This is a genomic window from Psychrobacter cryohalolentis K5 (genome assembly GCF_000013905.1).
Lineage (GTDB): Bacteria > Pseudomonadota > Gammaproteobacteria > Pseudomonadales > Moraxellaceae > Psychrobacter > Psychrobacter cryohalolentis.
In genome coordinates this window covers 980,417-1,038,087 of record NC_007969.1, presented here as the reverse complement: position 1 = coordinate 1,038,087, position 57,671 = coordinate 980,417, and the positions used below count along the sequence as shown (strand labels likewise).

Genomic DNA, 57,671 nt, shown 5'->3' with positions numbered 1-57,671 from the left:
AGGCTTGTAGCGCTGTCATTGATTGATTCACAATGGCAAGTGAAAGCTACGAAACCATTAAACCCACGATAGGTCTGAATGACCATTTTTAATAATGATAGCACATCAGATAATGGTAATACTGTTAATCTTCATTATAAAACGTAGCAGTATATATCCTATTCCTTTTATAGCAAATAGACTATAACGCTGACATTTAAAAAACCCTATAAGCTGTATGCAACTTATAGGGTCAGTGTAAAGTCGAGTATATTACTTAGCTATTAACGCTCTAAATGTAGATACTGCAAATGGCGCTCGTACTGATTTAAGATATCGACCAACACTTGCTCTTTGGAGTAACCAACCAAGTCATACTCTTGCGAGCCTTCACTTAAGAACACTTCCGCACGATAATAGTACTCTGCGTTCTTAGTTGAGGTGCTCAATGTAAAGTTAGGACGCTCCGCTTTGATCAAATTAACTTCATAAATAAAGTCATCTTCATCGCCATGTCCGACGCGCAATTTGAGACCATCTATTTGACCGCTACTCTCATCCATGCCTTCATCTATATCTTGTCCGATATGTTCAGGGTTACGGATATCCAAAGACGTCTTTAGACCGCCTGCCGCAAACTCTTTTTCAACTTCCGTCATGGCAGGTCTGACCACATTTTGTAAAAACCGTTCAACTTGTGCATGGCTTGGGAAACTGACGATACGTTGCAAGCGTGCTTTCCAGCTTTTACCACTATCAAGCACATTAGCCGTACCAATCGTACTGGCTTTACGCTTATTACCTTCCTCTTTTAACGACTTCCACATCGACATCATATAGAGTACAAGGATAAGAGAGAACGGCAAACCTGCAATGACGGATACTGACTGTAATGAGGCAAAACCACCAGCAAACAATAAGCCTAGGGTAATAAGACCGGTCGCTGCTGCCCAAAATAAGCGTAACCAAACAGGTGCGTCCGTATCATTGGTCATGCCGCGTGAGCTCAAGTTTGCTAATACTAACGCGCCTGAGTCAGCTGAAGTCACAAAGAATACTAACCCGATAACCACACCTGCAAATGATAGCACTTCGCTGTAAGGAAAATACTCAAACAAGGCAAACATGCCCATTGCCGCATCATTGACTGCGATTTCACCAAGTTCAGTGGCACCATTGGCAACCAAATCTATCGCTGAGTTACCAAAGATAGAGAACCAAGCAAAGATGAATCCAAGTGGGATAAACATCACACCAAATACGAACTCACGCAGGGTACGACCACGGCTAATACGCGCAATAAATAGGCCTACAAACGGTGCCCAAGCGACCCACCATGCCCAGAAAAATATCGTCCAGCCTGATTTCCAATCAGCGCCAGCTTGACCATCATAAGCATAAACATCAAAGGTTTTGAAAACGATGGTTTGGAAGTATTGACCAATATTTTGGGTAAAGGTATTCAGCAAATAAACCGTGTTACCCATCACCAATATCGCGATTAATAGCAATATCGAAGATAGCATATTAAATTCGGATAAACGGCGGACGCCTCTTTCTACACCAGTCATCGCAGAGATCGCCGCGGCAGCGACAACACCTATGATGATAAAGGTTTGAACCATTTTGCTGGATTCAATCCCAAAAACATGAGTCAAACCAGCATTGGCTTGCAATACACCAATACCCAAACTGGTCGCGATACCCATCAAGGTACAAACCACACCAAAGGTATCAATACCATCACCAAGCCAGCCTTTAATTAAGCGCTCGCCAAAGATAGGCGTCAGTGGTGAACGTAACGCGAGTGGCATGTTTTTACGATAAGCAAAGTACGCCAATGCCATCCCGATTAAAGCATAAATGCCCCAGCCATGTAGACCCCAATGTAAAAAGGTCTGCGCAAGTGCTTCACGCATAGCCGCCTCACTGGCAGGCTCGAGCCCCGTATGCGGCGTCAGATAATGCATCAACGGCTCAGACGCACCAAAAAACAATAAATCAATGCCGATACCAGCGGAGAACAGCATCGCTGCCCACGCTAAAAAGGGAAATTGCGCCTTTTCATGATCTTGACCAAGCTTAATATCGCCATACTTAGAAAAGCCAACAAACAAGGCAAATATACTATACGCGGCAACCACCAGCATGTAATACCAGCCAAAACTCTCTGATACCCATGCCATACTTGAACTTAATAATGCCTCACTATAATCTGGAAACGCAATCGTCCAGATTATCAATAAAATAGAAATAATAGCTGAACCTAAAAAAACCGTCTTATTTAGAGTCAGGGGTTTCGTCGCATCCTTTGATGGCGAGCTGTACATAAAAGACCTCAATAGGTAAATTAAACAGGGTCTGATATTGCTTTGTCCGTCATAATCTTATGACTGATAACCGCATGACATACAAATACCTGCATGACGCACAAAGCAGTACCAATAAATAAAAATTTGTTGCTCAAGTAATGACCACTTCCATAATGGCTACTTCAGTAATTACTTAAGCAACAAGGTAAGTCATTAAAAAATCAATTTTAATGGTGTTCGTTTTCTAAAACAGTAGCGCGGATAAAAAAGACCTTTATAAAAAGGCCTTCTTATTAATATTTAATTTAAACAGAACCATAAGCACGCATCGGCTCAGCTCTCAATGGTGCACCATTAGCGACATAATAATCTACCGTCGAACGTGGCAACTGCACACCGCGCATTTTATCGACGATTTTTTCTGCCAGCATAATGGTGGTCGCGTTTAGATTGCCACTGATGATATTTGGCATAATTGACGCATCAACCACGCGCAAGCCATCGATACCATTTACCAAACCTTCGCCATTGACGACCGAATCATTGTCTTCGCCCATCGCACAGGTACAAGATGGATGATAAGCCGTCTCGCTGTGATTACGGACATACTCGTCTAACTGGGCGTCCGTCACTAAATCATCCGTTGGTGCAATCGAGCGACCACGATAAGGGTCAAGCGCTGGCTGATGCATAATCTCACGAGTGATGCGCATGGCAGCACGGAACTCTTGCCAATCTTGATCATGAGACATATAGTTAAACAAGATACTCGGATGCGCGCTTGGATCTTTTGAGGTTAGCTTGACGCGACCACGACTTGGCGAGCGTAATGAGCCCACGTGTGCTTGGAAACTATGTGATTTAACCGCACTACGACCATCGTAGCGTACTGCTAATGGCAAGAAATGGTACTGAATATTAGGATGGGTAAATTTCTCATCGGTACGAATAAAGCCGCCACCTTCGAACTGATTTGACGCGCCCAGCCCAGTACCATTGAATAACCACTCAGCACCGATGGCGGGCTTGTTCCACCATTTATTGGCAGGTGCAATCGACACTGGCAGCTTACATTCATACTGCATATACAGCTCTAAATGATCTTGCAAGTTATTACCAACGCCTGGTAAATCTAGAATTTCATTAACACCTAGATCTTTTAACCATTGACCAGGGCCAATACCAGAACGCTGCAATAATTGTGGCGAAGCAATCGCACCTGATGAGACAATCACTTCACGAGAGGCATGAAAGTTCTTGGTTTGACCTTGATGCTCGACTTTGACACCGATGGCACGCTTACCATCGAACAAGATTACATCGGTCAATGCACCCGTCAAAATCGTGATATTGCTGCGCGGTTTGGCACGGTCCAGATAGCCACGGGACGTTGAGGCACGGCGACCATTAGGCGTCACGAAACGATCCATCGGCCCAAAGCCTTCTTGCTGATAGCCGTTTAAATCGTCGGTACTTGGATAGCCAGCTTGCACACCTGCTTCAATCATCGCTTGAAACAGTGGATTGACCCCTGGTTTTGAGGTCGTCATCTCAACAGGACCACCCACACCATGATAGTTGTTCTCACCAGCATCGCGGTTTTCTAACTTTTTAAAATACGGCAGGCAATCCAGATACGTCCAATCTTCTAAGCCTTTAATCTCAGACCAGTCATCAAAATCTAGTGCATTACCACGGATATAACACATACCGTTAATCAATGACGAGCCGCCAAGTCCTTTACCGCGACCGCAGTCCATCACACGATTATTCATATTCGGCTCAGGATCGGTTTTGTAGCCCCAGTTATAAGTCGTTCCTTGTAACGGCATTGCGAGCGCCGCTGGCATTTGGGTGCGGAAATCCAAACGATGGTCTGGGCGACCCGCTTCTAGCAGCAGCACTTTAATACTGGCATCTTCGGTCAAGCGTGTAGCCAGCACATTTCCTGCTGATCCTGCGCCAACGATGATGTAGTCATACTCAGGTGTGGTTGATGTCATAAAACGCTCCATAATATTGAAAAATAAATCATTTACTATCAGTAAAGTCGAACAAAGAACAAATTAGCTCTACTACTGAACCACTTTACTGATTAAGAATTTTCTCAATACAAATGATTAAAAGACTGATTCAAACTTACCCAATTCTACTTGGATAGATTTGGTCTGCGTATAGTGTTCAAGGGCTTCAATGCCGTTTTCGCGGCCAACACCTGAATGCTTATAACCGCCGACTGGCATTTGTGCTGCGGATTCGCCCCACGTATTTAACCAGCAGATACCCGCTTCAATTTGAGCGATAACTCGATGTGCTCGGGTCAAAGCAGCAGTCACGACCCCAGCTGCCAATCCATACTCGGTATCATTGGCACGGCGAATGACTTCTTCTTCAGTCTCATAAGTCAATATAGACATCACTGGGCCAAATATTTCCTCACGTACGATAGTCATCTCATCGGTGCAATCAGTGAATACCGTCGGTGCGACGAATGCGCCATTTGCCAATTCGCCTGTCGTCACACGGTCACCACCTATTAGCAAACGTGCGCCACTGGCTTTACCTTGCTCGATATAACCAAGTACTCTTTCCATATGAGGGAAGCTGACTAGCGGGCCCATATTGATGTTTTCATCCATTGGATCGCCGAGCTTAATACGCTCAACACGCGTTAAGATAGCCTGCTCAAACTTAGCTTGCATGGCTTTAGGAACAAACACGCGCGTACCATTAGTACATACCTGACCACTGCTATAGAAGTTCGCCATCATCGCAATATCAGCTGCCGTATCGATGTCCGCATCATCAAATATGATTAATGGCGACTTACCACCCAGCTCTAATGTTACGTCTTTAAGAGATGATGATGCCGCACTCGACATGACTTTTTTACCCGTCGGCACGCCACCGGTAAACGAGACTTTGGCGATATCAGGATGCTGAGTTAAGGCCTCACCCACTTTATAATTGCCTTGCACGACGTTAAATACGCCATCTGGTAAGCCCGCTTCGGTAAATATTTCTGCCAGTTTTAGGGCGGTTAATGGTGTAACTTCTGATGGTTTAAAGATCATCGCGTTACCAGCAGCTAGTGCTGGTGCTGCCTTCCACATCGCGATTTGAATCGGATAGTTCCATGCACCAATACCAGCGACCACGCCAAGTGGCTCACGGCGAGTATAGACAAAACTGGTATCACGTAGTGGAATCTGACGACCTTCAATCATCGGTGCCAGACCCGCATAATATTCAACGACATCCGCACCGGTGACGATATCGACATACTTGGTTTCAGAATACGCTTTACCTGTGTCTTTGGTTTCGAGTAATGCCAGTACGTCGTTGCGGTCACGCAATATCTCAACGGCCTTTGATAGGATTCGACCACGCTCAACTGCTGTCAGTGCTGCCCAAACTTTTTGACCTTTTTGTGCCGCTTTAACAGCCTCATCAATTTGCTCATTGGTCGTTTGTTGGATAGTCGCCAGCACTTCACCCGTCGCTGGATTGATATCTTCAAAAGTCGTCAGCGTTTCATCTACCGCCAAATAACGACCGTTAATATAGGCAGTTTGTATTTGTTCTAAATCAATGATGTCTGTTAAGTTATTTAGCACTGTTTTTGAATCTGTCATGTGTTCTTTCTCCTTACGACGACTGGCAAAAGCTTTATAAGGTAAGCACGCCAATACCAAATAATCTCGTCATGGGTTAAATGTTTAAAATAAATTTATATAGCCTATTGCTACAAGCCTGTCTTTCAATGCTGTTTTAATAAAAAACGTTTCTTCGATAAATCAGTTGAGAGCAGCGTCTTACTCTTTCTCAGATTGCGTCATGCTTATCAAGCGTTTATGAATAGATGCTTTATCTGAGATATTGATTCCTGAAAAATCAGAGAGCCAAATACCATCAGCGACTAAACGCACCATACATAATGTTTCGGTATTGTCGGTTGCTTCATGTTTCTTTAATTGTGCATTTGCCCACTCTGCCCATAAGTCACGTAGCTCACTATCGCCTAGCATCAATGCATATAATGTCGCTTGGCTATTGAACTCATGCTGCCCTTTTTCGCCCAAGCTAATCGTGGCATTGATATAAGCACGGGTAAAGGAGCCAAAACGCACTGGGTCTTTTGCCATAGCCGAGTCAACTTCCACCTCAAACTTTTTCATCGCGTCATGAAATACTTCCATGACCAACGCGTTTTTGGTGGTGAAATGATGCATCACGCCGCCTTTAGTTACTCCGACTGCATCAGCAACCGCTTGGAAGGTCACCTTGGCCAAACCTTGCTCTAAAGTAATGCGTGCCGCTTGGTCGAGTAATGCCCGACGTACTACTTCTGGTTGTTTTTTGCGCTTATGCGCGTTTTCAGCTTCCATTTTTATCTCCAGATACACGATTAATGCCCGACAGAATTAGACAGTAAATTCATCACAACGACACCGCCCACAATCATCGCAATACCAACCACCGCTGCTGTATCCAGTGTTTGCTTAAAAAACACCAAGCCTACCAATGAGGTCAATACAATCCCAAGTCCAGCCCACAACGCATAAGCGATACCAAGCGGTATGGTCTTGATAGTCTGTGTCAATAAGTAAAACGAGATGGCGTAGAGCACACCCATAATCACTGTCGGCACCAAACGCGTAAACTGCTCTGACTTAGCTAAAAAGGTGGTGCCAATGACTTCACAAATGATAGCAATGGCAAGGTAACCGTAAGCAATAGTGGTAGGACTCATAATTAGGATACCTGTCTCAAATTGAGCACATATTAATAATGTATATACATTAAAGAAACCACACGGTCGGTATTTTATAGAAATAATCTAGCAATGTGAAGGGTTAATATGTATTTTGTTTATTTTAGATGAAATAAGGCTAGATGGAATTATGGGAGCAAGGCGGACTGATAATATGGCTTTACTTGACGCGCCGCACTTTGCATTGAACTCAAACCTTTCCTTACTATAAACAGCGAAACGCCCGTATAGCAAGGAAAGAGCAGATCCAAAAACGACTGTTTAGAGGCGGTTCTTTATATTGGTATAAGCAGGATTAATTAAGTCAAGACTGACTCAGGAAGGTTTAGCGTCCCTATGCTAGCAGCATCGATCGCCCCAGCAAGGTAACCTGGGAATTGTGTTGACCATTCACTGCCAATACCCGTCAGACAATTTTCCCATACGCCAGATATTGCTTTAGATACAGGTGCTGACGCATGTTGACCATTGCCACTCGCGTCAGTAGCAGTCGCTGTAAACGGTTCTTGCGCCCAGTCTTTGAGATATTCTCTTTTAGGATTCTCTGCCTCTACGCCAAACAGTCTTACCAACTGTGCACGGCAATGGATTTTTAATTGGGCTTCAGAAATATTTTGACGTATTTCTGCAGGTACACCTATAAAACCAAACAGCGCACCACTACCGTCTGTCACCGAAGCATCATGAATCTCAACCATAGGACCTTGTGCGCTTCTCGCCGCTCCAGAAAGACCCTGTTTTTGCCAAAAAGGCGTGTCATAAACCGCCACATATTTGGCGTGTGGCGCCATCCAAGTTGCAGTCTGCTGCCACTGCGCAGCTAGATTGGAAGGTAAAGCAGGTTGAAACGTAATGCTTTCTTGTACCAAACGTGGCGGTAGTGCAAGCAGTATATGTTGCGCTTGCCAAGTCATTACTTGCCCAGTTATGTCTTTACTAGTAAGTTCAATATATTGACCAGCATGATTAAGTTGAGATATGATTTGGCCAGTCAAAATACGTGATGCATCTAAGTGAAGATACAAAGCCTCTATCAATGCTGCCATACCGCCTTTAAGTCGCATAGAAGGTGGTGAACTCTTATAGCCTTGCGTACGAACAGCAGGCGCATCAGGCGAGCGCTCGACCATCATATCGCCGTCTTCAAACTGCGTTACGGTCTCTAATTGCAGTTCTGCAATAAGATGCGCCAACTGCTGCTGATAGTCTGGCCAAAACCAAGAAGGCCCCAAATCAAAGCTATCTATATTTTTATTACCTCTCGAAAATTTTGCAGTAACGATACGACCACCTAGCGTCGGACGCGCCTCTAACAGCACATAATCGATGCCTTTTTTCTCTAATAAATAAGCCGCATACAAGCCGCTTAGACCGCCGCCAATAATCGCTACCGATGCTTTTTTCATATTATTTTTCTCAACAGTACTTATAAACTCAGTGAACATCGATACCGATGATTTGTGATAAATGTCCAGTTTTTAGATAAACCGTGGCGGCATTCTCTCCTGCTGTTATTTGCGATATCGCATCGATAGGCAGACGTATCCAACTACCGCGCTGATAACTCTGTCCCGCTTCTATCAACGTGCCCTCTAGTACCAATAGCTCAGCACCTCCTACAATGATACCTGTAAACAATGCCTCACCTGCATTGATACGTTGCAAGCTCACTTGCTCCTTTGCATTCGAGTATAACTGGCAAACCTCACGGCCGCCTTGTTCTTGCCAGTTGTCAGCATCGTTGGTATCGATAGCGACATGACGGGTCTCGTCGACTGTCATCTGCCAAAGTTTGACAAAAATAACAGCCCCCTCATGACTATAAGGCTGATGCCCTGAAGTCGGTGGATTGCGTAGATACCAACCAGTAGGATAATCGTTGTTATCCGCAGAAAAAGTGCCTGACAATACCAGAATCTCTTCACCTCCTGGGTGCAGATGATGCGGAAAATTTGACTCAGGGGCATAGCGTACGATACTGGTAGCACGCGCTTTTTCGGTGCCAACTCGGTCAAGCATCACGCGCTCGACGCCGTTTTGTGGTGATTGGACCCACTGATAGTGTTCAGGTGCTAAGGCAGCACGGCATGAAAAGTCTGCATTGATGAGCATAATATAACTTCTAAATAAGTATGATATTGTTTGGAATTATCCCCTTATTTATCTATTTTGACAAACCAGATAAACCTATTGCTAAAGTAAGTATTTATCATTAAAAAGCTAGGTGTTAATGACGTTAGCAAAAAACCCCTTTAACTAAAGCCATTGACTTGCTATCTTGCTTACCTTTTCTATGAACATCTCACTTTCTGCCCCGTTTTTACGCTAATTTTTTAGCATTCTTTCTGACCGTTGGATCTTATGAAACCTAACATTGAGGTGAGCGCAAATGCTCGCCGGACTCAGTATTTTCAAGTATTCCTAATGGGCGTCAGCGCCTTCATTATGAATACCACCGAATTCGTCCCTGTTGCCCTATTAAGCGACATCGCCCAAGATTTCTCTATCACCACGGCAGAGACGGGCTGGATGTTGACGCTGTATGCGTGGATTGTCGCGGCCATGTCATTGCCATTGATGCTGCTGACCAGTCGCTTTGAGCGCAAGCGTTTGCTGTTGGCCTTGTTTGCGGTGTTTATTGCCAGCCATGTGTTGTCAGTATTTGCGTGGAGCTTTGAAGTGCTGCTCATCAGCCGAGTTGGCATTGCGCTCACGCATGCGATATTTTGGTCCATCACCGCAGCGATTGCGATACGTGTGGCACCGGAAGGCAAAAAAGCACTGGCGCTTAGCGTGCTTGCGACCGGTACGTCATTGGCGATGGTGTTGGGTGTGCCTTTAGGACGCGTGGTCGGTCAATGGTTTGGCTGGCGCGCGACTTTTGGTGGTATTGGTGGGCTTGCCCTTATCGTATTTATTCTGCAAATGAGACTGTTGCCCACGCTGCCTAGTATGTTTGAAGGGTCTTTTAGAAAGATTCCAGAATTACTCAAAAACCCCTTATTGGTCTGCCTATATCTGCTAATTTTACTGGTCTTTACCGCGCACTATACGGCTTACTCGTATATCGAGCCTTTTATGCGTCAAGTCGGCTCAATCAGTGAAAACGCCGCAACGGTTGTGCTGCTATTGTTCGGTGTCGCAGGGATTGCGGGCAGTGTAATTTTCAGTCGTTGGGGTGATAAATTCAATACCAGATTAATGCTGATATCGACGATACTGATACTATTGTCTATGCTCATGCTGTTATTTGCGGTGACCTCAATATGGGCGCTCAGCTTGATTGCCCTACTCTGGGGCGCGGCGCTCATGCTGCTTATCATCTCCATGCAAGCCAAGGTCATCATGGTCGATGTCAATGCACAGGATATGCTGATGTCGATGTTTTCAGGGATTATCAATTTAGGCATTGGGACGGGCGCACTGTTCGGAGGCTATGCAGTGACGCATATTTCACTATCGAGCGTGGGATATGTAGGGGCGGCTATCGCGGTTATGGCATTGCTACTGATGCTATTTATGATAAAGCGCTTTCCTGAGCTAAGCAGAAGGCTCGGCTAGCTGAAAAGCTGATAGCAAATAAGTATATAAAAAATGCCAGCCACTTAGATGGGCTGGCATTTTGCTTTTTGGTTAATTATGAAAATCCACCTTCAAATCAGTCTATCTAAAAATCCACCTTACCGCGTAATACTTTTGTTTTACCGCGCTGAGTTTTTTGATCGACACGTTTACGCTTAGCATTTCTGCTCGGTTTGGTCGGCCTGCGTGTTTTATTGACGTAAGTAGCTTTGTTGATAAAGCTTTGTAAGCGTTCAAACGCATCAATTTTATTGCGTTCTTGGGTACGAAATTGCTGCGCCTTAATAATGAGCACGCCTTCTTTGCTAATTCGGCTGTCTTTACTATCAAGTAGTCGCTGCTTATTTACATCACTCAAGCTTGAGGCATGAATATCGAAACGCAAATGAATCGCAGAAGATACTTTATTGACATTTTGTCCGCCTGCGCCTTGCGCACGTATCGCGCTAATCTCTACGTCACTGTCATTTAGACTAATGGTATTGCTGATAAAAATCATAGGATGCTTTTATAAATAATTGATAGTTATGATTAATGATAAACCATTATCAGCTACCTCGCCACTTGCCAGCTCACCCACTTCAAAAATCCGCATGTCTTAAAAGCAGTTTTTCAAGACTTATAAGCTGCAATTCAGAGATGAAACCTCATAAATGTTATTGTTTGGCATTGCTATGTCTGTCATCTGTCTGTAAAGCGTAAACCTATCTAAGGATTCGATATCGACATGCTAGGATGGTTTCAAATTGCCAAGATACTGCTTAAGCCAAGACATTGCTTAATTAGCTAACTATTTAGCAAGCAGTTTCTTGGCCAAAACTTTACCCGTCTTTTTCAAAATAAAGCTAAAAATACGATTTGATAGGAATAACTGTTTTATGACCACTAAAAATAAAAAAGTAAAACCCACTGCAAAAGTCGATGACAATGCCACTAAAGATATCGCTTGCGACCCTGCTCATAGTATCCAAGTCAGAGGCGCAAGGGTTCATAATCTAAAAAACGTCGATGTTGATTTGCCGCGTAATGCCCTTGTGGTATTCACGGGTATATCAGGGTCAGGCAAATCTTCACTGGCATTCGGTACTCTTTTTGCTGAGTCACAACATCGCTATCTTGACTCAGTATCGCCTTATGCCAGACGCTTGATCGATCAAGTGGATCAGCCTGATGTCGATTCGATAGAAGGCTTGCCGCCCGCCGTTGCCCTGCAACAACAACGAGGCACGCCGTCTGTGCGCTCATCGGTTGGTAGTGTCACGACGATTTCGAATGGCTTACGCATGCTCTACTCGCGAGCGGGCGAATACCCTGCTGGTCAAGACATACTCTACGCTGACGCGTTCTCTCCAAATACGCCAGATGGCGCTTGCCCTACTTGCTCCGGTATTGGCCGCGTGTTTGAGGTAACAGAAGAATTGCTAGTTCCTGACAATACCAAAACCATTCGCGAACGCGCCATTGCCGCTTGGCCGCCTGCATGGCAAGGGCAAAACCTAAGCCGTATCCTGACCTCACTTGGCTACGATATCGATAAGCCGTGGAATACCCTGCCCCAAAAAACCCGCGATTGGATTCTCTTTACCGACGACACCCCAGAAGTCCCTGTCTATCCAGAATACAACATTGAACAAGTACGTGACGCTATTAAAAAAGGTGAAAAACCCAATTATAAAGGGACGTTTACCAGTGCTAAGAATTTCGTCTTGCATTCTTTTGCCAGTACGCAAAGCCCGCGTACCAAAAAGCGCGTTTCCCAGTTTATGCAAATTTCTGAATGTCCAGAATGCCATGGCAAAAAACTCAAAAAAGAATCGCTATCGGTGAAATTCGCGGGTCTTGATATTGGTGAATTATCGCAATTAACCTTGACTGAAATGGCGCTTAAACTTCAGGATGCTGCCAAGACCAAACCAAATGACAACATGCCAAACCGAGAAAAGGCCATTGTTGCTCAACGTATTGCCAGTGACATTCTGTCTCGAGTTGAGGCGTTGACCACACTAGGCTTAGGGTATCTTTCGCTTGAACGCACTACACCTACTTTGTCTCCGGGTGAATTACAACGCCTAAGACTCGCTACCCAAATTCGCTCTAAACTGTTTGGTGTGGTCTATGTGCTTGATGAGCCGTCTGCTGGATTACATCCTGCCGATACTCAAGCGCTATTGGGCGCATTGGATGAGCTGACAGCGGCTGGTAACTCGTTATTTATTGTTGAGCATGATGTCAGCGTGATTCGGCACGCCGATTGGATTGTCGATGTGGGGCCAAAGGCTGGAACCCATGGCGGCGAAGTTATTTACAGTGGCCCTGTAGCAGGCTTGCGGGACGTTGCGCAATCACGCACGGGACAGTATCTTTTTGAGACTGAAGGGGCGGTTGAGCATACCCCAAGAAAAGCAAAAGCCTCGCTACAGCTGGTCAATATCGAACGCAACAACTTACAAGGGCTAGATGTAGCGTTTCCTCTAGGGGTGATGACAACGGTGACGGGCGTATCAGGTTCAGGCAAATCAAGTCTAGTCAGTCAAGCGCTGGTCGATCTCATTTATAGCGAATTAGGGCAGAAGACAATCATCGAAGCACCGACTGGCGAAGCTGATTTACTAGAGCAAGAGCTAGAAACTCAGACCAGCGGTAAGATTGCTAATGGTATGGAGCACGTAAGTCGATTGGTGACCGTCGATCAAAAAGCCATCGGTCGTACGCCGCGCTCAAACCTTGCTACTTATACCGGCCTGTTCGATCATGTGCGCAAATTATTTGCCGCAACGCCAGAAGCCAAGGCACGACGTTACGATGCCGGTCGCTTCTCCTTTAACGTTAAGAAAGGCCGCTGCCCAAATTGTGAAGGTGTTGGTTTTGTGAGTGTTGAGCTGCTATTTCTGCCGAGCGTTTACTCGCCGTGCCAAGTGTGTCATGGGCAACGCTACAATGATGAAACCCTTGAGATCACTTATCGAGGCAAAAATATCGCTGAAATCCTCGATCTCACTGTCGAATCTGCTTATGAATTCTTTGTAGAAGAATCATCTATCCTACGAGCATTAGACGCGTTGCTAAAAGTCGGACTGGGTTATCTCAGGCTTGGTCAGCCAGCAACCGAGCTTTCGGGCGGTGAAGCACAGCGCATTAAGCTTGCCACCGAACTGCAACGGACACAACGAGGAGACACGCTTTATATCCTTGATGAACCAACAACTGGCCTGCACCCTTCGGATGTGTCGCTATTGATGGCGCAATTGAACGGACTCGTTGACGCTGGTAACACTGTGATTATGGTTGAGCATGACATGCAAGTCGCTAGTAACAGTGATTGGATTATCGATATTGGGCCGGGCGCTGGCGATGAGGGCGGTCTTATTGTGGCAGAAGGCACACCAGCAGAGGTTGCGAAGTCAAAAGCCAGTCGTACCGCGCCTTTTTTGCTGTTTTAGTCTATTAGGGCACATTTTATTAAAAATCTTTTATCAACTCAGCAACTGACGGCAGCGCTCAATTACGGGCGCGTCGACCATTTGACCTGCTATTTTAAATACCGCTTGCCCGCTCCGCTCGTATTCTTCTATCACACGTCTTGCAAACTCAATATCGGCGTCAGTCGGTTGCAGAGATTGCTTAACAGTTGCTACTTGCTTTGGATGGATACAAAGCATTCCGGACATGCCCATTTGTGACCATAATTGCACTCGCTGCCCAAGCCCCTTACCATCATTAAAATCAGTATAAACTGTATCAATAGGCGCTAATAATTGATGTACTTTTGATGTGAGTAAAAGCTGATAACGAATTTGATTAGCAATAACATCTGCTGCCGCTGTACCTACGTGCACCTGTAAATCATTGCATAAATCTAAAAACCCATAGCTAAATGCAAGCAGTCCAGCAGATTTTGCCATACTATCGATTTGATATAAACCAAGCGCTGTCTCTATTAACGCAATGACGGGCAGTCCAGTCATGTTATGAGCGTTTTCAATATCTGATGCTTGCTCAGCTTTGGCTAGTAACACGCCAGCCAAATTAGGCATTTTCTGACAGAGCACTACGTCTTTGAAAAACTCCTCACTACCTGCTTTATTGATGCGTACCCAAATCGGCTGATAAGCCTGACTATTATAATAAACTTGTAAATCTTTGCGAGCTTGCACTTTGTCCGTTGTAGCAACCGCATCTTCTAAATCCACAATCACTGCATCTGTCCCACTGGCAAAGGCTTTTCCCACTCTATCTATGCGAGTGGCTGGAACAAATAACCATGTTTTGATATTGGAAAATTTTTTAACAATAGATGCTTGCATGCTTTATTCCTTCCTTAAATACTATTACTTCAAACATTATTATTTCAAACACTGTTACTTAAAATATTAGTACTTACTATAACCAAATAAAAAACCGTATGCCATTTATCAGCATACGGTTTTAGAAATGGCTCTACTTTTAGAGGGCGAACGTCTAACTAAGCCAACATCCCGCCATCGACAACAATCGTTGCGCCCGTCGTATAACTTGACGCATCAGACACTAGATATAATACCGTGCCAGCCATCTCATCTGGATCTGCTACGCGTCCTAATGGAATTGCATGTAGCGCCATTTTTAAGACTTTATCATTAGTCGTTAACGCTGAGGCAAACTTAGTATCGGTTAAACCAGGCAACAACGCGTTGACACGAATGTTCAATGGGCCACACTCTTTTGCAAACGCTTTAGTCATGCTAATCACAGCAGCTTTAGTGATTGAATAGATGCCTTGCTTGTCACCTGCGACTAAGCCATTGACCGAAGCGGTATTTAAGATAACCCCGCCGCCCTGCTCGCGCATCATCTTACCAGCAGCTGTCGACATAAAGAAATAACCACGAATATTGACTTCGACAGTTTTATCAAAAGCGGCTAAATCGGTATCTAAGATATGCCCGTAGTAAGGGTTGGCAGCGGCATTATTGACCAAGATATCAATTTGACCAAATTCGCTTTTGATATGCTCAAAAATAGCATCAATCTGATCCATCTCACCCACGTGACAGGCAAAAGCACTGGCTTTATGTCCATCAGCGACGATGCTATCTGCCACTGCTTGGCAAGCATCAATCTTGCGGCTAGAGACAATGACGTGCGCGCCTCTAGAAGCTAATAAGCGTGCAATAGATTCGCCAATACCACGACTAGCACCTGTGACCAAAGCAATCTTACCCGTTAAATCAAATAAATCTTTCATTATTATTCCTTATATCTTTAAATATATTATTTATACATTTTAAATGTGTAGCAGAGCTGGAAGAAATTTTTGCAGCCTCTGGAGTGCAACGCACACAGCAAGCAAGAAAATTTTTACCAGCTCTGAGATACTTAGCTTAGAAATTTCATACCAATCGTTTTAAGGAATTGCATTAAGTCAGCTAAGCCAACATGCCACCATCAAGGGTAAAGGCATGACCATTCATAAAGCTGCTTTCATCGCTCGCCAGCCATGCAATCGCGCCGGATACTTCATCAACTGTCCCTAAACGGCGTAGCGGGCTGGCATTAATTGTTGCTTTTTGCGCTCGCTCGCCCATCTTCGCCATGGTATTTTGCACCATAGGGGTATCAATAAAGCTTGGACAAACGGCATTAAAGCGGATATTGACGCGCGCATATTCATGAGCAGCAGACTTCGTCAGTCCCATCACGCCATGTTTAGCGGCGCTATACGCTGACAATAACGGCGCAGAACGCAGCCCTGCGATAGAGGCGACATTAATCACGTGACCGCCACCATTGGCTGCCATACAAGTAACAGCCGCACGCATGCAATGCCAGACACCTTTTAGATTAACGGCAATATTACGGTCAAAATCATCATCACTTAGCTCATGCATCGGTGCAGGCTGATGGTCGATGCCCGCATTATTTACCACGACATCAAGACCACCCAGCGTTTCTATGGCAAAGGCAAATAATGCACGTACTTCGTCGCCAATCGTCACATCGACCTTTTTAAAGACGATACTATTGCCCGCATCTTGACCTTGCTTGGCAACGGCTGCGCCCATCTCTTCTGCCATATCACCGATCACGACTTTTGCGCCGCGACTGGCTAACAATAACGCACTTGCCGCACCGATGCCAGACGCACCGCCCGTGATTAAAATACGTTTACCAGAAACGTTACTGGCTACGTCTGATGCAATTCCATTTGTATTCAGTGTCATGATTTATCCCTCTACCTTAAGTACCAGTTTGCCGAAGTTTTCACCTTTAAAGAGCATCATCAAAGTATCAGGGAACGTCTCGATACCTTCAACGATATGATCTTTTACTTTCATATCACCTGACTGAATCCAGCCAGCAATCTCTTTCATCGCGATTGGATATTCTTTGATATTATCAAAGACCACGATGCCTTCCATACGGGCACGATTGACCAATAATGACAGATAGTTTGACGGCCCTTTTACCGCTGTGGTGTTGTTATATTGGCTAATCGCACCGCAAATCACGATACGCGCGCGCAGATTAATTTGGGTAAGGACGTCATTTAAGATATCGCCGCCTACGTTGTCAAAGAAGACATCGACACCGTTTGGACAAGCTTGCTTTAAGCCTTTTTTGACATCCTCATTTTTATAATCTACTGCAGCATCAAAACCCAACTCATCGACTAAGAATTTACATTTCTCAGCACCGCCTGCGATACCAACGACACGGCAGCCTTTTAGTTTGGCAATTTGCCCAACTAAGCTACCAACCGCACCCGCAGCCCCAGAGACGACCACCGTCTCGCCAGCTTTTGGCTTGCCTGTTTTCAATAAGCCAAAGTAACCGGTCATACCCGGCATACCGAGTACACCTAAGTAATAAGATAAAGGTGCAAGGTTTGGATCGACTTTATGTAGCCCTGTGCCATCGCTGACCGCATACGATTGCACGCCGTTATGACCTACAACATAATCGCCAACGGCAAATTTCTCATGCTTACTTTCAATGACTTCGCCCACAGTACCAGCGCGCATGACTTCACCAATCTGTACCGGTGCGATATAAGATTTAGCATCGTTTAACCAGCCACGCATCGCTGGATCCATCGAGATATATTCAATTTTTATCAGTAACTGACCGTCTGTGATAGTCGGTAGTTCTGACTCAGTATAATCCCACGTCTCTGCACTCGGCGCGCCAATAGGTCTTTCTTTTAAGCGCCACTGCTTATTCATTGTTGTCATTATTTATTCCTTTAAAGTTGTATTTATTATTAATATCAAAACTGATTCAAAATCTCTTAAAACCATTCTGCTTGCATATTGGTACATACCGCATTGTCGTTATTTAACAGTTCGATGTCGCGATTGATTAACGGCAACTCCCAATCGATAAAGTATTTTGCTGCTTGTAGTTTGCCATGATAAAAATTCTGCTTTTCAATATCTGTTGTCTCGCTTAGCAATTGCTCAGCTTTACTGGCTTGGCGAATCCAAATCCAGCTGACTACGATTGAGGCAAAGATATTCATCAATGCTTGCGCGTTGCCAGTCAGCGTTAGTGCTTTTTCCGTTTGCAGGATTTTGCTTAAATGTACCAACACTTCATGCAAATGACCCATATAAGGCATCAATTTACCGGCAAGTTTGGCGGTTTCTGGCGTGCTGATACTTTCTAAGTCTTGAGTAATTTCACGTTTTAGAATTTGGATACCAAGCCCTTTGTTTTGCCATAACTTACGAAATGACAAATCTAACGCTTGCACGCCATTTGTGCCTTCATGAATGGGGTTGAGACGGTTGTCACGCCAAAACTGCTCGGCTTGATATTCACGCGTATAACCTGCACCGCCCAATACTTGAATACCTAAATCATTGGCCTTTGGACCATATTCAGAGGGCCATGCTTTTAACACTGGCGTGAGTAAATCCAGCAGTTCTGATAGCTCAGCTTTTAGTGTTGCATCTTCACAGGTATTGATACGGTCAATCAGGTTTGAGCCATATAAACACAGTGATATGCCGCCCTCGCTATAGGCTTTTTGCGCCAGCAGCATACGCTTAACATCGCCATGCTGGATAATCGCTGTTGCTGCATCTTCAGGCTTGTTATTTGGTGCAATTCTGCCCTGCGTTCTGTCTTTGGCATAATCGAGCGAATACTGATAACCGCGATAACCAATCATCGCGGCGCCAAAGCCAACCGCGATGCGCGCTTCATTCATCATCTTAAACATATAACGCAGACCAAAATGCTCTTCGCCGATAAGATAGCCATAGCACTCGCCTGCATCGCCAAAGCTTAATGCGGTAGAAGTCGCGCCTCTATAACCCAGCTTATGAATAAGACCCGTTAAATGGACGTCATTATGCTCGCCAACCGATAAATCATCATTGAGTCGATACTTGGGTACGGCAAATAAAGAGATACCTTTGACACCACCAGGACCGCCCGGCACTTTGGCTAAGACCAAATGCACGATATTGTCAGACAATTCGTGATCGCCTGCTGAGATATAAATCTTACTGCCTTTTACGCGATAGCTGCCGTCGTCTTGTTTAACGGCGGTAGTTTTGATATCGGCAAGCGATGAGCCAGCATGTGGCTCAGTTAATGCCATCGTGCCCGTAAATTTACCCGTTAGCATACGCGGCATAAAGGCATTTTTAATCTCATCACTGGCGAAATGTGAGATAACATTAATCGCGGCAGTGGTCAAAAATGGATAAGCCGTCGTTGATGGGTTGGCCGCCATAAAATAGCCTGCCACTGCGGTCATAACCGTTTCGGGTAATTGCATGCCACCATCATCAAAGCTATAACGACCAGCGATGAAGCCCGACTCACGAAACGCATCAAAGGCGACTTTTACGTCACTTATCATGCTGACTTTTTTGCCATCGAACTGTGGTTCGTTTTTATCCGCAATATGGTTGTGCGGTAAGAATAAATTGGTCGCGATTTTATTGGCGGTGTCTAATACTGCATCGAAGGTTTCGCGGCTGTGTTCTGCAAACTTCGGATGCTCGGTTAAATGTTCAGTACCCAATACATCATATAGTTGGAACGGTAACTCAAAGTCATTGATAAGCGTATCTGCTGCCATAGTATTCTCGTTAACTCATTAAATTTGGTGATTCATTGATATTAATCTAATTTAACGCCTTGCCGTATTGTCATTTATGACATAATTATGGTCAAATAAGACATCCTCTCTAACCTATAGTGAGTGAGTTTCAAATTACGTATCGTGCAGCTGGTGAATATTAGCCATAAATTTGCATATACTTAAAGGAAGCCAAATTTTGCCCTACTTCAAACCGTTTAAAGTGATTATCGTTGGCTTCGATGGCGTGCTCGGCAGTGTGCTCGCTGGGGCGCTAGATTTATTTTCATTTACTGGCGTCAGCTGGCAACGGTTTTTGGATGAGGCAGTAGAACCAAGGTTTGACGTGCAGATTGCAAGCTTAGGTGGCGCGGATATCAGATGCAGCAACCGTTTGATTATGCGAGCGCATTGCGATATTCAGGAAGTCACAGAGTGCGACTTACTATTAATTCCAACCATTGGCGATTCAATTGATAAAGTATTAAGCCAAAATAGCGATTTAATTCCACACATCAAGCGACTGGCGAATACCAAAGCGGATATCGCTAGTAATTGTAGCGGGGCTTTCTTTTTAGCAAAAGCAGGCTTGCTCGATGGCAAAGTAGCGACCACCCATTGGGGCTATGCCAGTAAGTTTAAGGCAGATTTTCCACTGGTTGATTTGCAAGAGAATCAATTTGTCACTCAATCAAAGAACCATCCAAAAAGCCAGCCAAAAATTGATTCAGCACACCAATCAGGCAATATATTTTGTGCGGCAGGTGGTAGCGCCTTTTATGACTTGGGATTGCTATTAATTGAGCGGTATTGCGGGCGTGAGATTTCTACCCAAGTGGCAAAAACCCAGATTATTGACAGTAAAAGAGGCAATCAAAACAGCTATACCAATGTGACATTGCATAAACCACATTCAGATCAGCTGGTTAAGCAAGTACAAGAGTTTATCGAGGAAAACTTCAAGCAATCTATTCAAGTTAGCGGCTTGGCAGCCATGGTAAATATCACCCCACGCACCTTAAACAGACGCTTTCAATCCTGCGTTGCGATGCGTCCGATTGAGTATATTCAAGCGGTGAGAATTGAGCAGGCCAAGCGCTTACTAGAATTGGGCGATGTGACGATAAAATCGTTAGCGGAGCGAGTTGGTTACGATGATATTTCCTCATTCACTAGGCTTTTTAAACGCGCTACTGAACTGACCCCGAAAGAATATCAGGATAAATTTTCACGCTTGGCGATTTAACTCTATAGTAGATTTTTTAGAAGTAATACGTTGCTGCAACAAATTTATCACAGCAACAATTTTATATAATTAATTCGATATAAAAACGATACAACTTTTCATTGAGCGACTTGATAGTTACGTATCTGATTTATTTAGATTCGACTATAGACCTAAATTTTATTGCCACAAGCCTTCTACATGAATGGCATCGGCTTTAATCGTTGGGTAATCGTTAAATACCAATTGATAGCCACCGACTGTATTGGCGCTAAGCTGGCACGTCGCCCCCAGTGGAAAGCTGTGTTTCTGACCAATATGACCAAAGCGCATACCGCTATAAATCGGCAATCCTGTCAGCTTATGCAATTGACGAATTACGGTGGCGACATCATAACGCTTGTCATAGCTATCCTCACCGCTACCCGATAGCGCGCCAAATACGATGGCTTGCTGATCTTTAAATACGCCTGCTAAATACAAATCATACAGCATGCGCTCAATACGATAGGCTTGCTCACCGACATCTTCTAAAAATACGATACCGCCAGCAATTCGTGGCAAATACTCACTGCCTGCCAGCGCTGACACCACGCTTAGATTGCCACCCCACATAGTGCCCGTTATCGTTTTTGGCTCAGAGCTTGCCAAGATACTCGGTAAATTCGGACTGGTTAAAGAGGCGTCTGGTATATTGATAGCCAGATTTGGATTGGTTAATGCTTCCGCAAATTGTCGACAGCTGACTTGGTCGGGTTTGGTTTTGCCAAACTCACTATAAAGCATCGGTGCCGCAAGCGAGCTCATGCCTCCTTTTGCCAGTAGCGCACACTGAATCGCGGTCACATCGCTAAAGCCCGCCAGTATCGTGCCACGCTCCTTCATAATACGACCAAGCGTCGACCAATCCACCATCGGCAATAAACGCACGGCACCATAGCCACCACGTACACCAAGTAGCAGTTTAGGTGCTTTAATTGCACCTGTAGCGATGTTTTGCAAATCGCTAGCGCGCTGCGAATCCGTACCTGCAAAGCGCAAATACTGCCGTTTGGTAATCGTAGGATTGTCGACTTTAAAGCCCGCACAAGCCATGCGATCTAACGCCAATTCATTACGCTCGTCACTACCACCGACGTTGGAGCTGGCAAAAAGCCGCGTCTCAATATTTGGCGTGATACAACTCGTTTGCGCCTGCAATGTTTCGGGCGCTGCTTGTTGTGCTTGTCCTGATGGCAGATCATCTTTGGTCAGTTGCGTGCTGTTATCTTGCTCAGTCGTATTAGAAGCCAGCGCTTGAGTGATGCTTTGGGTCGCTAACAGCCCTGCCCCTACGCTGATTCCGACTTGACATAAAAATTGGCGACGATTAAGTCCAGAAGATATCTTGGTCATTATTTTACCTTTTGTACTATTCAGTTAATGCTTGTTTAACAAGGATACTTATTTAGCATTGATGCTTTAAATGCACGCGATTTCATTTAACATGCGCTAAGCCTTTATCTTTGAAACATTGCATTATAACGGAAGTTGAGACGGCAATTTGGTTTAAGATTGTCTAGGGTAGCTCAACCCATTGTTATACTAGTCAACAAAACAATACAGAATCACCCATCGTCTTATTTGGATGAAATCGCTACTCTTGTTATAGTAAAGAACGATTAATCGCAATAAACCATAAATATTTACTAATACAAAAGGATCATAAGCATGGCTGACAAAGAGAAAGAGAAAGAGAAAGAGAAAGAGAAAGACAATAAAAGCCTAATGGATAGTATTAGACTCATCTTGGGTAAAGAAGACAAAATAAAAGACCAACTTGACAACGGTCGCGGTCTTGAGCGTTATACCAAGGATTTACTATTGCTCATGAGCTTGGTAAAAGACTACTATCAAGGTAACTATCGTAATATTCCTTATAAAACTATTTCAGCGGCAGTGGTTGGTCTGCTCTATGTTATAAACCCTATTGATCTTATTCCGGACTTTATCCCCTTTATCGGTCAAATCGATGATGCGTTGGTACTGAAATTTTGTCTCAAGCTCATGGAAAAGGATTTGTTGAAATACAAAACTTGGAAGGATGAACAAAGCGCATCTAAAGATAAAGACTCAAAGCCTACTAATAAAAAGCTCAAAGATAAAAATAAAAGTACGGCAAAAGCAGATAAAGACGAAGAGTCTAAAGCGGAAGACGATAAGGTAGATACTAAAAAGTCGACATAGCTATTTAGTCATCTATATTAAGTGATATACCTAGCATAACTTAATATAGTAATTGTGAGAAAGACACGGTCAATGAGGTATACATTGACCGTGTCTTTCTATGAGAATAACAATATCTCTATTAATTTTACTTGTGCAAAAAACCATTAATCCGGCACATCATAACGGGCTTTTTCTGGATTAAGACCGAACGAATAGACAAAGGTTGCAACCAGACTGTTTATGATAATAAATGGCACATCAATGCTGGCGTGCCCAAGCACGTAGCGACCGATGAGCCATGAGACAATCAGCATAACAATAAAGAACCCGCCCAAATACGCCAAGATAGCTGGATGCTTAAGATTGTAAGGCTGCTCAGGTTCAGGTTTTTTGTTTAATACATAGGTTCTTATCGCCCAACCAGCCGCATAAGAAAATCCACCCAACACCACATAACTAAAAAAATTCATATTACCTGACTCTAATGATACGACGGTTTATAACAAAATTGTATTGATAAAAAAGCACTTTTTATCATAAATAACAGATATGTAGTATTGACTGATAATACCTAACTAAATAGTCTCTTTAACATTATCAATGACAATATTGGCATGAGGATTGGCCAAAATATCAGTATTAACGTCATCACATTCGACTCGGTAAATAGTGTTTGCTCCTTTATAGATATAAGACAAGTACTCACTATCAAGTAGCGGATCGATATTGGCATAAACAGGCTTAACATGAGCTAATACCAACACTCTATCCGGACGACCAATCACCGCATCGACATTATCAGGGTCTATAGAGAAAAACTGTGGTATGTCGCTATTTTCAATCACCTCTAACGGCTCAGCATCATCCCAAACACGTTTGGCACTTGCAGGCTCTTTCATCTGCATGACCCATGCGCCGCCCTGTTGGCTGACTTTTATTTGCGCCGGCTCATCATGACTGACGGTGTAACAGCCCTCAAAGATAGATAAATCTGCTACCTTCTCAACCTTTTTGGTATCTGCTTGAGTATTACTATCATTACAAGCGCTCAAAAGCAGCATACTGCTCGCAGCCATCGCAATCATCAAATGGCTGAGGTTTTTAGAAGAAGATTTTGAGGCTAAGGACATCATAGGGTAATCCTGCATTCGAGCATTGAAAGCTTTAGTTAAGCAAATTATAGTTAATGTCTGGCTAGACATATCCTTACAACCGCTCTATTTTAACAGAAAACGATAAGCTTACTATTAGGATATCTGTTTTTGGTTTTTTGTGCATGGCAATTGCCCCTATTAACGCTGGATTTGTTATACTCAATTCCAACATAGGTAGATAAAATTAGCCTCCAATATATCAGTGAAATCGCTTCGCTATATCCTGTATTTATTCTCTATTAGGTCAGTAAATTTTTATGTCAGAAAATCGCAGCGCAGCGCAGCCATTTAACACCAGTAATGCCATAAACCCATTGGCTGCCAAAGCAGATACTACGGTTGCTTACACAGATGGCGCGTGTAAAGGCAATCCTGGTGCTGGTGGCTGGGGCGCTCATCTGATATTTAGCGACGGACGGACGCAGGATTTTTATGGCGGTGATAAAGAAACCACCAATAATCGTATGGAATTGATGGGTGCGATACAAGCGCTTACTCATAGCTCACATGAGCAGAAACTCGAGATTTGGACAGACTCAAGTTATGTCAAAAAAGGCATCACTGAGTGGATTGAAGGTTGGAAAAAAAGAGGCTGGAAGACGGCCAGTAAAAAACCCGTCGCCAATCAAGACCTATGGCAGCGACTCGATGAGCTCTGTCAGAAACGCGATGTTGATTGGCATTGGGTCAAAGGTCATGCTGGACATGCTGGTAATGAAAAAGCGGATGAGCTTGCGAACCTAGGTGTGACCTCACGTAGTGAAGATTTGATAACAGACGTTCAAGATAGTACTAAAAAAAAAGAGCCAATAATGGCTGATAAAAAGCCATCAAGCAGCGATGATTGGCTAAATTTTGATCCATTAGGTTTTGATATGATGGATGATGAGCTTGATGCCGAACTACTAGAGAATCAAAGTTATAATGACAGTGTAATAAATACTCATGCTTTCGCTGAAGAAAATATTAGTCCGTACAATGCCACCAATTCAATGAGTGCTATAGAAATGCCAGACGCCCAGACGCCTTTGATTGATACAAGCATCAATAACCATGCGTCCAACATGGTTACTAATGTTGAAGCAGATACGCCAAAATTCGATGGTGACACCAGCCGTGCCAATCCATATTTTAAGCCATTGCTACCCAAGCCAATAAACTGTCACCAATCTGATCGTCAGCTGATTATGGATACCGAGACCACGGGGCTGGATCCGCAAAAAGGCGATCGTGTCATTGAAGTCGGTATTGTAGAGATGATTGGACGTAAGTTCACTGGCGAAAAGCTCCACGTCTATATCAACCCACAGCGCGGTATGGATGAAGAAGTTATTCGAATTCACGGTATTTCTGAAGCATTTTTAACGGACAAACCAACCTTTGATCAAGTCGCGCAGTCGCTCTATGACTTTATGGATGGTGCAGAAATCATCGCTCATAATGCCTCGTTTGATATGAACTTCTTAAATATGGAGTTTGCCAAAGTTGGCATGCATGACTTTGCTGAGCGAGTAAAAGTGACCGACTCGCTGGTCATGGCAAAGCAGCAGTATCCTGGACAGAAAAATACTCTTGATGCTCTCGTACGTCGTTTAGACGTGGGCAAGCAAGACCGTACCTTTCACGGGGCATTACTAGATTCAGAGATTTTAGCAGAAGTCTATTTGGCGATGACTGGCGGACAAGTAACGCTAGGCATTGAGGATGACGCGCAAGCGGATGGCGGACACACAGCCCATGCTAGCTTTGCCAATTTAGCGGCTTTATTGCTTGAGTCAAGTACTGATGAGGGCGCCAATCAAAGCTGGTATGCGTCGCTCGCAGAAGATTATCCTGAGCTGAAAGCCAAAATGTAACAGGCATTAAAATCGCTTCTTATATTGGCGATTAGAGAATATAGTCTTGATTATTATAACGATAAAAAGTAAAACCTTATCTAGCGCTATTTTTTAATTTACTCTCTAACTATTTGCTATTTTCGTCAGTATCTTATGGAAAAAATAATTATGAACCACTCTACGCAAATAAAATTGACCGCGCCAACGCTTAGTGTTACTGACTTTAATTTGCCATCGCTGCACTTATTGCACGATGAGGTCAAGGTCATACTTAAAGATACTGAGATTCATTTGGGCGAATTTAATGACGACAATAGCCAAGCGCCCTTATTATTAGACTCTATTATTGTATTAAAACAGCTTTCTTGTATTTTTGAGCTGATATCTTTGGTGGGTGCAGAGGCACTCAATAATGCGATTGTACACGGTTTACAGGAGCTTTATGACAGTGGCGACAATAGTGATATTGACTTAATCATGGATCTGTCCGAAGCGATCATGACGCTTGATCGTTATATTGAATTTGTGCTACTGACTGAGTCGGTAGAGCCTGCTTTATTACTACCTATTATTAATAAGCTGAATGCTCATAGCCAAATAGCGCCTATTGCTGCTGATTATTTTTCTGCTTTTGGTAATAGTAGTGTCATTATCGCCGATCCTGAAAAGAATTTTCAGCCGCTAAATGAGCTCAACCTTGATCAAGAGCTACTGACCTATGCTTATCGTAGTGGGCTTGGCGTTACTTTGATCAATCGGGATGGCAACATCAATCAAGCTGATCAGCAAAAATTGGATGCTATGTCAGCTGCCTGTGCTTTGATAGCGAAAAATACCAGCAGTCTGTTTTGGCAAGCAGCGTCCGCTGCGGTCACTGATATCGCAGCCATCCTGCCGCTTAATGTCAGTCAAAAGCACACGCTTATTTATGTTGAGCAGCAATTCCAAAGCTATTTGCCTGTCATGGATACGCGTTTTGCTGATTTGGTCAGTTTTGCCGGACAACGTGATACTGAAGCGGCAAAAGTGCTGCGCGAGCAATACGCCGCCAACCGTTTAGAAGATCCACAGCGCCAGCAGATGGAGCGCTTCTTGTTTGGTCCAAACCGTGAGCTGACGGATACTTTGAATATCATTATCCAGACTCAAATCAATACGATTAAAGAAAATGTCGACAGCTATGCCCGTGGTGACTCAATCAATCCAGTCGATATGCAGACCTCGCAAATTATTGAAGAACTCACTACTTTGAGCTCTGCGTTGCATCTTCTTGGGCTATCTAATGCCGCCAATAGCCTGATTAAAGCGTCAGAAGCCGTAAGCACATGGCGCTCGCCTACTCCAGAAGATTTTGATCATTTATTATTGGCACTCATGCATGCAGAAAACGCGACCATCGCCATGGCTGAGATGCATACTCCAGGTGCAATTTATCTGCCGTTGAACAATCCTCATATCTCACTACATCAGCTGAATACCGCTTATGATACCTTGATAGAAGAGAGTCGTACGGCAATTGCCAGTGCTGAACAAGCAATCAATGACTACCTTGCGGAGCCTGAGCGCGATATTCTTAATATTCAAAATACCCCTGAAATGCTGCGTCAAGTAAGCGGTGCTGTGCGTTTTTTACAATTGCCAATGCCGGCCAGTATGCTCAGTCAATTGGCAAATTATTTACAGCAACGTATCAATAGTGGTAATCGTATCGATGATGGCACCTTAGCTTATATTGCTGATGTTATTATGGCAGTTGACCATCATCTAGACGGTTTCGAGAACAATCGCCCTGTCAGCAAACAAGCACTGGATGTTGGGCAGCATAGCTTAAGCCAATTGCTTGCCGCTTAATCATTTATGTAAATTTTTATACAAAGACAAGCTGATATGAGCTTGTCTTTGACCGTTTGGAAACCTATATGATGATCTGCGCCTTTGTCCTATCTGATGAAACGATCTTATGTCGTCAAACGCCTAATGGCTGGTGGCCTTTACAGGTTGAGCTAGCACACTCTGATGTCAGTAGTGAGCAAGCTTATCAATTAGGACAGGTTACATTGTTTGATAGCTTAGCGCCCAATAGCTGGCTGCTGAGTGATGTAGATGATACTGATAACGCTAATGCTAATGCTAATGCTAATGCTAATGCTAATGCTAATGCTAATGCTAATGCTAATGCTAATGCTGTCACTGTACAAGCAAGCCGCGCTATCACTTATGATTATGCAATAGCACATAATATCGCCTTACCCAGTATTTTAGACAGTGATGAATTAACAAGTAGTGACTTGGATAGCAGCGTTATTAGCAATGTAGAGAACAGTATTAACACTTTTATACCTTATCGACAGCTTATCACGCACCTGCCCATAGCATTAGCTGCTCAGCTTAGCCAAGCCATACAACTACTTCGTTGGCAAGCAGATACACAGTTTTGTAGTCGCTGCGCGGCACGCACTGTAGCTGCCAAATGCGGTGAGCGTGCTATGGTTTGTGACGTTTGTCGATTGCGTCAGTATCCGCGTGTACAGCCCTGCGTCATTACCGCCATTACTCGACCCAACCCGCAAACGGGTGAAATGCAAATTTTGTTGGCTCATCATCATCGTTACGGTCAGCAAAAAACAGCCTCTCATTTATTACAGTCGCCCCAACCGTTACTATACGGTTTGATTGCAGGCTTTGTAGAAGTAGGTGAAAGCCTAGAGCATGCTGTGGTACGCGAAGTGGCAGAAGAAGTGGGTCTTAGCTTGTCCGATATTCGCTATGTGAACAGTCAACCATGGCCGTTTCCGTCTAATTTGATGTTGGGTTTTCGAGCATCTTATGCAGATGGCGATATCGTTATACAAGAAGATGAGCTATCACATGCAGATTTTTTCGATCTATCAAAGCTGCCAAAAATACCCTTTAAGGGTAGCATTGCTTATGAGCTGATTGCGCAAATTGCCAATGAGCAAGGTATTTTGCTTTAATCTATCATATCAACGCCTCATTCAGCATTTATCCATATCACTATTATCCTATTTATTTTAATATCAGCATCTAGCACTGATATAAAGGTTTTACATTAAATGCAAAGCACCATGAATAAAAACAGCAATCATATCCGTTTAACCAATCTGCCAATCTTATTCGATTCGCTGAAGATAGAAACATTGCCTGCTGATGTTCAGGAAAAAATTGCGCGCATTGATGGCAGCCTACCGCAAACACAGTGCGGTCTATGCGACCATGCTGATGGTTGCTTACCTTATGCAGTTGCTATCGTGATGGATGGTGAGCCACATAATAAGTGTGTACCGGGTGGTCAGCCAGTGGCGGATACTATCGCGCAGATTATCGATGCTGATATGCCAACACTAAGCGCTGAACCTTCAAAATGGCCGTTAGATTCTACTTCTCAGCGGCCTGTTGAAGTGCGTGCCGTCATTCGTGAAGATGATTGCATTGGCTGTACCAAATGTATTCCCGCCTGCCCTGTTGATGCCATCGTTGGTACTGGCAAGCATATGCATACTATTTTTACGGATTTATGCACGGGCTGTGAATTATGTATAGCGCCCTGCCCTGTTGACTGCATCGATTTGGTCACGGTTGAGCGTACGCTTTCGACACCTGAGCGCACCCTTGAGCAAGAGGATTTGAGACAGCGTTATCATACCCATTTAAATCGTGTCAGCAAGCAACTTGCGGATAGCAGCAATAGTAGACCCGTGGTCAGCATGGTGGAGGCAAAACTGAATAATGCCGCCAGTCAGTCGTTAAATATCAGTGAAGCTCAAGCAAAAAACACTATTGCAGCGGCAAAGCTGCGCAGTAAAATTAAAAAGTTAGAAAAACAGCTTAGCGTACGTCCCAATGAAAGCAAACAAGCAGAATTGAATGAATTAAAAGCTGAGCTTGCACAACTTTAATAGCCAATATCTACTTTTGAATAACCAATGAACAAAATAATGGTAAAAATACCATGAGTAAAACCGTCAAACATAAAACAGCTGATACTCCGCCATCGAGGCGCATGCCCAACCGTGATGTGCGTCCATTTTTTGAGAAATTGGCGGCGACAATTGATGAGCCAGTGACTGAGCTCAATTATAAGAGTAACTTTGAGCTGCTTATCGCAGTTATATTATCAGCGCAGGCGACTGATGTCAGCGTCAATATTGCCACCAATCAGCTCTATCCGGTGGCGAATACGCCTGAGGCAATACTCGCTTTAGGCGAAGAAGGTTTGAAATCCTATATTAAGAATATCGGCTTGTTTAATGCCAAAGCCAAAAACGTCATCAAAACTTGCCGTGACTTGATTGAGAAATTTAATAGCACCGTCCCTGACAACCGTAAAGACTTAGAGTCTCTAGCGGGCGTCGGGCGCAAGACGGCGAATGTAGTTCTAAATACAGCCTTTGGACAGCCGACGATGGCGGTCGATACCCATATCTTTCGAGTGGGTAATCGTACGGGACTTGCCACTGGCAAAAACGTCTTAATCGTTGAGAAGAAACTGGTCGAACGTATCCCCGATGACTTTATCGTTGATGCTCATCATTATCTTATTTTGCACGGGCGCTATACTTGTCAGGCTCGTACCCCAAAATGCGGCGCTTGTCCTGTTTATGACGAATGTATGTTTAAAGATAAAGCAGTATTTTTAGAGTTGTAATGTGAGCAGATGATAATGATCGCAAAGCCTATCGATCAATATACTTATGCTAAATTATAATAATATCATGATTGAGCATTACTTATAATAGAACGAGTGCAGCTCACTAGAGTTTTATTGCGTTTCGAGTTAGAATAAGCGTATTTTTTGGCAAGTACGTCATATTTTTGATCCTGCTGATAATCAGGTGATAGACGTATGATTGGCGACAGCTTCAAGCACGTTGTCAGTTAATAATTCGATATAGTACAACGCAAAGCTATCGCTCTCTTAGCCTGACCCCATATGATTTATAGAAATCTGTGCCTTATGTAAATTTATATAACACATGCATTTATGAATAAGTGAATTAAGTAGTACCAATTAAACACCAAGCAATACATTGTTTGGCCAATACCAATTAAAGCAGCGCCCAGACGTTATGCTTTTTCCTATCTTTATTGATTCAATTAAGCGATCCTATTATGCGCGAATACAACTTATTTACCTCAGAATCTGTGAGCGAAGGTCATCCTGACAAAATGGCTGATCAAATCTCAGACGCTATCCTTGATGCCATCTTACGGCAAGATTTACATGCACGCGTGGCATGTGAGACCCTAGTCAAAACTGGCGCTGTCGTATTGGCAGGTGAAATAACCACCACGGCAAATATCGACGTTGAGCGCATCGTGCGTGATACGGTTAATGGCATTGGTTATCATCATTCAGACTTGGGTTTTGATGGCGAGACATGTGCGGTTATTAATATGCTTGGTAAACAATCGCCTGAGATTGCCCAAGGTGTTGACCGCGCTGACCCTGAAGAACAAGGCGCTGGTGACCAAGGTTTGATGTTTGGTTATGCTAGCAATGAAACTGAAGTATTGATGCCCGCCCCTATCGAGTATGCTCATCGCTTGATGGAGCGTCAGTCGGAGTTGCGCCGCGCAGGCGAACTACCTTGGTTACGTCCGGATGCCAAAGCACAAGTCACGCTTAAATATGATGGCAATAAACCTGTTGCTATTGACGCGGTCGTCTTATCTACGCAGCATGATCCAAGTATCTCGCAAGCTGATTTACAAGAAGCGATCATGGAGTCAATTATCAAACAAGTACTCCCGGCAGAGCTACTACATGCTGGTACACGTTATCATATCAACCCGACTGGCAAATTCGTCATCGGTGGTCCTGTTGGTGATGCAGGACTGACCGGTCGTAAGATTATTGTTGATACTTATGGCGGTATGGCGCGTCACGGTGGCGGCGCATTTAGTGGTAAAGATCCCTCAAAAGTCGATCGCAGTGCAGCTTATGCGGTGCGTTACGTGGCTAAAAACATCGTCGCTGCTGGTATTGCCGATCGCTGTGAAGTACAAGTAAGCTATGCCATTGGCGTTGCTGAACCGACTTCTATTTCGATTAACACTTTTGGTACTAACAAAATCAGCAACGATGAAATCATTAGCTTGATTCGTACGCATTTTGACTTACGTCCGTATGGTATCACCCGTATGCTGAATTTATTGCAGCCGATGTATCAGCAAACCGCCAGTTTTGGACATTTTGGTCGCCAAGGTTCTGAAACCGCCTTTACGTGGGAAAAAACTGACAAAGCTAAGATTTTAAAAGCGGATGCTGGCTTATAAAATTTTTGCTAAAACCCTTTTTGTACCTATTATCTTATCCAGTTATTAGACTGCTGTGATACATTTAAATTTACCTACCATTATTAGGAGTCGTTTATGTCTCAAGAGAATGCTCAAAACAATGAGATTGATGCAAGTCTTGAAATCACCCCTGAAATGCAGTCGTTTTATCAACGTGCTGATGCCATTATTGGTGTAGCAAACAGTCAATTAGGTCCTGATGCGCACTCAGGTCAAGTAGGTGCGTCACTGCTTTATGCCGCAGCACGTTATAGCGCATCAGTCGCCTCAATCGGCTTTGTAAAAGGTGATGATTTTGCCAAAGAAAAGGATGATATTGTCGAATTTTATACCAAACAATATCGCCAAATGCTGAGCGACAACTTGACTGATTATGCGCAGAACTTTGATAAATATATTCAGCTTAATCAAGATGATAAGCCTGCTAAATAAAACGGTTATGCTTGGTTAAAGATATTTATCTGAGCATCTTTAATGGCAGAAATTATCTTTGAGCAAATAAAAAACCCTAAGCTTACTATTAAGCTGAACTGACCCCCAAATGTTGGACGGTTTAGTTTATATCAAGGACTGAGTTCTGTACTTAACAGGACTCAGTCCTTTTAGTTTGAGTTGAATTCTTTCATGATTATAGTAGTGAATATACTCATGAATCTGTTTCTCTAAACCTTCAATCGAATTAGGCTTTTCAATATAAATCGTCTCACACTTTAGGGTACCAAAGAACCCCTCCATGAGCGCATTATCCAAACAGTTGCCTTTTCTGCTCATACTTTGCTTAATACCATGCTGTTTCAGCACCTGTCCAAACAGTCTCATTTGATAATGCCATCCTTGATCAGAGTGCAGCATTAACTTGTTATCACGGCACGCTTTCGTCTTTGCCAAAGCATCCTCTAGCATCTTGCCAACTAAGTCATAAGTGGGTCTCTTTGAGAGTGTATAACTGACAATCTCATTGTTATAACAATCAAGTATGGGTGACAAATACAGCTTATCATCACCCACCTTAAACTCAGTAATATCGGTCAGCCAGCGCTTATTTGGTTTATCTGCATGAAACTGGCGTTTTAAATAGTTCTTCGCAATCTTACCTTGTTGTCCTTTATAGGAGCGATACTTCTGACGTCTTATCTTTGCGCTAAGCTTCATGTCATGCATAAGCTTAGCGATGAGCTTATGGTTATGATGACAATCTAGCTGCTTTAATGCAGCCGTGACTCTACGATAACCATACCTGCCTTTATGCTGATGGTAAAGCTCAGTAATACGCTGTTTTAAGTCTCCATATTTGTCTTTAACGTCAAACTGACACCTATGGTAGTAAAAGACACTTTTAGCCATCTTAGCGATGTTTAGCAAAGCAGATAAAGGGTGCTCTTGTCTTAGTGCTTCGATGAGCCTTGCTTTTTGCCTGCTTGTTCCTCCGCTTTGAGCAAGGCATCGAGCTTTTTTAGGTACGCAACCTCTGCACGTAGGTATTCATTCTCACGCTTAAGCTCTGCTAAGGTTTTCTCATCATCTGGTTTGCTTGTGATAAATGGCTTGGTCATGGCGGCTCTACCTTTAGGCTTGGTTATTAGTCCAGACATGCCTTGTTGTCGATATGCTTTGTGCCAGTGGCTAATTAAAGCAGGTGAGCTGATATTAAATGTTAAAGCGACCTCGGATTGACTTAATCCTTGCGTCAGCATGGTCGTAATCACTTTGTATTTAAACCCACTGCTGTATTTAGCCTTACTTGTCTTTGGCTTGATCGCGTCTATACCACCGCTTTGATATTGCTTAACCCATTTTTGTACAAGTTTCGAATCTACTTTAAACTTCTCACTTGTGGCAAGTCCGGTATGTCCTTGCAGATAGTATGCGATGACTTGCATCTTAAAGTCTAGATCGTAACGCATAAAAATACCCCCATAAGTTGTGTCCAACTTATGGGGGTCGGTTCAAGCTTGGGGTTTTTATTTGCTTGTAAATGATAGAAAGCTATTAAAACCAACAATGCTATTGCTATGAAGTTTTTGCAGCTTTTCTCACGCATTGAGCAAAATACATAGCAGTAGTATAGCTATATATATGTATAATTTTCTCGATTTTATTTTGTACTTATCATATGATGTGGTGGATGACTTCTCCTAAATAAGTTACTATCCATTTGTATCATTCTATTTCTGATATGGTTGTCGTTGACTGTTGATAACAGGAAGTTATCGAGCGCTATTTATAAGGAAACATTATTATGAATCATTTATCTAAACCGTGGCTGTCAATACTAGGGCTCTCAGTAGCCATCACATTATCTGGTTGTAATAATCTTCCAATCAGCACCCATTCTGAGCCGCCTATTCATAGCACTGAAAACAATAAAGACCACAGTGCTAGCAGTAATCAAGGCTCAATTAACAATCCTTTCAATAAATGCCCACCCTTTAATCCTGAGCAAACCATGTGTACCGCACAGTATGATCCTGTCTGTGTCACTGTAAAAAACCAATCAGGTTTCAGTTATCGTACTGCGGGCAACGCCTGTTCAGCATGTGGTACTACCTCTGCAGTCGGTTATGTAAAAGGACAATGTGTGTAGTTTACATCCTACCTCTGGTAACTCTAATCAAATACTTTTCATCATAATATAGTCAGTCCTAAATAAAATAAGTACAAATATTATAACGCGCTACTGGTATAAATTTTTCTTGCTTGCTGTGCCTGCGCAGACAGAGGCGGCGCAAAACTTATCCCAGTAGCACTGTGTTTGATTTATAGTGGATTGACTATAGATATATCAGTAGAAATTAAAAAGCCCCAACTTATGATAAAGCTGGGGCTTTTTGAATTATTTTTTAGCTTAAGTACTATTTAAGCATTGTCTAAAAAACTCTTAACCTTCAGGCTTTTCAATATCAGGCGGACCTGTGAGCAAGTCTTCATCACGAAATTCATTGGCTGAATTGTGCTCAGCAGATTCCTCGGTGATAAACCATTGCTGATTGCGATACAATATCAAACGGTCACGACTTAAGCCACGTAGTAGCGAATACATCATTACGACTATCACTATCGCAAAAGGAAAACCTGACACAATGGAAGCCGCTTGTAGTGCACTCAAGCCACCTGCTGCCAATAGTACCGCTGCGATGACACCTTCGGTACCCGCCCAAAATAAGCGCTGAATTTTCGGTGGATTAGCATCGCCACCTGAGGTCAACATATCAATGACGAAACTGGCTGAATCCGATGACGTGACAAACCAAAGAACAATCATTACCACGATGAGCAAGTTCACAGCCGATGTTAGCGGATAAGACTCCATCAACTTAAAGATGGCACTGCCAGTATCTGCTTGGACCGCCTCGATCAAGCCAGGACTGATAATATTGGGGTCCGCCGCCGCCATTAGCTCCATATTAACGGCTGAACCACCAAAAGCGGTAAACCATAAGAACAATATGGTAATAGGAATCAACAACACTCCCAATATGAATTCACGAATCGTACGACCACGAGAGATACGAGCCACGAACACCCCAACGAAAGGCGACCAGCTTATCCACCATGCCCAATAGAAAATCGTCCATGATGCTTGCCAGTTTTCTTCACCGTTATAAGACTCTGTCCAAAGACCTAGTGGCACAATCTGATGTAAATAGTTGCCGATGTTCTCTACAAAGCTATTTATAATAAACTGAGTCGGTCCTAAAATAATCACAAAGCTTAGCAATATCACAGTAAATAATATATTGGTATCACTTAAGCGCTTAATCCCTTTATCTAATCCCATAAACAGAGATAGACCAGCCAGCATAGTGATTAAGGCAATCAATATAATTTGCACTGTAATATTATTGGGAATACCAAATAACGTCTCAAGACCTGAGTTAATCTGCAATACCCCAAGACCTAACGTGGTCACTACCCCAAACATCGTCCCAAATACCGCCAGCGTATCGACCGTATGACCCCAACCACCATAGATTTTCTTACCCAATATAGGATAAAGTGTCGAGCGGATGGCCAGTGGTAAACCCACTCGGTAGTGAAAATAAGCCAATGACAAAGCAACCATGCCGTAGAGCGCCCACACATGTAAGCCATAATGCAGGAACGAGATATTCATCGCTTGCTTGGCGGCGGCGATCGTTTCGGGCTCTCCCAATGGCGGCGCCATAAAATGGTACAAGGGTTCAGCGGTGCCCCAATAGAGCAGTCCAATACCGATGCCAGCTGAAAACAGCATGCCAATCCAGGAGACTATATTATACTCGGGCTTCTCGTTCTGATGACCAAGCCTGATATCGCCATAGCGACTGAATATCATATAAATACTCATCACTAGCGTTAAGTTAACCACCACAATAAAGAACCAGCCAAAGCGCAAAGACACGAATGCTTTTGCGTGACCAAATACCAGTTCTGCTTGCTCATTAAAAAAAGCACCAAAGATGATAAACACCAGAATTAATAGTGCTGAAGTTAAGAACACAGGTTTACTTACCCGTGGAAAAGGGCCCAAGCGGCCAACTTTTACATGATCCATTTAGTCGTCTCAGTTTTTGAAGGGGCTCACCTTAACAAGATATTACACAACTATCAAATCGAATCAGACACTTTATAACCTTGCTATTGGTCAACAAATAAAAAAATCCTAAGATAACCATGCATCTTAGGATTTGATATTACAAGTATTTTATCGTTTTTTAATAAATAAAAAACAGATATAGTGAGCTGTCAATCATTGATTGAAACGACTGTCAGCACACTCTTGATCTTTCTTCGCTTAATCACAGGTTGCTTATCTAAGCCCTAATTCATGACTATTAATCAGCATCGCGTTGATTAATCACCCTTTACAATTTTAGGTGGGCCTTTCAACAAATGCTCGTCGACGAACTCATTAGCCGAGTTGTGATCTGCCGATTCATCAGTAATAAAATTCTGCTGAGCTCGATATAGAATCAGACGATCGCGGCTAAGACCACGTAACAACGCGTACATCATGACAAAAATCACTAAGGCAAACGGTAGTCCTGCTACGATAGCAGCGGCCTGCAAAGCAGACAGCCCACCAGCCGCTAGTAGTATAGCAGCGATAACGCCTTCTGTAGTTGCCCAAAACAAACGCTGAATTTTTGGTGGATTGGTATCACCACCAGCTGTCAGCATATCGATAACAAAACTGGCCGAGTCTGATGACGTCACAAACCAAAGCATAATCATAACGACGATCAGTAGCGTAATCGGTTTTGCCAATGGATAGTATTCAACCAATTTAAAGATCGCACTACCGGTATCTGCTTGTACCGCTTCAACCAATCCTGGGCTATAATACCTGACACAGCAGAGGCAAGTTCCATATGAACAGCAACGCCGCCAAAGGTCGTAAACCAGAAGAACAAAATAAGCATTGGGATCAGTAATACCCCAAGCGTAAATTCACGAATGGTACGACCACGAGAGATACGGGCAATAAAGATACCAACGAATGGTGCCCAACTGACCCACCATGCCCAATAAAATATCGTCCAACTACTCTGCCAATCTGTCCCACTATAAGACTCGCCCCATGTACCTAGAGGCACAATCACGGTCAGATAGTTTCCGATGTTTTCAATAAAGCTATCAAAGATAAAGAGTGTCGGTCCTAAAATGACCATAAACGCCAATAAGACGATCGTGAATCCAATGTTAATGTCACTAAGTCGCTTAATACCTTTATCTAAACCCATCATAACGGAAATGGCTGCAAGCCCTGTGATGAAAGCAATCAAACCAAACTGTACAGTGAGACTATTAGGTGTACCAAATAGCTTTTCGAGTCCGGAGTTGATCTGCAGCACTCCTAGCCCTAGTGAGGTGACCACGCCAAACATCGTACCAAATACGGCCAAGATATCGACAGTATGTCCCCATCGACCATAGATTCGTTTACCGAGTATAGGGTATAGAGTTGATCGAATCGATAAGGGCAGACCGCGGCGGAAATGAAAATACGCTAAAGATAGCGCCACAATCGTATAGATCGCCCAAGCGTGTAGACCCCAATGCATAAATGAGATGTTCATCGCTTGCTTTGCTGCTGCAACCGTTTCGGCATCGCTCATTGGTGGTGCCATGAAATGATACAACGGCTCCGCTGTGCCCCAATAAACTAGGCCAATACCAATACCTGCGGAAAACAACATGCCAATCCACGAAAACAGATTGTACTGTGGTCGCTCCGTCTGATTGCCTAGCCGAATGTCACCATAGCGACTCATGGCTAAGTAAATACAAAGTGCAAGCGCCGCATTAACTAAGAGAATAAACAGCCAGCCGAATTTATCGGTAATAAAATTTTGTAAAAAACTAAAGAGAGCCCCTGCTGTTTCAGTGAAAAGTGCACCGAAAATAATGAATCCAACAATCAACAGTGTTGAGGTAATAAACACAGGTTTACTCACCCGTGGAAAAGGGCCTAATCTGCCTACTTTTACTTCTTCCATGTGCAAGTCTCAAAATTTAAGGAACATCACCTTAACAAAATAGGCTTTAAGTATCAATCAATTACAAATTAAAACTTGATAAAACCCTTAATTTTTTCTAAATAAATTAATAATTTTTTTTAGAATAACTAAATAACTATACAAATAAAAACAACTTTAGCACGATCCTACTTAGGCGATAGTCTCAGTAATCGCCCACCATTACCATCTTCAAGCGCCCAAACCTGCCCATCTGCAACCAGTACACTACGAATACGCTCGCCCATATCATAGCGATAGCGCTCAGTCGCACCATTATTTTCATCGAAATTAACAACTATCAGCGCTTTGGAGGATAAACCACTGATCAGCGCATTACCTTGCCACGCCGGAAAATCATTGTGCTTACCAGTCGAATACATACTTATTGATGAAGGGGATATGACTGGTGTCCATGTGATTTTGGGTGCTTCAAGCTCAGGACGCGTACTGTGATCAGGAATATCCACACCAGAATAATTGCGACCATTTGATACGATTGGCCAGCCGTAATTCTTACCTTTTTCAATCAGATTGAACTCATCACCACCTCGTGGACCCATTTCATGCGCCCACAACTGCTCTTTACTATCGAATGCCATCCCGAGTACATTACGATGTCCTATGCTCCAAAATTGAGCAGCGATGTCATTATTACTCACAAATGGATTGTCCATTGGCATCGAGCCGTCAGTATTTAACCGTATTATTTTTCCCAAATTGACAGTCATGTCTTGAGCAGGAGGTTTTTCTTGACGTTCGCCTGAGCTGATATATAAATATTGCCCATCAGGTGAAAATAATAAACGGTGGCTGTAATGCCCTTGCCCATCTACCTTTGGCGTCTGCTGCCAAATTGGGACCATCTTCTGCAAACTTGGTTGATCAGTATCCAAACCTGATAGTTTGGCTTTAATGACTTTTGCACCAAATTTATTACTATCATCACCAGTGCCTGCCTCAACGTAGCTGATATATACGTTGTTAGAGGTAACAAAATCTGGTGCAAGAATAATATCACCAAGACCGCCTTGTCCCCCGTAAGCGACTTTAGGCACGCTAGCGATTTCTGTCTTAGTACCTGTTGCCGTATCAACAATGAATAATTCGCCTGTCTTTTGTGTGACAAGCAGTTTTGATGGTTTATTACTAACGATAGGTAATGCAGTCATTGCCCATGGCTCATCAAAGGTGGCAACGGCTTTTGTGGTAAAGGCAGGTTTGTCCGTACTTGCAACATCTGCTACTGAGGTTTCAGCTTCTTGATATTTTGCCAAATCGGCATTGGTATCAGTGGCAGATTGATTTGAACAAGCAGAAGTACTAAACAGTAATGCTGTGATAATTATCGGTAACGTTAATGGTTTACTCATATACTGCCTATTTATTATTATCATTCTTTTATCTCCATAAATTTTATATTTATATAATTAGAGCTTAGATTATTTATAACATAATCTAAGTATGGCAAGAGTAAAAATAATGATGGCGCACAAAGTAAAAACCCCTTACTTGCCGGTATAAAAAATGGGCAAATAAGGGGCTTAGTTTCGGGTCAAGGGCTAAAATGAACGATTAGCTCATTCTAAGCTTATCAAATGTCAGCTTATCATCCACACCGACATCGACTTTGATGATATCACCAGCAACAAAGTCACCTGCCAGCAGCTTCAATGACAATGGGTTTTCAATCTCTTGCTGAATGGCACGCTTGAGTGGACGCGCGCCATAAACAGGATCATAACCAACCGCAACCAGCTTATTCATCGCTTCTGCTGATAACTCGATATCTAACTCACGCTCATATAAACGCTGACGCAAGCGGTTTAACTGAATCGCAGCAATACCTGCCATCTGCGACATACCTAGTGGATGGAATACCACGATCTCATCGATACGGTTGACAAACTCTGGACGGAAATGCTGCCCAACTGAATCCATCACTTCAGCTTTGATATCCTCATAGCTCTCGCCGACCATTTCTTGGATTTTATGCGAACCCAAGTTACTGGTCATAATAATCACAGTATTCTTGAAATCAACGACACGACCTTGTGAGTCAGTCAAACGACCATCATCCAACACTTGTAGCAAGATATTAAACACATCAGGATGCGCTTTTTCAACTTCATCAAACAAAATCACACTATAAGGTTTACGGCGTACCGCTTCAGTCAAGGCACCACCTTCTTCATAACCGACGTAGCCTGGCGGGGCACCAACCAAGCGGCTGACGCTGTGCTTCTCCATATACTCACTCATATCGATACGTACAATAGCATCTTCACTATCGAACAAGAAGTTCGCCAATGACTTGGTCAGCTCAGTCTTACCGACACCCGTAGGTCCTAAGAATAAGAATGAACCTGAAGGACGATTCGGATCAGACAAGCCAGCACGGCTACGGCGTACCGCATTGGCTACCGCTTCAACTGCTTCGTCTTGACCGATGACGCGCTCATGGAGTTTTTCTTCCATTGCCAGCATCTTATCACGCTCGCCTTGCATCATTTTACTGACTGGAATACCCGTCGCTGCAGCAACGACTTCAGCAATTTCATTATCCGTGACTTTGTTACGCAGCAGTTTTACACCACTATTTTCACCAGTCTGCTCTTTTTGCTCTGCCAGGTCAGACTCATGGATACGGCGCTCTAACTGCGGAATCGTCTCGTATTGTAGCTTACTCATGATCTCATAATCGCCTTCACGACTGGCTTTATCATAAGCAATACGCGCTTTGTCCAGCTCGTCTTTTAGCTGCTGACTGCCTTTGACCAAAGCTTTTTCTGCTTGCCAGATCTCGTTGAGATCAGCGTATTCTTTCTCTAACTCTTCAATTTGTGCATCAAGCACTTTACGCTCTGCTTGCGCACCAGCATCTTCTTCATTTTTGAGTACTTCGCGCTGCATTTTTAGCTGTATCAGACGGCTATCGAGCTTACCTAAAGATTCAGGTTTGCTGTCCATCTCCATACGTAAGCGACTGGCGGCTTCATCAATCAAGTCAATCGCCTTATCCGGTAACTTGCGATCAGTAATATAACGATGGCTCATCCGCGCAGCAGCAATGATGGCGCTGTCTTGGATATCGACTCCATGATGAAGCTCATAGCGCTCTTTTAGACCACGCAATATCGCAATGGTGTCTTCGACCGTTGGCTCATCAACCAATACTTTTTGGAAACGACGCTCAAGTGCTGCATCTTTTTCAATATACTTACGATATTCATCTAAAGTCGTCGCACCGACGCAGTGCAGCTCACCGCGAGCAAGCGCTGGTTTGAGCATATTACCAGCGTCCATCGCGCCATCTGCTTTACCAGCACCTACTAAAGTATGCAACTCATCGATGAATAGGATAACGTTACCTTCTTGCTTCGATAAGTCACTAAGTACCGCTTTAAGTCGCTCTTCGAACTCACCACGGAATTTTGCCCCCGCAATTAACGCACCTAAGTCCAACGACAGCACTTCTTTGCGACGTAAACCTTCTGGTACATCACCATTAATAATTTTTTGAGCCAAACCTTCTACAATGGCCGTTTTACCAACACCCGGCTCACCAATAAGCACAGGGTTATTTTTGGTACGGCGCGACAACACCTGAATGGTACGGCGAATCTCTTCGTCACGACCAATCACAGGATCAAGCTTACCTAGCTCTGCTTGCTCCGTTAAGTTAATCGTATATTTATTGAGGGCATCACGCTGATCTTCAGCGTTTTGATTATTCACGGTATCATCACCGCGTAATTGCTCAATCACGGCTTTCAATTTATTGGCTGTAACACCCGCACTTTCAAATACCTTTTTGGTATCGCCTTGTTCAGCCAGTGCCAACATTACCCATTCGGTGGCGATAAAATCATCACCTTCTTTTTGTGCTTGGCGGTCTGCCAAGTTCAGAATTTTGACTGAATTTGGGTTTAGATTAACGTCTCCTGTTGGCTCACTAATCGTTGCTTGGTTGTCGAGCGCTTTTGCCACGCCATTTTTTAGCGCAGGAATAGAGGCGCCCGCTTGCTGGCAAATAGACAAATTAGACTCATCTTGTAGCAAGACTGCTAGCAAATGCACAGGGTCTATTCCCGTATGGTCGCGCCCTAACGCCAGACTTTGTGCTTCTTGAATGGCAGATTGCAACTTTTGGGTAAACTTCTCGAATCTCATATTTGTTTCCTCTTATAATTAATAATATTTTATATCTGATAGTAGCTGCGGCTTTTTATAAGTATTAAGATGCCTTAAGCTTTTCGTTGTTATCTATATCGGGTTTGTTAAGTAATATTTCAATGTAAATTTAACTTTTATCAATAATATTTAGTAGCTTATGACTGTCAGTTGCTTTCAATTAAATAGACCATACAAAACACTAATATATCACCTTATCGATATAAACCTTACTTATAACAATGATATGACGATAAAGCATTAATAGGCACATTTATGGGAGATTTCAAGGGAAGATAGAAAAGAAAAAATAGGAAGTTTGGGATTTTTCAGAAAGAAAGAGATGAGTATGTTAAGAGTATGAATAAATTATCGAAAAAACCTTAAATGAGTGATTTAGAAATATCTATAAAAGTAGAAAGTACGTTAAATATGAGCTGAATAAACATACGTTAACAAGGTGCTTATTCCACAATTTCGATAGGTGTACCAATCTCTACAGCCGCCATGATTTCATCCATCTCATTATCGGTAACGGCAATACAGCCATCGGTCCAGTCGCGTTGCTGATTTATCGCTGCCAAATGCCCAAAACCGTTTTTCTGGCCATGAATCATAATATCGCCGCCGGGACTAATACCTCGTGATTTGGCACGGGCTTTATCCGCCGCATTAGGATAGCTGACATGAATAGAGCGATAGAATTTAGATTTTTCATTTTTATAATCGAGTATATAAGAACCTGTCGGAGTGCGTTTGTCACCTTGTTGCTGCTTATGACCGACAGGATTGCCGCCCAAGGCAATGTGATAGGATTTGATAACTTTATTATCACTTAGCAACTGCAGGGTGCGAGCGGATTTATCGACAAAAACTTTATCAATCATAATATTGTTAAGCATGGCTTGTTTGTTCTCTGAAACACCCTCAGCAGCAATGGCACTCGTGCTAGTCATGATAGCGAGGCTAAAACCTATGACGATAAATAACCAATGTGAATATTTACTATTTATATTGAAAAAAGACATAGTTTTTGCTTCTTAAGGGTAAGCGCTCATTGATAAAACCATCTTTTATAAGATAGCAAAATACTATGCCAAGTTTGTGCAAGCTTTATGAATTAAGGGTAAATTTGCTGCAATCAAAATCTAAAATCACCTTACACCATACGAATTGCGCCATCTAGGCGAATCACTTCACCATTTAGGTAGGCATTATCAATAATGTGCGTGACCAATTTAGCAAACTCATTTGGATTGCCTAAACGCTTTGGATAAGGAACACCGGCCTCTAGCTGTTCGCGCGCTTTTTCAGGGATAGTATCCATCATCGGTGTGGCAAAAACACCAGGTGCGATGGTCATAACGCGAATACCATGACGCGCCAGCTCACGCGCTAGCGGCAAGGTCAGACCAACGACGCCAGCTTTAGACGATGAATAGCTTGCTTGCCCTACTTGCCCATCAAAAGCCGCGATAGAAGCCGTATTAATAATGACGCCATTATCAGCGTTCTTCTCTACGGAGCTGTCTGCGTTATTGGCATTGGCTACACGCTTCGCAATACTCGCTGCGACCAAACGCGCGACATTAAAGGAACCAACAAGATTAATATTGACGCCGCGACTAAAAGCATCGAGATTTGCTGGGTTATTATCACGGTCCAGCAGCTTTTGCACAACGGCAATACCTGCACAGTTGATAGAACCTTGTAAGCCGCCAAATTCTTTTTCAGCCATATCCACAGCCGCTTGTACCTCATCGCCACTGGTCACATCACAGCGTACAAAACGAGCATGGTCACCCAATTCATCAACCAGTGCTTGCCCCATCGACTCATTAAGATCAGCGATGACAACCTTGCCGCCTTGAGCCACGATAGCACGCACTACCGACTCACCCAGACCTGACGCACCGCCCGTGACCAAAAAGCTGTGTTGTTCAATTTGCATAATTTTTCCTTTAATTGATATTTTCACTGTTATTTTTATCAGTTATCGATTTTTATCTTAACCTGACGATATGAATGTATTGCTTTATTAAGCCGCAGATAAACTGCGCAGCAAAAAGCGCTGAATTTTACCACTTGGGGTTTTTGGTAACTCTTTCACAAACTCAACCTCACGTGGATAAGCATGAGTTGATAGACGCCTGCGTACCAAGTCTTGAATCTCTTTAGCAATCTCGTCTGTGCCTTTGATACCATCTTTTAGCACCACATAAGACTTAATGGTATGACCACGCACTTCGTCTGGCACCCCAACTGCCGCTGACTCTGCGACTGCCTCATGCTCAAGCACTGTGTTTTCAACATCGGTTGGTCCAACGCGGTAACCTGCTGTAATGATAATGTCGTCATCACGCCCTGAAAACCAATAGCTGCCATCACTATGACGCTCAACCACGTCACCTGTTAAATAATAGTCATCAGCGAAGGCATCTTTTTCATTCCAGCTATAGCCGCGGAAATAAAACGCGGACGATTGACTGACCACTACGGCAAGCTGTCCTTGCTCGCCATCAGGTAATATATTCATATCATCATCTAACACCACCAATGTGTGCCCCGGTAGCGCCATGCCCATCGAGCCTACTGGACAGTCATGTGCCAATGCATGGTGCTCACAGCAGGTCATTCCTGTCTCGGTCTGTCCGTACTGATCACAAACCTTGCAGTTTAAGTAGGTCTCAACCCAATTGACCACTTCGGTATTTAAGGTCTCGCCTGCTGAATTGGCACAGCGCAGTGATAATTTAGCCGCTGCGTCATTGTGAGCAGCTTCAAATACGCCACTCGATTTCATCATACGAAATGCAGTCGGTGAAGACGCCAAATTGCTAATTTTATGGCGTACCATAAAGTCGCGGGTATTGGCAGCATCGAAGCCCGCTTCATTAAAATAGGTAGTAATACCTAATAATAATGGCCCAGTAATCGCATAATATAACCCATACGCCCAGCCTGGATCTGCCATATTCCAGTAGTTGTCATCCGCGCGCAGGTCAATTGCATAACGCATGTACAGATAAAAAGCCGAAAGTGCGCTTAGTGGCACACTAACGCCTTTTGACTTACCAACCGTACCCGAGGTAAACATCTGTAAAAATGGTGCATCGGTATTTAGTAACACTGATTCTATAGTTTGTGGCTGCTTTGATATCTTGTCAGCATAGTTATCATCACCCCAGCTTTGCGCATCTACCTTGCTACCAACCAACACCATTTTGGTTTGCTTCGCCAAGTCGTCAAACTTGCCACGATTGTCTTGATTGGTAAAAACAACTTTAGTATTAGCTTTGTCCATTCGATACTTAATCGAATCATAACCAAAGGCGGTAAACAGCGGTTGATAGACTGCGCCAATCCGCCAAGTGGCTAATACAATGGTGAGTAACTCAGGGGTACGCGGTAGCATAGTTGCCACTTGGTCACCCGCTTGCACGCCATAAGAAAGTAGTAAACTGGCAACCTGTGCACTTGCTTTATCAAGCTCAGCAAAGCTCATACGCGTGACATTGCCAGCCGTATCTTCATGAACTAGCGCAATATTATCACCGCGACCGTCACGTACATGACGTCCACAGCACGCCATATAGGCGTTTAAACGATCATCTACATTTTCACCAAATATCTCTGTCAGTAATGCGTTCATATCAAAATTATTATAATAGTCACTATAACTCGTTAGCGCCTGTGAGGTATTTACAGCATGATTTGAAGGGGTGTTTAAAGAGGTAGTACTTGAAGGAGAGGTATTCATAAGCTAATCCTTTAGCAATCGAGAATCACTGACAAAATCAGAGAGTTAGAAATAATAGAATAAATCGTAAAACAGCTATATTTGATCAACCATTTAAACATCTTAAATGGCACATGCTCTATTAGTAACGTATTTTTATACTTATTTCAATACATAACGTATCATTTTTATTATTCCCTAAAAACAGTTACTTAGTAATGGTTTACTGTCGCGCGCTCAAAAACCCAAGTAACGCCTTCTCTTCACAGCTTTGATGCCGTTTGGTACGTCCACGGCGCGCTTGTTTATAAGGCTCAAAAAACTCCCCTGCTAAAAACTGCTGGATAATAATAGGATTGATATAAGAGGATCGACAGACCGTTGGGGTATTGCCGAGCTCATCGGCGACGCTTTTTACCATATCAGTCACCAGTTGCTGACGCTCTTTACTATCGAGCGCACTGGCTAAAATCAATTTACCAGATTTGGTTTGCAGCTCATCATAAAGGTAGCTTGCTGCCAATACACTTGCCATCCAAGTACGAAAGTCTTTTGCACTGTATAAATTGCCGCTATAACTTTCACACTCATTACCACAGGTATGCGTACGCAGATAATCATTGATATCAGCGCTATCAACGACTTGCTTATTGCCCTCTTCATCTAAGTATTTGAATACTTGATAACCGGGCAGCTCAGAGCACGCTTGGATGATGTCAATCAAACGCTCATCTTGCAATTCTATATGATGCTCTTTGGCACTTTTACCGACAAAGTCAAATGCCAGTCCAGTATCCGTTTCGCTGACATGCTTACTGCGTAACGTGCTTAAACCATAACTTTTATTGAGCTTGGCGTAACGACTATTACCGATACGAATCAAAGTGGTCTCAAGTAATTTGACCACTGCTGCCAACACATTGTCACGTGATAAGGGTTTGGCTTCTAAATCTTTTTCAACTTGCGCACGCAGATTGGGCAATGCTTCAGCAAAACCTATCATGGCATTAAACTTGGCTTGGTCACGTACCCGATCCCACTCTGAATGATATAAATACTGCTTACGCGCTTTATCATCTCGACCTGTCGATTGTAGATGTCCTTTATCATCTTGGCATATCCAAACTTCTGACCACATCGGCGGTATGACTAAAGCATCAAAGCGCTGACGCAAGGCTTTATCTTTGACCGTTTTGCCAGTGGCATCTCGATAAGTAAAGCCACGCCCAGAACGCCGACGCCCATATCCAGGATCGGTATCGCTGACATAACGTAAGTTTGCGAGGCTCGCCAAGTGCTCATAATCATGGCGCACATCTTGTATATTGGTTGGTTGATTTGACTTCGCCATAAAAAATACTCATTTACTAATATCGTTGTTTTAGCATAATCAACCGCCATTATCATTGCTGTGTACTTGCCATGGACAATGTGTAATGCTGTGTAAAATAAAACCGATAAATGGCTTGTAGATTTTGGGCGCTACGGCATAATTTAAGACAAACTGACTAAAGACACCATTAATATGACAAACGCCACTCCTATAAACCCAACTAATGGCTCTTTAAAAATAATGCCATTATCTCAAAGTGATTACGATGCTTGGTTAAGCCTATGGCAAAGCTATCTGACGTTTTATGAGAGCAGCTTGCCATTAGAAACGACGAATGCAACGTGGCACAGTTTGCTCGATAGTAATGTGTCGATTTATGGTTTTGGTGCTTGGCAAGACGACAAGTTGGTAGGTATCACGCATGTGGTGCTACACCCCAATACTTGGAATAGCACTGAATGCTGCTACTTAGAGGATTTATACGTGAATCAATCTGTACGAGGGCAAGGCGTAGGACGTGCATTGATTGAACAGGTTTATGAGTTTGCACGCCAGCAAAACTGCAACCGCGTTTATTGGACAACCCAAGAGGGAAACACCACAGCGCGCAAACTCTATGACACAATCGCCACTCAAACAGATATGGTGCAATACCGTAAGAACTTATAGATTGTATTAGCTTGTTTTATTGTTTGAAATTAGTCGGAAAATAAAGTACTCATAAAAAAACGCCAAGCATTAACTTGGCGTTTTTTTGACGACTGTACTCATATGGGAAATGGCTATTTACCGTAAGTACATAAATAAGCAGACTCAACTTCCACTTTTACTTGAAACTTCTGATTGGCTTCAATGGTAAATTGCTCGCCAGCATTAAAGGTTTGCCACTCATCACTTTCTGGCAATTTGACCGTCAATGCACCACTGACTACGCTCATGGTTTCAAATTCGCTGGTACCAAACTCGTACTCGCCAATTTCCATCACGCCAACTGTTGCAGGCTTAGTTGCCGTTTGAAAGGCAATAGAAGTCACTTTGTTTTCAAAATAATTATTAACGCTTGGCATAATTTTCCTTAATTAAGTGTTGGTTGATATTTTAAATCTGTCTTTATATTCTATTTTTACAGTCCAGCTTTATAGACCCGCTTTTAGGCTCGCTTCGATAAATTGATCGAGATCGCCATCGAGTACCGCACCGGTGTTAAAGGTTTCGACGCCAGTACGCAAGTCTTTGATACGAGAGTCATCAAGCACGTAAGAGCGGATTTGACTGCCCCAACCGACGTCGGACTTGCCATCTTCAACCGCTTGCTGGGATTCCATACGCTTTTGCATCTCTAGCTCATAGAGCTTAGCACGTAGCATTTTCATCGCCGTCGCTTTATTACCATGCTGGCTACGCTCGTTCTGACAAGTGACCACTACGCCACTTGGCTCGTGGGTGATACGTACCGCAGAATCGGTGGTGTTTACGTGCTGACCACCTGCGCCAGAAGAGCGATAGGTATCGATACGCAAATCTGCTGGATTGATATCAATTTCGATATTATCATCAATTTCAGGCGACACAAAAACGGCGGCAAATGAGGTATGACGACCGTTATTGCTATCAAATGGTGACTTACGCACTAAGCGATGGACGCCGATTTCGGTACGTAACCAACCAAAGGCATAGTTCCCTTTAATCTCAATCGTGGCCGACTTGATACCAGCGACACTACCTGATGATACTTCAATCACTTCAACTTTAAAGCCATGCGCTTCCGCCCAGCGCGTATACATACGCAGTAGCATTTCTGCCCAATCTTGCGCCTCTGTACCTCCACTACCTGACTGGATGTCCAAGTAGCAATTATTTGGGTCCATCTCACCGCTAAACATCCGGCGAAACTCTAAATCGGCAACGCGCTTTTCAGCGTTGTCTAATTCGGCTTGCACATCCGCCAGCAAGGATTCATCCTCTGCTTCTACCGCCAGCTCCAGCATGGCAGATGCATCTTCCAATGTAGTTTCAAGCGACACCACCACATCAATCACACCATCAAGCTGACTTTTTTCTTTATTAATCTTGGTCGCACGTTCTGGATCATTCCATAGCTCGGGGTTTTCTAACTCTAAATTGACTTCTTCTAAGCGTTCTTGCTTACCATCGAAGTCAAAGATACCTCCGCAAGTCCTGCCCACGCTCAGATAAGTCTTTAATTCGTTCTTGATACGGATTGATTTCCATAAAGGTTCCTATATATTTTAAAAGATACGATAGCGCTATTTTAAATGAGATTCAGGTGAAATGTTTGGCTAATTTTAGCCGCTATTTTCATCTTTTAAATTGACCAATCCTCAACCGCCCAGCGGTGTGCCAACGCATGGGCATGTAGCGCATCATCGGGCGACACACAAATAGCCACATCCGCCCATTCAAGCAGCGGAAGATCATTTTTGGAGTCAGAGTAGGCATAAGTCTTGTCAAAATGAATGCCAGCCAGTTGCTGTTTGCCAATCCATTTATCCAAATGATAAATTTTACCTTCTTTAAAGTTTGGCTTATCGGTCAATTTACCCGTATAGCGCTCATCTTTTATCTCAAGAGGCGTTGAGAGCACATTGCCGTCTTCAATCCCAAAACGCTTAGCAATCGCCGAAACGACAAAGTCATTGGTCGCCGAAATAATCACCACATCGTGACCTGCTTCAACATGCTGACACAGTACTTCCATCGCTTTTGGGCGGATATGCGGCTCGATTTCACTTTTAATATAGTCTTCTCGCAACTCATGCAACCTATCCATTGATAAGCTACTTAAAAACTGTGCCACAAATTCATTATATTCCGTCGCATCAAGCGTACCTTCGATATAATCATTATAAAATTTCTGGTTGGCAGTGCGATACTCGGCTTCGTCGACAAGATTATGCTTGACGATATATTCGCCCCATAAGTAGTCGCTATCGACATCGAGCAAAGTATGGTCTAAATCAAATAGCGCTAAGGTGCGTGAGACAGTCTGGCTGACAATGCTTGGCGTGCTCATAATAAAAGACTCATTAATGACAATTGGTAATAATTAATAGTAATCGGTCGTTAGTAACTGTTGATTAGTGATTGTTCATTAGCAACTTATTCTGGTTGCTCAATCTCTCTAAGACCCGTTTTAAACTTCTGACAACGATCGCTATAATGTAGCGCTGACAGTTTCATCATGACTGCCTGTTCATCAGTCAAAGTTTTGACCACTGTTGCAGGAGCGCCCACAACGAGAGAATTATCTGGTATCTCTTTGCCTTCGGTGACCAAGGCTTTGGCACCGATAATACAGTTTTTGCCGATTTTGGCATTATTCAAGATGACTGCGCCAATGCCGATCAAGCTATTATCACCGATTTCGCAGCCATGCAGCATCGCTAAATGACCAATGGTGACATGATTACCGATTTTTACCTCGATACCAGCATCAGTATGAATAACACTGTTTTCTTGCACGTTAGTATAGTCACCGATATGGATGCGTTCATTGTCGCCACGAATCACTGCGCCAAACCAGACGCTTGACTGATGACCCAAATACACGTCGCCTATCACGCGTGCTGAGTCTGCAACCCAACCATTAAAGGGTACAGCGAATGTAGGCACTTTGTCTAAATATTGATAAATCATACTCTATCCTTGATAGGTTTTATTCAGTTGTTATTATTAATAAATGTAGCTGAGACAGATATCGGCTATAAAACTGACCTGTAAATATGTGAGCGCTGAATTTAGGAGCAAGCAGTTGTAGTATAATGCGGTTTTCCTTCATCTGCTCTATAAACCCTCTTTAGGATTGCCGCAATGATCAGCAAAAACGCTTCCGCTATCATTTTATTACCCAGTAGTTTTTTATTATCGAGCAGCTTGCTTGTCGCTATGCCAGCTCACGCCAGTAGTAGCGATAATATCGACAAGGCGGGTGACATTCTATCTTTCGCTATACCAGCAGTTGCTTACGGTAGCACTTATTATATGGATGATAAAGAGGGACGAGAGCAATTTTATTATTCATTTGCAACCAATGTTGCAGCCACTTATGCCCTAAAATCTGTGATTAGTAAAGAGCGCCCAGATGGCAGCGATGATGATTCTTATCCATCTGGTCATACCTCAAGAGCCTTTCAGGGAGCCAGCTTTATTCATAAACGCTATGGACTAAAATATAGTGTTCCTGCCTATATTGGCGCAGGTTTTGTGGCTTATAGCCGCATTGAAGCCGATGAGCATGACGCTGTCGATGTATTGGCAGGCGCTGCCTTAGGTATGGCGAGCAGTATGTATCTGACGAAAAGCTATCAAGATGATCAGCTGCATATCGCCACCAACTTATCGCCAGATTATTATGGCTTATCAGTACATTATAACTTTTGATCAATAAATCCTAGTCTTCATACCTATTTATATCACCTCCTAGTCACTACCTATAGCCACATCTACTATGGCTGCTCATGATTGAAAGGTTAAATAAGAAACATCTTAAATTTATTAGTCAAGCATCAGCTTAAGATGCTAGCCCTTAGTGCAAAACTCTAGTATAATGCGCAAAATCTGTGCCAAAGCGAGCGGACATGATGTAAGTTACTTATTCACCACCTAGTGAATCCTGTACCTTTTCATCTATGATGTCTTCTCGCTTTTTTGTGGAAAAATTTTGGCGCTGTCTCTTTTATTATGGTTATTTAGCCGCAGTTAAATAGCAATAATCAAAAAAGCAGCGCTTTATTTTAACCAAAAAACAGCACAGCACTCACTAATAACAGCGGAGGCAACCCTTGAATTCATCGGCAGAAATACAAGCAATTTTGGCACTAGCAGACGGTACGATTTTTCGCGGTTTGAGTATCGGTAGTCTTGGTCATCGTGTCGGTGAGGTGGTATTTAATACAGCCATGACAGGGTACCAAGAAATCCTAACTGACCCAAGTTACGCGCGCCAACTGGTCACGCTTACCTATCCGCATATCGGCAATACTGGCACCAACGCTGAAGATGTTGAGTCTGGTAATGGTCATCAAGTGTGGGCTGAAGGTCTTATCATCCGCGATGCAACCATGGTGACCTCAAACTTCCGCAACTCAGAGTCACTGAGTGATTATTTACAGAGCCATAATACCGTCGCTATTGCTGATATTGATACCCGTCAACTGACCCGCCTACTACGTGATAAAGGCGCGCAAAACGGCTGTATCATGACGGCTTCTAACGGCGCAACGATTAGCAGCGAAGATGAACAGCAAGCGATTAAATTGGCACAAGAATTTGCTGGTATCGAAGGTATGGACTTAGCAAAAGAATGCTGTACACCGACGACATTTGAATGGACCGCTGGTAGCTGGGATTTATCAGACACTTTACTTAACCGCGATGTAGCTGGTAGCCATGATAGCGGTACAGGCGGCTTCTTTAAGCACTTGGGTACGCACGTCGAAGCAAAATATAACGTCGTTGCCTATGACTTTGGTAGCAAAACCAATATCCTACGTATGCTCGTTGACCGCGGTTGTCATGTCACTGTCGTGCCAGCACAAACGCCTATCGCAGATGTCCTCGCGATGAATCCAGATGGTATCTTCTTATCAAATGGCCCTGGCGATCCAGCTGCCTGTGATTACGCTATCGATGCGGTACGTCATATCATTGAACAAACTGACATTCCAACCTTTGGTATCTGCTTAGGTCATCAGCTGATTGGTCTTGCCAGCGGTGCAAAAACCATCAAAATGAAAACTGGTCATCACGGTGCCAACCATCCGGTACAAGACTTGGCAACTGGCACGGTTATGATTACCAGTCAAAACCATGGTTTTGCGGTTGATGAAGACACGCTGCCTGCCAATGTTAAATCGACCCATCGCTCATTATTTGACGGTACCAACCAAGGGATTGAGCTGACCAATAAGCCAGTCTTTAGTTTCCAAGGTCACCCAGAAGCCAGCCCTGGCCCGCATGATGCTGCGCCACTGTTCGATAAATTTGCCGATATGATGGCAGCAGCGAAAGCTTAATCCCTAGCCATAAATAATAAGTATAAAGCTTGAAGCACAGATGGTGATTCAAGCTACACCATGCCAGACACGATAAGCGTTATTGAACATATCGTTAAAATGCAGATTACTCAAAATATCACTCAAACGAAGGTAGCCCTAACTATGCCAAAACGTACCGACATAAAAAGCATTCTTATCATTGGCGCAGGCCCTATCGTCATCGGCCAAGCATGTGAGTTTGACTACTCAGGCGCGCAGGCGTGTAAAGCGCTAAAAGAAGAAGGCTACCGCGTCATCTTGGTCAACTCAAACCCTGCGACTATTATGACTGACCCAACCATGGCGGATGCGACCTATATCGAGCCGATTACTTGGCAGACGGTTGAGCAAATCATTGCCAAAGAACGCCCTGACGCTATCTTGCCAACCATGGGTGGTCAGACCGCTCTAAACTGTGCCTTAGAGTTAGACAAGCACGGCGTATTAACCAAATATAACTGCGAATTGATTGGGGCAACCAAAGATTCAATAGAGATGGCAGAAGACCGCAACTTGTTCGATAAAGCCATGAAGCGCATCGGCCTTGAGTGCCCACGCGCTGAAACTGCCGAAACCATGGAAGAAGCGTTTGCGACCCAAGAAAAAATGGGCTATCCGTGTATCATTCGCCCTTCATTTACCATGGGCGGTTCAGGTGGCGGTATCGCCTATAACCGCGATGAGTTTATCGAGATTTGCGAGCGCGGCTTTGACTTGTCGCCAAACCATCAATTGCTTATCGATGAGTCACTCATCGGTTGGAAAGAGTATGAGATGGAAGTGGTTCGTGACAAAAACGACAACTGCATCATCATTTGTGCCATTGAAAACTTTGACCCAATGGGTGTGCACACAGGCGACTCTATCACGGTTGCCCCTGCGCAGACTTTGACGGACAAAGAATATCAAATCATGCGTAATGCTTCATTAGCAGTACTGCGTGAGATTGGTGTGGAAACGGGCGGCTCAAACGTGCAATTCGGTATCAACCCTGAAACGGGTCGTATGGTCGTCATCGAGATGAACCCACGTGTATCACGTTCATCAGCATTGGCCTCAAAAGCCACGGGCTTCCCGATTGCAAAAATTGCGGCAAAATTAGCAATTGGCTATACCTTAGATGAATTGCAAAATGACATCACGGGCGGCAAAACCCCAGCCAGCTTTGAGCCTGCGCTTGATTATGTCGTCACTAAGATTCCTCGTTTTAACTTTGAGAAATTCCCACAAGCCGATAATGTATTATCAACGCAAATGAAGTCAGTTGGTGAAGTCATGGCGATTGGTCGTAACTTCCAAGAGTCGATGCAAAAAGCATTACGCGGCATGGAAACTGGCAATGATGGTTTTGATGAGCAAATTGACTTATCAAAAGTAAGTATTGAAAAAGCGCGTAGCGAAATCACCAATCGCTTAACCATTCCAACGCCTGAGCGCATTTATTATATTGCGGATGCTTTCCGTATTGGCATGAGCGTCGATGACGTTTTCAAACTAACCAAAATCGACCCATGGTTCTTGGTACAAATCGAAGATATCGTAAAAACCGAAGCACAAGTTAAAGCGTTAGGTTTTGGCGGCTTAACTGAGCATAATTTACGTGGCTTTAAGCGTAAAGGCTTATCAGATTTGCGTCTTGCTAAGTTGCTTGGCGTCTCACAAAAGCAGCTACGTACCAAACGTTGGGACTTAAATGTCTATCCAGTTTATAAGCGTGTCGATACTTGTGCAGCAGAGTTTGCTACCAGCACCGCTTATATGTACTCAACATACGATAGCGAATGTGAAGCCAATCCTACCGATAATAAGAAAATCATGGTTATCGGCGGTGGTCCTAACCGTATCGGTCAAGGTATCGAGTTTGACTATTGCTGCGTACACGCGGCGCTTGCCATGCGCGAAGACGGCTACGAGACCATCATGGTCAACTGTAACCCTGAAACCGTTTCTACCGATTATGACACCTCTGACCGTCTCTACTTTGAGCCAATCACATTAGAAGACGTGTTAGAAATCGTCCGTATCGAAAATCCTGATGGCGTGATTGTACAGTTTGGTGGTCAAACACCATTGAAGCTCGCCCGCGCACTTGAAGCCGCTGGCGTCAAAATTATTGGTACGAGCCCAGATGCCATTGACCGCGCTGAAGATCGTGAACGCTTCCAGCATATGATTCAGCAGTTGAATCTTGTGCAACCAACCAATGCCTTGGCGACTAGCTTAGAAGACGGTTTGGTCAAAGCAAAAGATGTTGGCTATCCATTGGTTGTACGTCCATCCTATGTACTCGGTGGTCGCGCGATGGAAATCGTTTATAACGAAGATGAGCTCAGACATTATCTGCGCACTGCGGTACAAGCATCAAATGAAGCGCCGGTATTGTTAGATCGTTTCTTAGACGATGCGATCGAAGTCGATGTTGACTGTGTTAGCGACGGTACAGATGTGGTGATTGGCGGTATCATGCAGCATATCGAACAAGCGGGTGTCCACTCTGGTGACTCAGCATGCTCATTGCCGCCTTACTCGTTGTCTGATGAGCTGTGCGATGTGATGCGCGCACAAACCGTCGCCATGGCAAAAGAGCTTGGTGTTGTCGGCTTAATGAACGTCCAGTTTGCGGTAAAAGGTGAAACGGTTTACATCTTAGAAGTCAATCCACGTGCCGCGCGCACCGTACCGTTTGTCTCTAAGTGTATCGGCACTTCTTTAGCACAAATCGCAGCACGCTGTATGGCTGGCACGTCACTAAAAGACCAAGGCTTTACGAAAGAAATCGTTCCTGCATTTTTCGCAGTCAAAGAAGCGGTTTTCCCGTTTGCTAAATTCCCTGGTGTTGACCCAATCTTGAGCCCTGAGATGAAATCGACTGGCGAAGTGATGGGCGTTGGTAAAACCTTTGGCGAAGCATTCTACAAAGCGGTTATCGGTAGTAACGAGCGTCTGCCAGGTTTACCAACTGAAGGCGAAACCAAAACAGTCTTTATCTCGGTACGTGATAGCGATAAAGCGCAAATTGCCCCTATCGCACGTCAACTGACTGACTTTGGCTTTAACATTGTAGCGACTACTGGTACGCAAAAAGTACTAAGCGACAATGGTATTGAATGCAAGCAAATTAACAAAGTCACCGAAGGTCGCCCACATATCGTTGATGCCTTGAAAAACGGCAAAATCGATATTATTATTAACACGACTGAAGGCAAGCAGGCACAAGAGGATTCTTTCTCTATCCGTCGTAGCGCGCTACAAGGCAAAGTGTTCTACGTCACGACTTTGGGCGCAGCAGATGCTGTTTGTAAATCTTATGCGATTGACCTACCTTTTGAGGTGTATAAATTACAAGATTTACATGAGCAAGCAAAGTCTATTGTATAGCTCTATTGACTTGGCTGAATAATTTCAGTAGA

The 57,671-nt window shown here is 43.6% G+C and carries 45 protein-coding genes and 1 pseudogene; 16 read left to right on the top strand and 30 right to left on the bottom strand.

What is annotated here, in order from left to right; genetic code table 11:
- Positions 1 to 263 precede the first annotated feature (263 nt).
- The 7 genes from betT to PCRYO_RS04495 form a co-directional block, all read right to left on the bottom strand.
- Positions 264 to 2,309 carry a choline BCCT transporter BetT gene (gene betT, locus PCRYO_RS04525; RefSeq protein WP_011513217.1) on the bottom strand — a complete coding sequence of 682 codons (2,046 nt, stop codon included), beginning with the start codon at positions 2,307 to 2,309 and terminating at the stop codon, positions 264 to 266.
- 287 nt (positions 2,310 to 2,596) lie between these two features.
- A complete protein-coding gene (gene betA / locus PCRYO_RS04520; RefSeq protein ID WP_011513216.1) occupies positions 2,597 to 4,294 on the bottom strand; it encodes a choline dehydrogenase in 1,698 nt (565 codons plus the stop codon).
- 117 nt (positions 4,295 to 4,411) lie between these two features.
- Positions 4,412 to 5,926: a betaine-aldehyde dehydrogenase gene (betB, locus tag PCRYO_RS04515; RefSeq protein WP_011513215.1), complete on the bottom strand. Its 1,515-nt coding sequence runs from the start codon at positions 5,924 to 5,926 to the stop codon at positions 4,412 to 4,414.
- A 180-nt stretch (positions 5,927 to 6,106) separates the two neighbouring features.
- Positions 6,107 to 6,679 carry a TetR/AcrR family transcriptional regulator gene (locus tag PCRYO_RS04510; protein ID WP_011513214.1) on the bottom strand — a complete coding sequence of 191 codons (573 nt, stop codon included), beginning with the start codon at positions 6,677 to 6,679 and terminating at the stop codon, positions 6,107 to 6,109.
- Between the two features lie 20 nt (positions 6,680 to 6,699).
- Positions 6,700 to 7,044 carry a DMT family transporter gene (locus PCRYO_RS04505; protein ID WP_011513213.1) on the bottom strand — a complete coding sequence of 115 codons (345 nt, stop codon included), beginning with the start codon at positions 7,042 to 7,044 and terminating at the stop codon, positions 6,700 to 6,702.
- A 320-nt stretch (positions 7,045 to 7,364) separates the two neighbouring features.
- Positions 7,365 to 8,471: a flavin monoamine oxidase family protein gene (locus PCRYO_RS04500; protein WP_041753413.1), complete on the bottom strand. Its 1,107-nt coding sequence runs from the start codon at positions 8,469 to 8,471 to the stop codon at positions 7,365 to 7,367.
- Between the two features lie 28 nt (positions 8,472 to 8,499).
- Positions 8,500 to 9,177, bottom strand: coding sequence for a cupin domain-containing protein (locus tag PCRYO_RS04495; protein WP_011513211.1), 678 nt, complete (start codon positions 9,175 to 9,177; stop codon positions 8,500 to 8,502).
- A gap of 249 nt (positions 9,178 to 9,426) precedes the next feature.
- Between PCRYO_RS04495 and PCRYO_RS04490 the strand changes: the two genes are divergently transcribed.
- Positions 9,427 to 10,626 (top strand): sugar transporter, encoded by a 1,200-nt coding sequence (locus tag PCRYO_RS04490; protein WP_011513210.1) that lies wholly within the window; start codon positions 9,427 to 9,429, stop codon positions 10,624 to 10,626.
- A gap of 106 nt (positions 10,627 to 10,732) precedes the next feature.
- On the opposite strand, the gene arfB is transcribed toward PCRYO_RS04490, so the two are convergent.
- Positions 10,733 to 11,146, bottom strand: coding sequence for an alternative ribosome rescue aminoacyl-tRNA hydrolase ArfB (gene arfB / locus PCRYO_RS04485; protein WP_011513209.1), 414 nt, complete (start codon positions 11,144 to 11,146; stop codon positions 10,733 to 10,735).
- Between the two features lie 379 nt (positions 11,147 to 11,525).
- Between arfB and uvrA the strand changes: the two genes are divergently transcribed.
- Complete coding sequence (gene uvrA / locus PCRYO_RS04480) at positions 11,526 to 14,087, top strand: excinuclease ABC subunit UvrA (protein ID WP_011513208.1); 2,562 nt, start codon at positions 11,526 to 11,528, stop codon at positions 14,085 to 14,087.
- Between the two features lie 33 nt (positions 14,088 to 14,120).
- Here the strand turns inward: uvrA and PCRYO_RS04475 are convergent, their stop codons facing one another.
- The 5 genes from PCRYO_RS04475 to PCRYO_RS04455 all read right to left on the bottom strand — a co-directional run bounded on the left by PCRYO_RS04475 (position 14,121) and on the right by PCRYO_RS04455 (position 19,720).
- On the bottom strand, positions 14,121 to 14,951 hold the full coding sequence (locus PCRYO_RS04475) for an HpcH/HpaI aldolase/citrate lyase family protein (protein WP_011513207.1): 831 nt from the start codon (positions 14,949 to 14,951) through the stop codon (positions 14,121 to 14,123).
- A 158-nt stretch (positions 14,952 to 15,109) separates the two neighbouring features.
- Positions 15,110 to 15,871: an SDR family oxidoreductase gene (locus PCRYO_RS04470; RefSeq protein ID WP_011513206.1), complete on the bottom strand. Its 762-nt coding sequence runs from the start codon at positions 15,869 to 15,871 to the stop codon at positions 15,110 to 15,112.
- A gap of 181 nt (positions 15,872 to 16,052) precedes the next feature.
- Positions 16,053 to 16,847, bottom strand: coding sequence for an SDR family NAD(P)-dependent oxidoreductase (locus PCRYO_RS04465; protein ID WP_011513205.1), 795 nt, complete (start codon positions 16,845 to 16,847; stop codon positions 16,053 to 16,055).
- Between the two features lie 3 nt (positions 16,848 to 16,850).
- Positions 16,851 to 17,858, bottom strand: a complete 1,008-nt coding sequence (locus PCRYO_RS04460) for an NADP-dependent oxidoreductase (RefSeq protein ID WP_011513204.1) — start codon at positions 17,856 to 17,858, stop codon at positions 16,851 to 16,853.
- Between the two features lie 56 nt (positions 17,859 to 17,914).
- Complete coding sequence (locus tag PCRYO_RS04455) at positions 17,915 to 19,720, bottom strand: acyl-CoA dehydrogenase (RefSeq protein WP_011513203.1); 1,806 nt, start codon at positions 19,718 to 19,720, stop codon at positions 17,915 to 17,917.
- A 199-nt stretch (positions 19,721 to 19,919) separates the two neighbouring features.
- Here PCRYO_RS04455 and PCRYO_RS04450 point away from each other — a divergent pair, with 199 nt between their 5' ends.
- Positions 19,920 to 20,966, top strand: coding sequence for a GlxA family transcriptional regulator (locus PCRYO_RS04450; RefSeq protein ID WP_011513202.1), 1,047 nt, complete (start codon positions 19,920 to 19,922; stop codon positions 20,964 to 20,966).
- A gap of 159 nt (positions 20,967 to 21,125) precedes the next feature.
- On the opposite strand, the gene PCRYO_RS04445 is transcribed toward PCRYO_RS04450, so the two are convergent.
- Positions 21,126 to 22,340 carry an LD-carboxypeptidase gene (locus PCRYO_RS04445; protein ID WP_011513201.1) on the bottom strand — a complete coding sequence of 405 codons (1,215 nt, stop codon included), beginning with the start codon at positions 22,338 to 22,340 and terminating at the stop codon, positions 21,126 to 21,128.
- A gap of 315 nt (positions 22,341 to 22,655) precedes the next feature.
- Here PCRYO_RS04445 and PCRYO_RS04440 point away from each other — a divergent pair, with 315 nt between their 5' ends.
- The gene (locus tag PCRYO_RS04440; RefSeq protein WP_011513200.1) at positions 22,656 to 23,171 is read left to right on the top strand and encodes a YkvA family protein; all 516 of its coding nucleotides are present in this window, start codon (positions 22,656 to 22,658) and stop codon (positions 23,169 to 23,171) included.
- A gap of 146 nt (positions 23,172 to 23,317) precedes the next feature.
- Here the strand turns inward: PCRYO_RS04440 and PCRYO_RS04435 are convergent, their stop codons facing one another.
- Positions 23,318 to 23,623 (bottom strand): hypothetical protein, encoded by a 306-nt coding sequence (locus tag PCRYO_RS04435; protein ID WP_011513199.1) that lies wholly within the window; start codon positions 23,621 to 23,623, stop codon positions 23,318 to 23,320.
- Positions 23,624 to 23,728: 105 nt separating this feature from the next.
- Complete coding sequence (locus PCRYO_RS04430) at positions 23,729 to 24,286, bottom strand: hypothetical protein (RefSeq protein ID WP_011513198.1); 558 nt, start codon at positions 24,284 to 24,286, stop codon at positions 23,729 to 23,731.
- 278 nt (positions 24,287 to 24,564) lie between these two features.
- Between PCRYO_RS04430 and dnaQ the strand changes: the two genes are divergently transcribed.
- The 7 genes from dnaQ to PCRYO_RS04395 all read left to right on the top strand — a co-directional run bounded on the left by dnaQ (position 24,565) and on the right by PCRYO_RS04395 (position 32,895).
- The gene (dnaQ, locus tag PCRYO_RS04425) at positions 24,565 to 26,163 is read left to right on the top strand and encodes a DNA polymerase III subunit epsilon (RefSeq protein WP_011513197.1); all 1,599 of its coding nucleotides are present in this window, start codon (positions 24,565 to 24,567) and stop codon (positions 26,161 to 26,163) included.
- Between the two features lie 150 nt (positions 26,164 to 26,313).
- Positions 26,314 to 27,996 (top strand): hypothetical protein, encoded by a 1,683-nt coding sequence (locus PCRYO_RS04420; RefSeq protein ID WP_226939336.1) that lies wholly within the window; start codon positions 26,314 to 26,316, stop codon positions 27,994 to 27,996.
- A 359-nt stretch (positions 27,997 to 28,355) separates the two neighbouring features.
- Positions 28,356 to 29,120 (top strand): NAD(+) diphosphatase, encoded by a 765-nt coding sequence (gene nudC / locus PCRYO_RS04415; protein WP_406626819.1) that lies wholly within the window; start codon positions 28,356 to 28,358, stop codon positions 29,118 to 29,120.
- Between the two features lie 99 nt (positions 29,121 to 29,219).
- Complete coding sequence (locus PCRYO_RS04410) at positions 29,220 to 30,062, top strand: RnfABCDGE type electron transport complex subunit B (protein ID WP_011513194.1); 843 nt, start codon at positions 29,220 to 29,222, stop codon at positions 30,060 to 30,062.
- 53 nt (positions 30,063 to 30,115) lie between these two features.
- Positions 30,116 to 30,811, top strand: a complete 696-nt coding sequence (nth, locus tag PCRYO_RS04405; protein WP_011513193.1) for an endonuclease III — start codon at positions 30,116 to 30,118, stop codon at positions 30,809 to 30,811.
- Between the two features lie 464 nt (positions 30,812 to 31,275).
- Positions 31,276 to 32,442, top strand: coding sequence for a methionine adenosyltransferase (gene metK, locus PCRYO_RS04400; protein ID WP_011513192.1), 1,167 nt, complete (start codon positions 31,276 to 31,278; stop codon positions 32,440 to 32,442).
- 96 nt (positions 32,443 to 32,538) lie between these two features.
- Entirely contained in the window at positions 32,539 to 32,895 is a 357-nt protein-coding gene (locus tag PCRYO_RS04395) for a DUF3144 domain-containing protein (RefSeq protein WP_011513191.1), read from the top strand.
- Between the two features lie 126 nt (positions 32,896 to 33,021).
- On the opposite strand, the gene PCRYO_RS04390 is transcribed toward PCRYO_RS04395, so the two are convergent.
- On the bottom strand, positions 33,022 to 33,861 hold the full coding sequence (locus tag PCRYO_RS04390) for an IS3 family transposase (RefSeq protein ID WP_083759463.1): 840 nt from the start codon (positions 33,859 to 33,861) through the stop codon (positions 33,022 to 33,024).
- Positions 33,849 to 34,367, bottom strand: a complete 519-nt coding sequence (locus tag PCRYO_RS04385; protein WP_011513068.1) for a helix-turn-helix domain-containing protein — start codon at positions 34,365 to 34,367, stop codon at positions 33,849 to 33,851. The genes PCRYO_RS04390 and PCRYO_RS04385 overlap by 13 nt, the downstream gene beginning before the upstream one ends.
- Positions 34,368 to 34,702: 335 nt before the next feature.
- On the opposite strand from PCRYO_RS04385, the gene PCRYO_RS04380 reads away from it, so the two are divergent.
- Complete coding sequence (locus tag PCRYO_RS04380; RefSeq protein ID WP_011513190.1) at positions 34,703 to 35,047, top strand: hypothetical protein; 345 nt, start codon at positions 34,703 to 34,705, stop codon at positions 35,045 to 35,047.
- Between the two features lie 294 nt (positions 35,048 to 35,341).
- Here the strand turns inward: PCRYO_RS04380 and PCRYO_RS04375 are convergent, their stop codons facing one another.
- From PCRYO_RS04375 to PCRYO_RS04340, 8 genes and pseudogenes are all read right to left on the bottom strand, one after another.
- Complete coding sequence (locus PCRYO_RS04375; protein ID WP_011513189.1) at positions 35,342 to 36,997, bottom strand: BCCT family transporter; 1,656 nt, start codon at positions 36,995 to 36,997, stop codon at positions 35,342 to 35,344.
- A gap of 299 nt (positions 36,998 to 37,296) precedes the next feature.
- Positions 37,297 to 38,942: pseudogene (locus PCRYO_RS04370) on the bottom strand (BCCT family transporter).
- Between the two features lie 167 nt (positions 38,943 to 39,109).
- On the bottom strand, positions 39,110 to 40,333 hold the full coding sequence (locus tag PCRYO_RS04365) for a PQQ-dependent sugar dehydrogenase (protein ID WP_041753028.1): 1,224 nt from the start codon (positions 40,331 to 40,333) through the stop codon (positions 39,110 to 39,112).
- 202 nt (positions 40,334 to 40,535) lie between these two features.
- Positions 40,536 to 43,133 (bottom strand): ATP-dependent chaperone ClpB, encoded by a 2,598-nt coding sequence (gene clpB / locus PCRYO_RS04360; RefSeq protein ID WP_011513187.1) that lies wholly within the window; start codon positions 43,131 to 43,133, stop codon positions 40,536 to 40,538.
- A 464-nt stretch (positions 43,134 to 43,597) separates the two neighbouring features.
- The gene (locus PCRYO_RS04355; RefSeq protein ID WP_226939335.1) at positions 43,598 to 44,089 is read right to left on the bottom strand and encodes a L,D-transpeptidase family protein; all 492 of its coding nucleotides are present in this window, start codon (positions 44,087 to 44,089) and stop codon (positions 43,598 to 43,600) included.
- 203 nt (positions 44,090 to 44,292) lie between these two features.
- Positions 44,293 to 45,084 carry an SDR family NAD(P)-dependent oxidoreductase gene (locus tag PCRYO_RS04350; RefSeq protein ID WP_011513185.1) on the bottom strand — a complete coding sequence of 264 codons (792 nt, stop codon included), beginning with the start codon at positions 45,082 to 45,084 and terminating at the stop codon, positions 44,293 to 44,295.
- Positions 45,085 to 45,171: 87 nt separating this feature from the next.
- Positions 45,172 to 46,893, bottom strand: a complete 1,722-nt coding sequence (locus PCRYO_RS04345) for an AMP-binding protein (protein WP_011513184.1) — start codon at positions 46,891 to 46,893, stop codon at positions 45,172 to 45,174.
- Positions 46,894 to 47,095: 202 nt separating this feature from the next.
- Entirely contained in the window at positions 47,096 to 48,223 is a 1,128-nt protein-coding gene (locus tag PCRYO_RS04340) for a DNA topoisomerase IB (protein WP_011513183.1), read from the bottom strand.
- Between the two features lie 174 nt (positions 48,224 to 48,397).
- Here PCRYO_RS04340 and PCRYO_RS04335 point away from each other — a divergent pair, with 174 nt between their 5' ends.
- A complete protein-coding gene (locus PCRYO_RS04335) occupies positions 48,398 to 48,874 on the top strand; it encodes a GNAT family N-acetyltransferase (protein ID WP_011513182.1) in 477 nt (158 codons plus the stop codon).
- A 113-nt stretch (positions 48,875 to 48,987) separates the two neighbouring features.
- Here PCRYO_RS04335 and PCRYO_RS04330 read toward each other — a convergent pair whose 3' ends face one another.
- The 4 genes from PCRYO_RS04330 to PCRYO_RS04315 all read right to left on the bottom strand — a co-directional run bounded on the left by PCRYO_RS04330 (position 48,988) and on the right by PCRYO_RS04315 (position 51,862).
- Positions 48,988 to 49,272 (bottom strand): pyrimidine/purine nucleoside phosphorylase, encoded by a 285-nt coding sequence (locus PCRYO_RS04330; RefSeq protein ID WP_011513181.1) that lies wholly within the window; start codon positions 49,270 to 49,272, stop codon positions 48,988 to 48,990.
- A 69-nt stretch (positions 49,273 to 49,341) separates the two neighbouring features.
- Positions 49,342 to 50,437 (bottom strand): peptide chain release factor 2 gene (gene prfB / locus PCRYO_RS04325; protein ID WP_105575693.1). Its coding sequence is split into 2 segments (ribosomal slippage): positions 49,342 to 50,364 and positions 50,366 to 50,437, totalling 1,095 coding nucleotides; the frame shifts between segments, so codons are not numbered across the junction.
- Positions 50,438 to 50,531: 94 nt separating this feature from the next.
- Positions 50,532 to 51,239, bottom strand: coding sequence for an HAD family hydrolase (locus PCRYO_RS04320; RefSeq protein ID WP_011513179.1), 708 nt, complete (start codon positions 51,237 to 51,239; stop codon positions 50,532 to 50,534).
- A gap of 86 nt (positions 51,240 to 51,325) precedes the next feature.
- Entirely contained in the window at positions 51,326 to 51,862 is a 537-nt protein-coding gene (locus tag PCRYO_RS04315) for a gamma carbonic anhydrase family protein (protein ID WP_011513178.1), read from the bottom strand.
- Between the two features lie 174 nt (positions 51,863 to 52,036).
- Here PCRYO_RS04315 and PCRYO_RS04310 point away from each other — a divergent pair, with 174 nt between their 5' ends.
- The 3 genes from PCRYO_RS04310 (at position 52,037) to carB (ending at position 57,639) form a co-directional block, all read left to right on the top strand.
- Positions 52,037 to 52,606: a phosphatase PAP2 family protein gene (locus PCRYO_RS04310; RefSeq protein ID WP_011513177.1), complete on the top strand. Its 570-nt coding sequence runs from the start codon at positions 52,037 to 52,039 to the stop codon at positions 52,604 to 52,606.
- A gap of 401 nt (positions 52,607 to 53,007) precedes the next feature.
- Entirely contained in the window at positions 53,008 to 54,240 is a 1,233-nt protein-coding gene (carA, locus tag PCRYO_RS04305; protein ID WP_011513176.1) for a glutamine-hydrolyzing carbamoyl-phosphate synthase small subunit, read from the top strand.
- Positions 54,241 to 54,384: 144 nt separating this feature from the next.
- The gene (carB, locus tag PCRYO_RS04300; protein WP_041753409.1) at positions 54,385 to 57,639 is read left to right on the top strand and encodes a carbamoyl-phosphate synthase large subunit; all 3,255 of its coding nucleotides are present in this window, start codon (positions 54,385 to 54,387) and stop codon (positions 57,637 to 57,639) included.
- The last annotated feature ends 32 nt before the right edge of the window (positions 57,640 to 57,671 follow it).

Coding starts and splice junctions, on each gene's coding strand:
- betT (WP_011513217.1), bottom strand. CDS start 2,309: ATGTACAGCTCGCCATCAAAGGATGCGACGAAACCCCTGACTCTAAAT.
- betA (WP_011513216.1), bottom strand. CDS start 4,294: ATGACATCAACCACACCTGAGTATGACTACATCATCGTTGGCGCAGGA.
- betB (WP_011513215.1), bottom strand. CDS start 5,926: ATGACAGATTCAAAAACAGTGCTAAATAACTTAACAGACATCATTGAT.
- PCRYO_RS04510 (WP_011513214.1), bottom strand. CDS start 6,679: ATGGAAGCTGAAAACGCGCATAAGCGCAAAAAACAACCAGAAGTAGTA.
- PCRYO_RS04505 (WP_011513213.1), bottom strand. CDS start 7,044: ATGAGTCCTACCACTATTGCTTACGGTTACCTTGCCATTGCTATCATT.
- PCRYO_RS04500 (WP_041753413.1), bottom strand. CDS start 8,471: ATGAAAAAAGCATCGGTAGCGATTATTGGCGGCGGTCTAAGCGGCTTG.
- PCRYO_RS04495 (WP_011513211.1), bottom strand. CDS start 9,177: ATGCTCATCAATGCAGACTTTTCATGCCGTGCTGCCTTAGCACCTGAA.
- PCRYO_RS04490 (WP_011513210.1), top strand. CDS start 9,427: ATGAAACCTAACATTGAGGTGAGCGCAAATGCTCGCCGGACTCAGTAT.
- arfB (WP_011513209.1), bottom strand. CDS start 11,146: ATGATTTTTATCAGCAATACCATTAGTCTAAATGACAGTGACGTAGAG.
- uvrA (WP_011513208.1), top strand. CDS start 11,526: ATGACCACTAAAAATAAAAAAGTAAAACCCACTGCAAAAGTCGATGAC.
- PCRYO_RS04475 (WP_011513207.1), bottom strand. CDS start 14,951: ATGCAAGCATCTATTGTTAAAAAATTTTCCAATATCAAAACATGGTTA.
- PCRYO_RS04470 (WP_011513206.1), bottom strand. CDS start 15,871: ATGAAAGATTTATTTGATTTAACGGGTAAGATTGCTTTGGTCACAGGT.
- PCRYO_RS04465 (WP_011513205.1), bottom strand. CDS start 16,847: ATGACACTGAATACAAATGGAATTGCATCAGACGTAGCCAGTAACGTT.
- PCRYO_RS04460 (WP_011513204.1), bottom strand. CDS start 17,858: ATGACAACAATGAATAAGCAGTGGCGCTTAAAAGAAAGACCTATTGGC.
- PCRYO_RS04455 (WP_011513203.1), bottom strand. CDS start 19,720: ATGGCAGCAGATACGCTTATCAATGACTTTGAGTTACCGTTCCAACTA.
- PCRYO_RS04445 (WP_011513201.1), bottom strand. CDS start 22,340: ATGACCAAGATATCTTCTGGACTTAATCGTCGCCAATTTTTATGTCAA.
- PCRYO_RS04440 (WP_011513200.1), top strand. CDS start 22,656: ATGGCTGACAAAGAGAAAGAGAAAGAGAAAGAGAAAGAGAAAGACAAT.
- PCRYO_RS04435 (WP_011513199.1), bottom strand. CDS start 23,623: ATGAATTTTTTTAGTTATGTGGTGTTGGGTGGATTTTCTTATGCGGCT.
- PCRYO_RS04430 (WP_011513198.1), bottom strand. CDS start 24,286: ATGATGTCCTTAGCCTCAAAATCTTCTTCTAAAAACCTCAGCCATTTG.
- dnaQ (WP_011513197.1), top strand. CDS start 24,565: ATGTCAGAAAATCGCAGCGCAGCGCAGCCATTTAACACCAGTAATGCC.
- PCRYO_RS04420 (WP_226939336.1), top strand. CDS start 26,314: ATGAACCACTCTACGCAAATAAAATTGACCGCGCCAACGCTTAGTGTT.
- PCRYO_RS04410 (WP_011513194.1), top strand. CDS start 29,220: ATGCAAAGCACCATGAATAAAAACAGCAATCATATCCGTTTAACCAAT.
- nth (WP_011513193.1), top strand. CDS start 30,116: ATGAGTAAAACCGTCAAACATAAAACAGCTGATACTCCGCCATCGAGG.
- metK (WP_011513192.1), top strand. CDS start 31,276: ATGCGCGAATACAACTTATTTACCTCAGAATCTGTGAGCGAAGGTCAT.
- PCRYO_RS04395 (WP_011513191.1), top strand. CDS start 32,539: ATGTCTCAAGAGAATGCTCAAAACAATGAGATTGATGCAAGTCTTGAA.
- PCRYO_RS04385 (WP_011513068.1), bottom strand. CDS start 34,367: ATGCGTTACGATCTAGACTTTAAGATGCAAGTCATCGCATACTATCTG.
- PCRYO_RS04380 (WP_011513190.1), top strand. CDS start 34,703: ATGAATCATTTATCTAAACCGTGGCTGTCAATACTAGGGCTCTCAGTA.
- PCRYO_RS04375 (WP_011513189.1), bottom strand. CDS start 36,997: ATGGATCATGTAAAAGTTGGCCGCTTGGGCCCTTTTCCACGGGTAAGT.
- PCRYO_RS04365 (WP_041753028.1), bottom strand. CDS start 40,333: ATGAGTAAACCATTAACGTTACCGATAATTATCACAGCATTACTGTTT.
- clpB (WP_011513187.1), bottom strand. CDS start 43,133: ATGAGATTCGAGAAGTTTACCCAAAAGTTGCAATCTGCCATTCAAGAA.
- PCRYO_RS04355 (WP_226939335.1), bottom strand. CDS start 44,089: ATGACTAGCACGAGTGCCATTGCTGCTGAGGGTGTTTCAGAGAACAAA.
- PCRYO_RS04350 (WP_011513185.1), bottom strand. CDS start 45,084: ATGCAAATTGAACAACACAGCTTTTTGGTCACGGGCGGTGCGTCAGGT.
- PCRYO_RS04345 (WP_011513184.1), bottom strand. CDS start 46,893: ATGAATACCTCTCCTTCAAGTACTACCTCTTTAAACACCCCTTCAAAT.
- PCRYO_RS04340 (WP_011513183.1), bottom strand. CDS start 48,223: ATGGCGAAGTCAAATCAACCAACCAATATACAAGATGTGCGCCATGAT.
- PCRYO_RS04335 (WP_011513182.1), top strand. CDS start 48,398: ATGACAAACGCCACTCCTATAAACCCAACTAATGGCTCTTTAAAAATA.
- PCRYO_RS04330 (WP_011513181.1), bottom strand. CDS start 49,272: ATGCCAAGCGTTAATAATTATTTTGAAAACAAAGTGACTTCTATTGCC.
- PCRYO_RS04320 (WP_011513179.1), bottom strand. CDS start 51,239: ATGAGCACGCCAAGCATTGTCAGCCAGACTGTCTCACGCACCTTAGCG.
- PCRYO_RS04315 (WP_011513178.1), bottom strand. CDS start 51,862: ATGATTTATCAATATTTAGACAAAGTGCCTACATTCGCTGTACCCTTT.
- PCRYO_RS04310 (WP_011513177.1), top strand. CDS start 52,037: ATGATCAGCAAAAACGCTTCCGCTATCATTTTATTACCCAGTAGTTTT.
- carB (WP_041753409.1), top strand. CDS start 54,385: ATGCCAAAACGTACCGACATAAAAAGCATTCTTATCATTGGCGCAGGC.